Origin of the sequence: Streptomyces eurythermus, from assembly GCF_014649115.1 — a bacterium.
Taxonomy (GTDB): domain Bacteria; phylum Actinomycetota; class Actinomycetes; order Streptomycetales; family Streptomycetaceae; genus Streptomyces; species Streptomyces eurythermus.
The window spans coordinates 112,560-168,030 of sequence record NZ_BMSK01000010.1; the positions used below are offsets into that span (position 1 = coordinate 112,560).

Genomic DNA, 55,471 nt, shown 5'->3' on the forward strand with positions numbered 1-55,471 from the left:
GTTGACGAAGATCCACCAGGTGGCGCCGACGGCCCAGTACCAGCGCTGCCCCGACACCAGCTGCCCCACCACGAGCGCGAAGCCGGCCCCCGCGGTCGCCTGGACGGCCTGCCGGGTGGTCACCCGGGCGAGGCCGGTGCCGCCGAGCGGGGCCGGTGGGGCGGCGGCCGGGGCGAGCCGGCGCTCGTAGCACCACAGGCCGAAGCGGACGCCGGCCGCCGCGAGCACGGACAGCAGCACGGCGGCGTACAGCTCGGGCAGCCGGTCCGGGGTGGCGTGCAGGAACTGGGCCACGAAGAAGGTCATGAAGGCGAACACGCCGAGGCTGTGCCCGCGCGGGCCCCACCGCCGGGCGTAGACGCCGGCGCCGGTGACGGCCAGGAAGGCCAGGTCCCGGGCGACGGGGTGGTCGTGCAGTCCGGCCGCGGCGGCGAGCACCGGCAGGCCCACGACGGGCAGCAACGCGGTGGTGACCGCCTGGCCGCGCACGGTGGGGTCGGCGACGGTGAACAGCGCGAGCAACGCGGCGAGCCCCCCGGTGACCGCTCCGGGGAGGGAGTGTCCGGCCAGTCCGCAGACCACGACCGCCAGCCCGATGCCGAGGACGGCCCGCGCGGCGAAGCGCAACCGCGTCCGCCCTGGGTCCGGTGCCACGAACATCCTCTTCAGCACTGCTGCCCTCCCCTGGGAACACCGATACGGAAAAGGCGCCGCGGGGACCCGCAGCGCCATTGACACGTCCATGAGAGCATCACCGGGCTCACTGGCTCAAGTGAGCCCCGTTTCGCCGGTCCATTGGCCCAGCACGGTCACTCCACCCGTACCCACCGGAATGCCAACGGACCAGGTCGGAGGGCATACGGGGCTCCACCTCGGCTGGGCCATTGGTACAGTCGTCCATCATGGCCGTGGACGAACTCGACACCCGCATCCTGCGACTGCTCCTGGAGCAGCCGCGCACCAGCGTGCGCGAGTACGCCCGCATCCTCGGCGTGGCCCGCGGCACCCTCCAGGCCCGACTGGACCGGATGGAGCGGGAGGGCGTGATCACCGGCACCGGCCCCTCCCTCTCCGCCGCCGCGCTGGGCCATCCGGTGCTGGCGTTCGTGCACATCGAGGTCACCCAGGGACACCTGGACGACGTGGGGGACGCGCTGGCCGCCGTGCCGGAGATCGTGGAGGCCTTCTCGATCACCGGCGGCGGGGATCTGCTGGCCCGGGTGGTGGGCCGGGACAACGCGCACCTGGAGGACGTGATCCAGAAGCTGATCAGCCTCCCGGGCGTGGTGCGCACCCGCACCGAGGTGGCGCTGCGCGAGCGGGTCCCGTACCGGCTGCTGCCCCTGGTGGAGTCGGTCGGCCGGGCGACGGCACGCGGCTGACGGTTGGCATGCTGGGCGCCATGAGCGATCTCGGCACCCTCTCGGTCATCTTCGATCTCGACGGAACGCTCGTGGACAGCGAGCCGCACTACTACGAGGCGAGCCGGCAGACCCTGGCCGCCCACGGCGTCCCCGGATTCACCTGGGCGGACCACGAGGGCTACGTCGGCATCAGCACCCGGGGGACGGTGCGGATCTGGCGGGAGCGCTACGGACTGCGCGCCTCGGAGCCGGAGCTGCTGGCCGAGACGAACCGCCGCTATCTGGACCTGGCCCGCACCCGCACGCACGCGTACCCGGAGATGCGCGCGTTCGTGGAGCTGCTGGCCGCCGGGAACGTCCCCATGGCGGTGGCCTCGGGCTCCTCCCCGGAGGCCATCGAGGCCGTCCTCGCGGGCACCGGCCTCGCCGCGCACCTGCGGACGACGGTCTCGGCCGACGAGGTCCCCCACGGCAAGCCGGCCCCCGACATCTTCCTCGAGGCGGCCCGCCGCCTCGGCACAGCCCCGGCCGACTGCGTGGTCCTGGAGGACGCGGCCCCCGGCGCCGCCGCGGCCCACGCGGCCGGCATGCGCTGCATCGCCCTCCCGTACGTCCCCGCCCAGGCGGATGCCCCCGAGTTCGGCACCGCGTCACTACTGCTGCGGGGCGGCCAGGCGGACTTCAGGGCGGGGCCGGTGTACGACTGGCTGCGCGACGGGGCCCGCTGAAGCAGCGCGGGCCTCGGAACGGACCTGCGCGGGCGTGGCTCCGCTACGGACGGCCCTCTGCGCGTGCGCGGTCGACCGTGACTGCATAGCGTGACCCCATGAGCACAGTCCAGGCACGGCCCGCCCCCGACGAGCGGCGGTGGAAGGCGCTCGGGGTCTGTCTGGCGGCGGGATTCATCTCGCTCCTCGACACCTCGATCGTGAACGTGGCCCTTCCCTCCCTGGAGCACGGGCTGGGGGCCTCCGAGGCGGTTCAGTCATGGGTGGTCTCCGGGTACGCCCTCACCTTCGGGCTGGCGCTGGTGCCGGCCGGCCGGCTGGGCGACATGCGCGGCCGGCGTCAGGCCTTCCTGGTCGGCCTCGCCCTGTTCACGGTGGCCTCGCTGGCGTGCGGGCTCGCCTCCGGCCCCGGCTGGCTGGTGGTGTTCCGGCTGATCCAGGGCACGGCGGCGGGCATGGTCGCGCCGCAGACCTCGGGGCTGATCCAGCAGATGTTCCAGGGCGCCGAGCGGGCCAAGGCCTTCGGTGTGCTGGGCACGGTCATCGGGGTGTCGACGGCGGCGGGCCCGCTGGTGGGCGGGCTGCTGATCGACGCCGCCGGCACCGACGACGGCTGGCGCTGGGTGTTCTTCGTCAATCTGCCGATCGGGGTGGCCGCCTTCGCCGCGGGAGTGCGGCTGCTGCCCCGCTACCCGGCGGCGGGCAAGCGCGAGGTGTTCGACCTGTTCGGGGTGCTGCTCCTCGGCGCGGGCGTGCTCGCGCTGATGCTGCCCCTGGTGCAGGAGCAGCAGTGGACCGGACGGGAGAAGTGGGCGCTGATGCCGGTGGCCCTGGTCCTGCTGGGCGCGTTCTGGGCCTGGGAGCGCCGGCAGGGACTGCTCGGACGCGCCCCGCTGGTGGACCTGGGCCTGTTCTCCCTGCGTTCGTTCACGCTGGGCGCCCTGATCAGCCTCACCTATTTCGCGGGCTTCACCACCGTCTTCTTCCTCTACGCCCTGTACCTGCAGAACGGCGTCGGCTACAGCGCGCTGGCGTCGGGGCTGACGGTGCTGCCGTTCGCCGCTGCCTCCGCGGTCGGGGCCGCCGCCGGCGGGCGGCTGGTGGTGCGGTTCGGCCGCAAGCTGGTCGTCATCGGGCTGGGCGGCGTGGCCCTCGGGCTGCTCGGAGTGATGGTGGCGGTGGCCCTCGTACCCGGGCCGAACCTGGGCTGGGCGTCGGCGCTGCCGCTGCTCGTCGGAGGCATCGGGTCCGGCCTGACCGTCTCCCCGAACACCACCCTCACGCTCACCCGGGTCCCCGTGCAGCGCGCGGGCGCGGCCGGCGGCGTCCTCCAGACGGGCCAGCGCGTCGGCTCGGCCGCCGGGATCGCGGTGGTGGGCTCGGTGTACTTCGCCCACCTCGCCAACCACGGCCGCACCGACACGGCGATGCAGATGGGGCTGCTCTCCGCCGTCGGCATCATCCTGGTCGCCCTGCTGCTGGCGGTCGCCGACATGCGGGAACGCCATGTCCGGCCCGAGCCGGAGAAGGCCGCGGAGCCGGCCGGGCCGGGGCGGGGGGAGGGCGGTGCCGTGGAAGGGGTACGGCCGGGTACGTGAGGAGACGGCGGCCGCCGGCGGCGGTGAACGCCCTTCCGTGCCGTCTTGGGCAGGCCGCGCTCAGGACCTCCGGCGCGGTTTGCCCCGCTTGGCCGGCTTGGCCGGCCGGCCGCCGGTGCGGGCGCCCGCCGTGCGGCCCGCCGGTTTGCCGGAGGACTTCGCCGACGACTTCGCCGTCGACTTGCCGTTCTGCTGGGTGCCGCTCCGGTCGGAGCGCCCCGGCCGGGCGTCGGCCGCGGGTCGGGCCGTCGTACGGCCCCGGGTGCTGTTGACCGTGCGGCCGCGGACGATGCCGATGAAGTCCTCCACCAGGTCGGTGGTGGCCTCCTCGGGCCAGGACAGGGCGATGCTCGACTGCGGTGCGTCGACGACCGGGCGGTAGGTGAGGTCCCGGCGGTGGTACAGGCGGGCCAGCGACTGCGGTACGACCAGGAGGCCGATGTTCGCCGCCACCAGCTCGATGGCGTCCGGGGTCGTGGCGGGGCGCTCGAAGGCGGGTTCGCCCGGCGGGGCCTCCCAGTCGAAGACGTCGTCCAGGGGGTGCAGGAGCACCTCGTCGGCGAGGTCGGCCAGGGTCACCTCCTCCGCCGCCGTGATCAGGTGGTCCTTGGGGACCACGACCACCGTGGTCTCCGTGTACAGCGGGATCGCGCTGAAGTACGTACGGTCGACCGGCAGCCGGACGAAGCCCGCGTCCGCCTCCCCCGCGCGCAGCACCCCGGGCGCCTCGGCGGCCGGGACCTGGACGAGGGTGAGCTGGATGCCGGGCAGCCGCTCGTTCCAGATCCTCACCCACTTGGCGGGCGTCACCCCGGGAACGTACGCGAGCCGGAACGACGGTGATTCCTCCGAGCCTGTCACCAGGCCAGACTACCGGCCGCCGGCGTCCGTCCGGTTCCCGCCGTGGTCGGCGCCCGCGCACACGGCCGATACCCTTGACCTCATGAAGTCGCAGCAGAGCACCCAGACGATGAAGCCCGCGACCGCGGCGAAGAAGCTGGGTGTGTACCTCCCCGCCACCCCCGCCTCCTTCCAGGAGGGTGTGGTCTCCCGCGCCGAGCTGAACGAGCTCCAGGCCGACCCGCCGGAGTGGCTGCGCGAGCTGCGGCTCAACGGTCCCCACCCGCGCCCGGTGGTGGCCGCCAAGCTGGGCGTGTCCATCGCGGGTCTGGCCCGGGGCGGCGTCACCGAGGCGCTGACCACCGAGCAGATCGAGGCGCTCAAGCAGGAGCGGCCCGAGTGGCTGGAGAAGGAGCGCGCCACCCAGGCCGAGGTCCGCAAGGAGGCCGCGCGGCTGAAGAACGCGAAGAAGGAGAAGGCGGACGAGGAGGGCGCCGCCGGGCGCCACTGACCCGTCCGGCCCCGCCCCGTGGCGGGGCCGTTCCGCGCCGCCCCGGGAGAGCCCGGCCGTCCCCCGGCGCCTCAGCCGAGGAAACTCAGCCGTACCCGGCGGTCGGGGTTGTCCTTGTTGGTGTCCACCAGACACACCGACTGCCAGGTGCCCAGTTCCAGGCGTCCGCCGATCACCGGGAGGGTGGCGTGCGGCGGGACGATGGCGGGCAGGACGTGATCGCGTCCATGGCCGGGGCTGCCGTGCCGGTGCTGCCAGCGGTCGTCGGCGGGCAGCAGGGTGTGCAGGGCCGCGAGGAGGTCGTCGTCGCTGCCGGCGCCCGTCTCGATGACGGCGATCCCGGCGGTGGCGTGCGGGACGAAGATGTTGAGCAGACCGTCCCGGCCGGCCGCCGCCTCCCGCAGGAACTCCTCGCAGTCGGCGGTCAGATCGACGACACGTTCCCGGGTACCGGTGGAGACGTGCAGCACACGCGTGGTGAAGGCATCGGACATGCCCCCATCCTGACCCATGCGCCGGATTTCACACGTCCGGCACCCCCCATTTCTGATACGGCAGGTCCACAAAACGAGACGCCGTTGACCTGTGCACGTCCACCTGGCTAGGTTCGGCGGCATGTCGCGTTCAGCCCTGCTCACCACGCGCGGTCACATCGACCTGCTGCGGGTGGCCTCCGCCGCGTGTCGCACCGGCCGCTGACGCCTTTCCCCTCTCCTGACTCCTCCGCCCGGACTCCGGGCCGCCCGCGTCTGCCCGTACGCACACCTTGACCGCTCACCGGCTTGAGCACGGCGTTGCGGCGCGGAGCCATCCCTCTCCCTGGAGCGTTCATGAGCATCAGCCACGCCCCACCCAACCCTCCCTCAACCGATATTTCGGGTATCTCCGGACCTGGGCACCCTGACAAAGACGCGTTCCCCGGCCTCCAGCCCGTCGTTCCCGTCTCGGCCCGCCGCGCCCGGGTCCCCCGCTGGCTGCGCCGCACCAGCGGCCCGCTCCTGCTGCTGGCCCTGTGGCAACTCCTCAGCGTCACCGGGGTCCTGGCCCCGGACGTGCTCGCCTCGCCGGGCCGGATCGCGCGGGTCGGCTGGGACCTGGTGAGCGATGGTTCGCTGCCGTCGGCCATGGCGACCTCGCTCCGGCGTGTCGCGCTGGGTCTGCTGTTCGGCACGGTGACCGGCACCGGACTCGCCCTGTTCGCGGGGCTGTTCCGGATCGGCGAGGACCTGGTGGACGCGCCGGTGCAGATGCTGCGGACGGTGCCGTTCGTCGGTCTCATCCCGCTGTTCATCATCTGGTTCGGCATCGGCGAGGCCCCGAAGACCGCGATCATCACCCTCGGTGTCACCTTCCCGCTCTACCTCAACGTGTACGCGGGCATCCGCGGTGTCGACACCCAACTCATCGAGGCCGGAGAGTCGTTGGGGCTCTCCCGGTGGGGTCTGGTACGGCATGTGGTGCTTCCGGGCGCGCTGCCCGGGGCGCTGACCGGACTGCGTTACTCGCTCGGCATCGCCTGGCTCGCGCTCGTCTTCGCCGAGCAGGTCAACGCCGACGCCGGCATCGGCTTCCTGATGGTGCAGGCGCGGGACTTCCTGCGGACCGACGTGATCGTGGTCTGCCTGATCGTCTACGCCTTCCTCGGTCTGCTCGCCGACTTCATCGTCCGCTCCCTCGAAAGGCTGCTGCTGCAATGGCGACCGACGTTCACCGGACGGTGACCGGACCCGCGGTCCACGTCGAGGGGCTGACCCGCTCCTTCGACGGCCGCGCGGTCATCGACGGCCTGCGACTCGACATCGCGCCCGGCGAGTTCGTCGCCCTGCTCGGCCGCAGCGGCTGCGGCAAGTCGACCCTGCTGCGCATCCTCGCGGGCCTGGACCGGGACATCGAGGGCACCGCGCTGGTCCCGCGCCGGCGGGCCGTCGCCTTCCAGGCGCCCCGGCTCATGCCCTGGAAGAAGGTGTGGCGCAACGTTCTGCTCGGGCTGCCCGGCAGGCCCGAACGGACGGTGGCGGAACGGGCGTTGGACGAGGTCGGTCTCGGTCACCGTGTCGACGCCTGGCCGAAGACCCTCTCCGGCGGCGAGGCCCAGCGCGCCTCCCTCGCCCGCGCCCTGGTGCGCGAACCCGATCTGCTGCTGCTCGACGAGCCGTTCGGCGCGCTCGACGCGCTCACCCGGCTCCGGGCCCAGCGCCTGGTCGGGGAGGTCTGGCAGCGCCGGGGCTGCGCGGTGCTGCTGGTCACGCACGACGTCGAGGAGGCCGTACTGCTCGCCGACCGCGTCCTGGTCATGGACCACGGCCGGATCGCCCACGAGGAGGCCATCGACCTCGACCGGCCGCGTGAGATCACCGATCCCCGGTTCGCCGCGCTCCGCGCCCGGCTGCTCGGACTGCTCGGCGTCGACACCGCCGCCGAAACCGCCTGACCCCCGCACTCCCTCGCACCGAACGGAACCGTCATGCGACGACGACTCGTCCCCGCCGCGCTGCTCCTGCCCCTCGCCCTTCTGCTCACCGCCTGCGGCGGCAGCTCGTCCGCGAGCACCGACACCGACGGAACGGGCCCGGTCACGCTCGACGTCGGCGACCAGAAGGGGGGTTCGGAGGCCATCCTGCGCGCCGCCGGAGAGCTCGAGAACCTGCACTACAAGATCAAGTGGTCGACCTTCACCTCCGGCCCGCCGCTGCTGGAGGCCGTCAACGCCCGGGCCGTCGACATCGGTGGTGTCGGCAACACCCCGCCCGTCTTCGCGGCCGGCGCCGGATCGAAGATCACCGTCGTGGCGGCCTGGCACGGCACGTCCAAGGGCGACACCATCCTGGTGCCGAACGGCTCGGAGCTGACCGGTACCCGGCAGCTGAAGGGCAGGTCCGTCGCCGTCGCCCAGGGCTCGTCCGCCCACTATCAGCTGGTCGCCTCGCTCGAGAAGGCAGGGCTGAGCCTGTCCGACGTCAAGGTGAAGTACCTCCAGCCGGCCGACGCGCTCGCCGCGTTCACCTCCGGCAAGGTCGACGCCTGGGCGGTCTGGGACCCGTACACCTCACAGATCCTCCAGGCCGGGCGGGGCCGGGTGCTCACCACCGGCGACGGCGTGACCAACGGCCTCACCTTCCAGGTCGCCTCGCCCGCCGCGCTGAAGGACCCGGAGAAGGCCGCCGCCGTCAAGGACTATCTGGCGCGGCTGCGGCGGGCCACGAACTGGGTGTACGACCACCAGGAGGAGTGGGCCAAGGTGTGGGCGAAAGACACCGGTCTGCCGTACGAGGTGGCTCTGGCGTCCGTGCGGCGCACGAACTCCACCCGCGTGGCGGTCGCCGTCGACAATCCGCTGGTCGCCTCCGAGCAGCGGATCGCCGACGCCTTCGCCGAGCTGCGGCTCATCCCGCACAAGGTCGACTTCGCCGGCTTCGTGGACCGGCGGTACAACGGCGGCCTGCCGCCGTCGACGACTCCGGCGAAGGGCTGAGGACGACGCGGGGCCGCCGGGAAGATCCGTGTGCCGGTTCGTGTTGGGGACAGGCGTGAACGCAGCACGCGAGGTCGAGGCCGTCGTCATCGGCGCGGGTCAGGCAGGCCTGTCCGCCGCCTATCACCTGCGGCGGACCGGTTTCGAGCCGGACCGCGACTTCGTGGTCCTCGACCACTCCCCCGGGCCGGGCGGCGCCTGGCAGTTCCGGTGGCCCTCGCTGACCTTCGGCAAGGTGCACGGGATGCACGCGCTGCCCGGCATGGAGCTGACGGACGCCGACCCGGCGCGGCCCTCGTCCGAGGTGGTCCGGGAATATTTCGACCGCTATGAGCGCGCCTTCGGCCTGCGGGTGCGGCGTCCCGTGGACGTCCGCGCGGTGCGCGAGGGCAGCGGGGGGCGACTGCTCGTCGAGACGCCGGACGGCACCTGGGCGGCGCGGGCGCTGATCAACGCGACCGGCACCTGGGACCGGCCGTTCTGGCCGCGCTACCCCGGCCAGGAGTCCTTCCGGGGGCGGCAGTTGCACACCGCGCAGTACACCGGCCCCGAGGAGTTCGCCGGCCGGCGGGTCGTGGTGGTGGGCGGTGGCGCCTCGGGCACCCAGCATCTGCTGGAGCTCGCCCCGTACGCCGCCACGACCACGTGGGTCACCCGGCGGCCCCCGGTCTTCCGCGAGGGGCCGTTCGACGAGGGCGCGGGCCGTGCGGCCGTCGCGCTGGTGGAGGAGCGGGTGCGCCAGGGGCTGCCGCCGCGCAGTGTGGTCTCGGTCACCGGGCTGCCCCTGAACGACGCGATCCGGCAGGGGCTGGCGGACGGTGTCCTGGACCGGCAGCCGATGTTCGACCGGGTCGTCCCGGACGGTGTGGAGTGGCGGGACGGCCGCAAGGTGGCGGCCGACGTGATCCTGTGGGCGACCGGCTTCCGCGCCGCGCTCGACCATCTCGCGCCGCTCGGGCTGCGCGAGCCGGGCGGCGGCATCCGGCTGGAGGGCACCCGCGCGGTCGCCGATCCGCGGGTCCATCTCCTGGGCTACGGCCCCTCCGCCAGCACCATCGGGGCCAACCGGGCCGGGCGCGCGGCCGTCCGGGACATCCGGCGGCTGCTCGCCGGGGAGCCCCTCGCCGCGTGACGTCCCGCCGCTCAGCCGCCCGAGGGCTGCGCGGGGACCGGGGAGGACGAGGACCAGGGCACGCCGCCGTCCGGCTGGGCCGGTGCCGCGCTCTGGTGGACGGCGTGGAACTCGGCCACGTTCCGCAGGTGCTCGTCGTAGTCGGCGGTGAAGCGGGTGTCCCCGGGCCGGACCGTGACGCAGTACAGCCAGTCGCCCGGCGTGGGGTTCAGGGCCGCGCGCATCGCGTCCGCGCCGGGGTTGTCGATCGGGGTCGGGGGCAGGCCCATGCGCTGGTAGGAGTTGTACGGGCTCTGCACCTGCCCGCTGCCCTGGCCGGCCTGGGCGGGGTCGTGTTCGAGCGCGTAGCTGACGGTCGAGTCCATCTGCAGCGGCATTCCGCGGGCCAGCCGGTTGAGGATGACCCGGGCGATCTTGCCCATGTCCGCCTTGGTGTCGGCCTCGGCCTGGACGATGCTGGCGACGGTGACGGCCTGGTGGAGGTTCATCGCGTTCCGCTGTGCCCCGGCCGTGACCGGGGCGAGGCCGTACTTGTCGTTGGCGGTGTCGACCATGGTGCGCAGCAGCGACTCGGGGGTGGCTCCTTCCGGGATCGGATATGTCGCCGGGAAGAGATAGCCCTCCGGGTTGCCCTGGGCCTCGCCCGGCAGTTTCAGCGCCGCCTTGCCGAGCGACTTGCGGGTGCTGCCCGGCGGCAGCCGCAGCGCCTTGTCGACCGCGTCGTACACCTGGCTCGCGCGCCAGCCCTCCGGGATGACCAGGGAGGCGGACCCGGCCTCGTCGCGGTCGCCCGCGAGCAGCAGCAGCGGCACCGCCACGGCGGTGCCGGCCGCGACGGCGCCGGCCACGAGCGTGACGAGTCTTCCCCGGCGTGTCAGTCGGAGCGTGTTCCGTGGCGGAGTGTTCGTCTGCATGCGGGCACGGTAATACGCATATCGTCATAAACCTGGCATATGTTCAGTCTGTCGGTCGCAGTTGCGCATCGCGGCGCACCAGGGCCGCGTACCGCCCGTCCCGCTCCAGGAGTTCCTCGTGCGTGCCGCGTTCGGCGACGCGCCCGGAGTCCAGCACCACGATCTGGTCGGCGTCGCGCACGGTGGACAGCCGGTGGGCGATGGTGAGGGTGGTGCGGTCGGCCGAGAGCGCGTCGATGGCCTGCTGGACGGCGGCTTCGGTGCGGGTGTCGAGCGCGCTGGTCGCCTCGTCCAGGATGAGGACCGGCGGGTCGCGCAGGATGGTGCGGGCTATGGCCAGACGCTGCTTCTCGCCGCCGGAGAAGCGGTGGCCGCGTTCGCCCACGATCGTGTCGTAGCCGTCAGGCAGCGCGGTGATGTGGTCGTGGATCTGCGCCGCCCTGGCCGCCGCGTGCAACTCCTCGTCGGTGGCGTCCGGCTTGGCGAAGCGCAGGTTGTCGGCGACCGAGGCGTGGAAGAGGTACGTCTCCTGGGAGACGACGCCGACCGCGCGGGCGAGGGTGTCGAAGTCGAGGTCGCGGACGTCCACTCCGTCCAGGGTGACCCGGCCGCCGGTGACGTCGTACAGGCGGGGCACGAGATAGCCGAGCGTGGACTTCCCGGCACCGGTCGGGCCGACGACGGCGAGGCTGCCGCCGGCCGGCACGGTGATGTCGATACCGTCGAGGACGGGGCCGCCCTTGTCGTCATAGCGGAACTCGACGTTCTCGAAGCGGACTTCGCCCTTGACCGTGTCGAGGCGGACCGGCCGCTCGCGCTCGGTGATGTCCACCGGCAGGTCCAGGTACTCGAAGATGCGCTGGAAGAGCGCCAGGGAGGTCTGGATCTGGACGCCGGTCGCCAGCAGGCTCACGGCCGGGCGGAACAGGCCCTGCTGGAGGGAGACGAAGGCGACGATGGTGCCGAGGGAGACGTCGGGCCCGCCGAACCGGAGGGCGAGGCCGGCGGTCCAGTAGATGACGGCGGGCATCGCGGCCATGACGATCGTGATCACGGCCATGCGCCAGCGCCCGGCCATGTTCGATCTGACCTCCAGGTCGACCAGGCGCTCGGACTCGGTGGCGAAGGACGCGGTCAGCGAGTCGGAGCGGCCCATGGTGCGGCCGAGCAGGATGCCGCTGACCGAGAGCGACTCGGTGACCGTGGCCGCCATCGCGGCCATCTGTCTCTGCCGCTGGGTGGTGATCTTCTTGCGTTCGTTGCCGACGCGGCGGCTGATCCAGACGAACGCCGGCAGCAGGACGAGCGAGACGATCGTCAGCCGCCAGTCCAGGGCGACCATGGCGACGACCGTGGCGACCACGCTGGTGACGTTGGAGACCAGGGAGGTGGCGGTGGAGGTGACGGTGGCCTGCATACCGCCGATGTCGTTGGCGATGCGGGACTGCACCTCACCGGTGCGGGTGCGGGTGAAGAAGGCGAGCGACATGCGCTGGAGCCGGCCGTAGACCGCCGTGCGCAGATCGTGCATGACCCGCTGGCCGACGGTGGTCGAGATCAGCGTCTGGAGCACGCCGAAGACGCCGGCCAGGACGGCGCTGAGGATCATGCCGAGCGCGAGCAGGCTCAGCAGACCCGTACGGCCCTCGGGGATGGCGACGTCGAGCGTCTCCCGCAGCAGGAACGGCGTGGCCACCGAGACCAGCGAGGAGGCGCCGACCAGCAGCCCGACGACGGCGAGGCGCCCGCGGTAGGGACGGAAGAGCCGCAGGATGCGGCGCACCTGCCGGGGCTGCTCGCCGGCGTCGGCAGGTGGGGTCCAGGAGGGTTCGTGGTCGGGGTGCATGGGCTCCTACGGAGGTGAACGAGGGGGCGGCCCGGGACGGCCGACGATGCATGACTGATCGTAGCTCATTGTTACCTATATTCACAATGAACGGCGTCCTGATATTGTTCCCGCATGACCACCCCCGATCCCGACGGCCTGCTCGCCGAGCAGTTGCTACGGCTCACCCGCCGGGTGCACCGCATCCAGAAACGTCATCTGGAACGGCGCGACCTGGGCGTCACCCCGGCCCAGTCCCGGCTGCTGCGCACCCTCGCGCACTATCCCTCACCGCCGCGCATGGCCGACCTGGCCGAGCGGCTGGAGGTCGTGCCGCGCGCGGTGACGACGCTGGTCGACGGGCTGGAGGCGGGCGGCAAGGTCCGGCGGGTGCCGGACCCGGCGAACCGGCGCGTGACCCGCATCGAGCTGACCGAAGAAGGCCGCGCGACCCTGCTGGAACTGCGCGGCGCCCGCCGCTCGGCGGCCGAGGAGATACTGGCGCCGCTGACGGAGAAGGAGCGCCAGGTGCTCGGCGTACTGCTGGACACGCTGATCGACGGGGAGGCCGCGCCGCGCTGCTGAGCGGCCGTCTCCCTGGGAAAGGGCCCCCGGCCCGTGGTTGTTGTCCGGACGGCCGGTGCGGCCTGCCTCGGAGCGGGGGCCCTTGTGTCCGCGACGGCGGCCCGCCGGGCTCAGCAGCGGTCGCGGTCCTCCGTCAGCACTCCCTGGACCGTGGTCAGGGAGCGGTCGTAGCAGCCCGCCGAACCGAGGAGGCGGTAGCGCTCGGTCGATGTGCCCACCGCGTGCCGCTGGTCGCGCGGGACGTTCAGGGTGTACGCGGCGTCGCCGCTGTAGGTGTCGTCCAGCCGCGACCACGCGGTGCGCCGGCCGCCCTCGCGCGTCACCGCCGACGCCCGGTCGCCGACCGTGAGCACGGTGCGCAGCCGGTCGTCCGGGCCGAGGGTGACGGTGCCGTTCATGGTGTACGTCCGGTGGGTGCGCGTCGTGCGCGCCGGGCCGTGTCCGGCGCGCACGACCGACTCGTCGTCGCTCCAGGAGGCGTCGAGTCCGTCCGTGTTCTCGCCCTCGGTCCAACGGTGGACGGAGGTGTGGGCGAGCGTCCGGGTGACGGTGGTGGTCACCCGTCCGTGAGAGGTGTCCAGGTAGCCGGAGACGGTGAGCCGGTGCCCCGCCTCGGTGTCCACCCGGTGCTCCCGGCCGGGCGTGTGGACCGAGGAGTTGACGAGGTCGGTGGCGGTGTCCTCGGTGAGCGCGCCGGGCACGCGGGCCCGGTGCGGGTCCTGCCAGACCAGGACGTTCACCGGTGTGCTCCAGCCGGGCTGCCCCGTCGGCACCCCGGCGACGGACACCTCCACGCGGTGCGGGCGGCCGTCGTTGAGCAGGCCGGCGAAGGGCGTGAGGTCGTACTCGACAGGGTGCACGTCGAAGGCACGCGGGGCCGGGACGACGTACCAGAGGAAGGGGTTGGACCAGCCGCCCGTCCACACGTGCGGGTACGGCGCCGCGATGCCGGCGAGCCGCCCGTCGACGCTGATCCGCACCTCCCGGTACGGCCCGTGGTCGGCCTTGCAGGAGTACGGCGCCGGGTCGGCGACGGTCAGGTACCAGAACTCCTCGCAGCCGCCGCCCGAACCGGTCGCGTACACCTCGGCGACGATCCGTTCGCTGTTGCGCGGGGTGGTGAGCGTCGTACCGGCGGGCGTGTCGGCGAGGGTGAGGACCCGGTCGGGCGCGGGGGCCGCGGGACGGCCCGCGTAGAAGGTGAGGCTGACGTGTACGTCGATGACACCGGTGTAGGTGTCGTCCACGACGTTGCCGATCAGCATCTCGACGTCCCGGGCGGCGCGGAGGGTCTCGCTGTAGCGGGTGACGTCCTTCTCGACGTGCCACTCGATGCCGTCGGGCGAGGGTTCCGGGGTGGAGGTGCGCAGGAACTCGACCCCGCCGACCCGCAGATAACCGAGCCGGTCGTACTGACGGCCCTTCACCTTGCCGTCGAGGCGCAGCACGACCTTGCTCCAGCGGTCGCCGCAGCCCTCGGGGGGCGCGTAGGTGCCGCGGTAGGGCGTGAAGTCACGGAACCGCGCGTCGGCGAGGGTGACCTGGCAGGAGCGGGTGTGCGGCCGGCCGACGGGCGGGGCCGCGGTCACCGGGTCGTGCCAGTCGGTGCCGAACTCGGCGGGTACGTCCACCGCGCGGGCGGTCGGCGCACCCGGGCCGAGGAGGGCGCTCGCCAGAAGGGTCGCCCCGGCGAGCATGGACATGACTAACTTTCGTCTCATGGCCCGTGTTCTACGGGCAGACGGCCCGCCCCGCAATGACGCCTCGAGGGATCGGCGCGATACGGAGGGCCGTCCGGGACACCGCACAGGCACCCAGAAAAGTGACAATCAGTTATATAAGCGCATGGTACTGGCATAGTGCGGGCATGGACATCACGACCGTCGGCGGCCCTGCCGCCGGGCGCCCGGCCGCGAGCCCCGCTCCCCGTACCGCCGAGGGACACCCACGGTGAAAGCGCCGGTCACAGACCCGTCGGGACACCACCGCCGGGCCGGCCGCACGCTCGCCGGAGCCGTCGTACTCGCCCTCGCCCTCACGGGCGTCGCCGTCGCCACCGTCACCGCTCCGTTCGCCGGTCCGGGCCCGCGCCCCGCCCCCGGCGCCCCGGCCACCGCCACCGGTCCGGTCCCGTCGCCCGGCGCCCCGGGCATCGGCGACCCGCTCATGCCGCTGGCCGGCAACGGCGGCTACACCGTCCGCCGTTACACGCTCGACTTCGACTGGCGCGCGCCGCGCACGCCCTTCGAGGCCGGCGCCACCGTCAGCGCCACCGCCACCCAGGCCCTGTCCCGCTTCGACCTGGACTTCGCGGGCAACACGCTGCACCGCGTGACCGTCGACGGGGCACCGGCCACCGCCGAGCGCCACGGTGACGAACTCGTCGTCACCCCCGCCAAGCCGATCCCCCGCGGCCGCGCCTTCACCGTCCACGTCGCCTACACCGCCGACCCGACGCAAGCACGCCACCGCGACGACGCCATCCAGGACTACGGCTGGGTGCCCACGTCCGACGGGACCGTGGTCTGCGCTCAGCCCGACGGCGCCAGGATGATCTTCCCGGCCAACGACCACCCGAGCCTGCGGGCGCCCATCACCTTCCGCGTGACGACCCCGCCCGGTGTGAGCGCGGTGGCCAACGGCCGCCTCGTCGGCACCGAACGGCACCCCGACGGCCGCACCCGGTGGACATACGACTCCGAACAGCCGATCGCGGCGCAGCTGGTCCAGCTGGCGATCGGGAGGTTCACGTTCGTCGACAGCGAGGGGCCGCGCGGGCTGCCCGTCCGGGACGTGGTGCCGGACGGCCTGGTCGCGGACACCGAGGAGTACCGCTCGCTCACCCCGGACCACCTGGCCTGGCTGGAACAGCGGCTCGGCCCCTACCCGTTCCGCCGCTACGGCGTGCTGGTCGGGGACACCGACCTGCCGGTGGCGCTGGAGACCCAGTCGCTCGCCGTCGTGCCCCGGGACGACCTGCTGGGCGACCGGGTCGACGCCGAACGCAACCTCGTGCACGAACTGACCCACCATTGGACGGGCGACAGCGTCGCCATCCGGCGCTGGTCCGACCTGTGGCTGAGCGAGGGTCACGCCCGTTACTACGAACGGCTCTACTCCGACGAGCACGGCGGGGCCGCTCTGGAATCCGTGATGCGGGCGGCGTACGAGCAGCACGACCAGTGGCGGCACGACGAGGGAGCACCCGCCGAACCCACCGACGCCACCCTGTTCAAGGTGATGCGGTACGACGGCTCGGCGCTGGTGCTGTTCGCGCTGCGGGAAGAGGTCGGCGAGGAGACCTTCGGCCGGATCGAGCGGGCCTGGGTGACCGCCTACCGGGGCCGGGCGGCCGGCACCCGGGACTTCATCGCGCTCGCCTCCCGGGTCGCGGGCGAGGACCTCGGCCCGTTCCTGCGCCCGTGGCTGTACGGCGCGCACACCCCGCCGATGCCGGGGCACCCCGACTGGCAGGTGGACCCGGTGGAGGACTGAGCGTCCGGGTCACCGGGCGTCCGGGCCGGGACCGGACGGCATGTCATGTTTGGTTGCCCCGGGCAGCGGAGTCACTGCCGCCGACCGGGTGGCCTCTGCGGGAGAGCTGGTCCACACCGGTGACGCTCGCCACGACACGGCGCTCGGGGCACGGAAACGTACGAGGGGTGGCGCGACGGGCAACTCCTTTGCCCTGGTTGCGAACGAGCGTGGTTGGGAGAGCCCCTGCAATGAGAAGAACTGTCGTTGCCCGCATCCCCGGTGCCGTCCGGAGATGCCGCCGTACAGCCTGTGTGATCGCGGGGGCGGCGCTGCTGCCACCGCTGCTGATCCTCCCGATGTCCGGCTGCGCCGATCCGTCCGACCGGCGGCTGCAGGACGCCTTCACGGACGCCGCGCGCGAGTTCCACGTGCCGCGCAGTGTCCTCATGAGCGTGTCCTACCTGCAGTCGCGCTGGGACTCCCACCCCGGCGCGCCCAGCGTCGCGGGCGGCTTCGGGCCGATGCACCTGCTGGACCCCGAGCTCGTCACGACGCCGGCCCCCTCCGCCGATCCGCGGGCGGCGGACGGCGTCCACGCCCAGCCCCGTGCCGCGGCTCCCGGACCGGCCGCCACGGGCGGCGCCGACACGTCGCCCGGCCACGCCGTGCAGCCCGCGGACCTGCCCCACGCGGCCCGGCTGATCCACGTCCCGGCCGAACAGCTGCGCAAGGACGCCGTCGCCAACGTACGCGGCGGCGCGGCGCTCCTGGCGGCCACACAGCGGCAGCTCGGCAAGCCCCTCAGCGCCGACCCCGGGGACTGGTGGGAGGCGGTGGCGCGCTTCCCGGGCACCCGTGACGTTTCGTCGGCCGCCGCCTACGCCGACGACGTCTTCGCCCTGATCCGCCGGGGCGCGCACCGCACCACCGCCGAGGGACAGGAGGTCACGCTCCCCGCCACCCCCCGCGTCCGGCCGCGCCAGCAGGCCCCCACCGCCCAGGGCCCGCAACGGCAGAAGGACGTCGAGTGCCCCGCGGAACTGGCCTGCGACTGGCTCGGCGCGCCGTACGAGGAGATCGACGACAGCGCGTACGGTAACCACGACCTGGCCGACCGCCCCAGGGACCAGCCGATCGAGTACATCGTCATCCACGACACCGAGGCGGAGCTGCCGAGCATGCTCCAGACGGTGCAGGACCCCACGGAGTCGTCGTGGCACTACTCGATCCGCTCCAGCGACGGCCACGTCACCCAGCACGTCAAGACCAAGGACGAGGCCTGGCACTCCGGCAGCCAGTTCGTGAACGCCCGCTCCATCGGCATCGAGCACGAGGGGTTCCTCACCCAGCCGGGAACCTGGTACACGGAGCGGATGTACCGGGCCTCGGCGCGCCTGGTGAAGTACCTGGCGAAGAAGTACGCCATCCCGCTGGACCGGCAGCACATCTTCGGCCACGACAATGTGCCGGCCCCGACCGCCGACAGCATTCCCGACATGCACGACGACCCCGGCCCCTTCTGGGACTGGCGCCACTACTTCGACCTCCTGGGCGCACCGCTGCGGGCCACGGCGGGACCGGACAGTGACATGGTGACCATCCTGCCCGACTACGCCACGCACAAGCCGGCGTTCACGGGCTGCGCCGGCAGTGGTTCACCGTGTCGGCCGCACGGCTCCAGCGCCGTCCGCCTGTACACCGAGCCGAGCGAGCGCGCCCCGCTGATCCAGGACCCGGGCCGCAAACCGGACGGCGACGACTCCACCGTGGACGTCAACGACCTGGGCTCGCGGGTCTCCGCCGGCCAGACCTTCGCCGTGGCCGACCGCAGCGGCGACTGGACGGCGATCTGGTTCCAGGGCAACAAGGCCTGGTTCAGGAACCCCCAGGACCGTCCGACCGCCGTCGGCGCGGCCGGGCGCATGGTCACCCCGAAGGAGGGCCTGGACGAGGTCCCGGTGTACGGGCGCGCCCTGCCGGAGGAGGAGGCGTACCCGGACGACGTGGACGAGCCGGACGAGTCGCCGCTCCCGTACAGCTTCGAGGCGGGCCAGCGGTATGTGACGCAGTCCGGTGTCGGCAGCTCCTACACCGCCAAGTCCTTCAGCGACACGCCCAACCCGGTGGTGTGGGGCCGGGAGAAGTACTACGAGATCCAGTTCGGTCACCGGCTCGCGTACGTACGGGCCAGCGACGTGGACGTGGTGTCCTCGTCCGCCACGTCGGGGCCGCCGGAGAGCCCTGCCGCCCGGGCCACCCCCTCCGGCCCGACAGCCCCTTCCGGCGCGTCGAAACCCGCCGGTTCCGGCGGTTCCGGCGGACGATGACCGCGCGGCGGCCGGGAAGCAGGGATCCCGGCTGCCGGACGGCGGTGCCATGGCCGGAACACCGCCGATTTCGCGGGCCGTCGGGAAAAACTGTTTGAAATTCACCACCGCATGACGTCAACCTTTCACGGCTTGTCGCCGCGCACCGCGGCGTTCCGCTCCTGCCCTGCCCTGACACGAGCCACTGGGACGTCATGCAGATCCAAGACCTTCCGTATCCCGATCCGGGCGTGCCCGACGCGCGCTCGGGTCCCCGATTCCTGTGGTGGCTCTGGCGCAATCAGCTGGGCGGACAGCTGAAGTCGCTCGCCTGGGGCCTGCTTCACTTCGTCTCCGTCTCCGCCCTGCCCTTCTGCGTCGGTCTCGCCGTGCAGGCGGCCGTCGACCGCTCCGGCACCCGGCTCGCCCTGACGGGCGGTCTGCTGGTGCTGTGCGGCACGGGGCTCGCCGTCGGCGACACCATGCTGCACCGCGCCGCCGTCACCAACTGGATCACCGCCGCCGCCCGCGTCCAGCAGCTGCTGGCGCGCAAGGCCGCCCACCTGGGCTCCGCCCTGACCCGGCGGGTGGCCGCCGGTGAGGTGGTGGCCGTGTCCACGGGTGACGTCGAGAAGATCGGCTGGTTCGTCGAGGCCGTCTCCCGCTTCACCGCCGCCGCCGTGACGGTGGTGATCGTCGCCGTCGCCCTGGTCGTGTACCAGCCCGCGCTCGGCGTGGTCGTCGCCGTGGGCCTGCCCGTCGTGGCGCTCGCGGTGCTGCCCCTGCTGCCCCGGGCGACCCGCCGCGCCGACGTCCAGCGCGAGAAGGCGGGCCGGGCCACCGAGCTGGCCTCGGACACGGTCGCGGGTCTGCGGGTGCTGCGCGGCATCGGCGGCGAGGAGCTGTTCCTGGACCGCTACCGCCGGGCCTCCCAGGAGGTACGGCACGCGGCCGTGCGCAGTGCCCGGATGTGGTCGCTGATCGCCGCCGTGGAAGTGCTGTTGCCCGGGCTGCTGCTGATCGCGGTCGTCTGGCGCGGCGTCGGCCTGGCCCGCGAGGGACGGATCGACGTCGGCGAACTCGTCACCGTCTACAGCGCGGTCATGATTCTCAGCTATCCGCTGCGGCACTTCAGCGAGATCGCCATGGCGTACTCCTTCTCCCGCCCGTCGGCCAAGCGCGCCGCGCGTGTGCTGTCACTGGAGCGGTCCACGGACACCGACGGCACCCGCGAGGCCGAGGTGCCGGGCGGCGACCTGTACGACCCGGTGACCGGTCTGCTCGCTCCCGCCGGCCGGTTCACCGCCGTGGTGTGCGGTGACCCGGACGCGGCGGGCCGGCTGGCCGAGCGGCTCGGCGGCCATCCCGCCGAGCCGGACCGTTCGGTCCTGCTGGGCGGGGTACCCCTGGACGACCTGCCCCTCGACAGCGCCCGCACCGCCGTCCTCGTCCAGGACAAGGACCCGGTGCTGCTGTCCGGCACGCTGCGCGATCTGCTGGACGTGCCCTCCTCCGGTGCCGTGCGGGCCGGGGACGCGCTGGCCGCGGCGCAGTGCGAGGACGTGCTGGACGCGCTGGTGCAGGGCTCGCTGGACGCCGCCGATCCGCTGGACGCCCGGATCACCGAGCGCGGCCGGTCCCTGTCCGGAGGCCAGCGCCAGCGGCTGGCGCTCGCCAGGTCACTGATCACCGATCCGGAGGTGCTGGTGCTGGACGAGCCGACCTCCGCGGTCGACTCGCACACCGAGGCCCGGATCGCGGACGGGCTGCGCCGACTGCGGTCGGGACGGACGACCGTGGTGTTCACCTCCTCGCCGCTGCTGCTCGACCGCGCGGACCGGGTCGCCCTGGTGCACGAGGGCCGGGTCGCGGCGGTCGGCCCGCACCGCGAGCTGATCGACGGCGAGCCCCGGTACCGGGCCGTGGTCACCCGGGAGACCGACGAGGAACTGGCCGCCGCCGACGGCATGCTGCTGGACGGGCTCCAGGAGCTGGAAGAGATCGAGGAGAGCGCATGATCGGCGTGGCACCGCCGGACCACGACCCGGCGGCCCCGACGACCGCCACCACCCTGCCCGTCGGCGCCGCCGCGACCGTGCGCGCCTACGTCACCGAGCTGTTCCGACGGCACCGCCGGGCCTTCCTGCTGCTCATCGCCGTCAACACGGTGGCCGTGATCGCTTCCATGGCGGGCCCGTACCTGCTCGGCGGGCTGGTCGAGCGGGTGTCGGACGAGGCCCGGGAACTCCACCTGGGGCTGACCGCCGGGCTGTTCGTGCTGGCGCTCACCGTGCAGGCCGTGTTCGTCCGGCAGGTACGGCTGCGGGGCGCGATGCTCGGCGAGCGCATGCTGGCCGACCTGCGCGAGGACTTCCTCGTCCGGTCCGTGGGGCTGCCGCCGGGCGTGCTGGAACGGGCGGGCACCGGCGACCTGCTCTCCCGTATCACCACCGACATCGACCGGCTGGCCAACGCCATGCGCGAGGCCGTACCGCAGCTGGCCATCGGTGTCGTGTGGGCCCTGTTGCTGCTCGGCGGGCTGGTGGTGACGGCGCCGCCGCTGGCCGCTGCCGTGCTGCTCGCCGTGCCCGTCCTGGTGATCGGCTGCCGCTGGTACTTCAAGCGGGCCCCGTCCGGCTACCGCTCGGAAGCCGCCGGGTACGCCGCCGTCGCCGCCGCGCTCGCCGAGACCGTGGACGCGGGCCACACCATCGAGGCGCACCGCCTCGGCGCCCGCCGCGTGGCCCTGTCCGAACAGCGGATTTCCCAGTGGGTCGCGTGGGAGAGGTACACGCTCTGGCTCCGCTCCGTGCTCTTCCCGGTCATCAACACCGTCCACCTCCTCGTGCTCGGCTCGGTCCTGATGATCGGCGGGGTGTTCGTGCTGCGGGGCTGGATAGGAGTGGGCCAGCTGACCACCGGCGCCCTCATCGCGCAGATGCTGGTCGACCCGGTCAACCTGATCCTGCGCTGGTACGACGAGGTGCAGGTCGCCCAGGTGTCGCTGGCCCGCCTGGTCGGTGTCCGGGACATCGAGCCGGACGCCGGGGACGCGGCGCTGGTCCCCGAGGGACGGGTGATGGACGCCGACCGGGTGCGCTTCGGCTACCGGGAAGGTGTCGACGTGCTGCGCGAGGTCTCCCTGCGGGTCGCTCCGGGCACCCGGATGGCCCTCGTCGGCCCGTCCGGTGCGGGCAAGTCCACCCTGGGCCGGCTGCTCGCCGGGATCTACGCGCCCCGGGACGGCCGGGTCACCCTGGGGGGCGCGGAGCTGTCCCGGATGCCCGCCGAGCGCGTCCGCGCGCAGGTCGCCCTGGTCAACCAGGAGCACCATGTCTTCGTGGGCTCCCTGCGCGACAACCTCCTGCTGGCCCGCACCGACGCCACGGACGCCGAGCTGTGGGCGGCCCTCGGCGCGGTCGACGCGGACGGCTGGGCGCGGGCCCTGGACGACGGCCTGGACACCGAGGTCGGCTCCGGCGGTCTCGCGCTGACCCCGGCACAGGCACAGCAGATCGCGCTGGCCCGGCTGGTGCTCGCCGATCCGCACACGCTGGTCCTGGACGAGGCGACCTCGCTGCTCGACCCTCGCGCGGCCCGCCATCTGGAACGCTCCCTGGCGCGGGTCCTCGACGGCCGCACCGTGGTGGCCATCGCCCACCGGCTGCACACCGCCCATGACGCCGACGTGATCGCCGTCGTCGAGAACGGCCGGATCAGCGAGCTGGGCAGCCACGAGGAGCTGGTCGCGGCGGAGGGTGCGTACGCGGCCCTCTGGCGCTCCTGGCACGGGTGAGGACCGGACGGGGGTGCGGGAGGGCACGCCCGCGGGGGACGGCCTCCTGGGAAAGGTGGCAGAGGCCGGCCGCCCGGGGGTGCGCGCGGGGGCGCCGGCCGTGATGACGGGGGTCGATCCGGCAAGGGCGCAGGCGCCTGACGCCATGGCCGCAGACGGCGCCCCTCCAGCTCCGGTCCGGAGCCCCGTGAGAGCGGGGCGGCGGGTCCCTCGGGTTGCCGCGCTCCGATGCCCGGTGGGCTCCGTCCGGACCCGTGGCGCGGCTGCGCGCTCGGCCCCGGGGCCGTGCCGTTGCGCGGTGCCGATCCGGGGTGGAAGGCTGGAAAGCGGCAGCGGCCCGGGGCGCGCCCGGGGACCAGCCGGTTCACGGCGTGGGACGCCCGTGCCGCGCGTGCCGACGGCTCGCCGTCCGCTGCGGCGGCATCCGGCCGTCCTCACCATCTGGAGGTAGTCGTGGACAACGCCGACGGTTGGGGGGATGACGTCTACCAGCCCGATCCCTCGGAGATCCGGGAGGACTCGGGGGTGCTCGACGTCGAGGACACCCTGGACTTCGACGGCGTCGCCGACCCCCTCGACCGCGGCTGGTCCCCTCCCGAGCGACCGTGGGCGGTGGAACACGTCGGTGTGACGGCGGCCGAACGCCAGGCGGGCGAGACCCTCGACCAGCGGCTCGCCGAGGAGCTGCCCGATCTCCCCGCGCCCGACGGTGACGGAATCGGGGACTGCGAGGGCACCGACGGGGAACCCCTCGACAATGAGGTCGGCAACTTCCGGTCCGGCCGGCTGGTGGCACCCGACGAGGGCGCGCACGAGGACGACGAGGCCGCGCTCGTCGCCACCGACGTCGGCATCGACGGGGCGGCCGCCTCCGCCGAGGAGGCCGCGGTGCACATCGTCGACGAGGACGCCCTCCCCGGCTGAGCCGGACAGTCCGGACGCCTCCGTCCCGACCCTCCGTCCCGAGGAGCCGCCATGCAGCAGGACAAGCACCCCGACTACCACCCCGTGGTCTTCCGCGACCGCGCCGCCGGGTACGCCTTTCTCACAAGGTCCACCGCACAGAGCGAACAGACCATCGAGTGGGACGACGGCCAGAGCTACCCGGTGATCGACGTGGAGATCTCCTCGGAGAGCCACCCCTTCTACACCGGCAAGGCGCGTACGGTCGACACCGAAGGCCGCATCGCCCGCTTCGAACGCCGGTACGGCACGGCGGACGCGGGCGAGTCGGACTGATCCGGCGCTCTCCGCCGGATCGCGGGCCACCGCCGGGGAACCGGCCCGTTCACGGCCCGGGCCGGAGGACGCCTGCGAACCTCCGCCTCGCCCTGCTGTCCCGGCCCGGGCGGGGCCTGCCCGATCCGTGCCCGGATCGCGAGCCGGTGCCGTCGGCTTGGTCAGATCACATTGAGGGCCGCGGCGCAGCCGACCCCGCCGAGCAGCATGAACGTCGGCATCAGCACCTTGAGCTCGATCCAGCTGCCCGCCCGGAACCGCATCGCCTTCGGCGGCCCCACCGGGTACCAGCGCTTGCGGCCCACCGGGATCGGCCACAGGATCGGGCAACCGGACACGGTCAGCGCGTCCCCGATGTCGTGCACCAGCGCACCGAGCACGACCGGCAGCCCCAGCCACAGGTACTCCTGCCCCGGCGCGGTGAACAGCCAGTCGGAACCATGGCCCGGCTTGTCCAGCACTCCGGCCAGGATCCACGCGCTGGTCGCCGCCAGCAGCCAGACCAGGACATCGCTGCTGGAGCCGCGTGCCGCCCGCCACAGCAGACCTTCGATCGCCAGCACCATGTGCACGAAGAGGATCGCCAGCACCCCCCAGCGGCCCCCGGTGATCGCGACGGCGGAGCAGCCCGCACCGATCAGGACGGCCCACACCCAGGTGTGCGTCAGCGTGCGGTGTCCGCCGGAGCGGCGCGGGTCGCCCTGCTTCCTGGTCGCCTTGTAGACCGTGTACGAGAGTTTGTCCACGATCTCGCAGATCCCACGGGACAGCGGCCCGAAGGCCCGCGAGATGGTGGCCGCCTTGTGGTCGAGGTCCGGGGCGAGCGCGGCGCCGGCGCAGATCAGGGCGCCGCAGAGGAGGACCGGCCAGGGCATGGGATGTCCGGCCGCCGCTGTGGCGGCTCCCACCCCCAGCCAGGCAGCGGCCCCCGACAGTGAGTGTGCTGGTCCCATCATGGCCGCTTCCCGCCCCATTCCTCGTGTCGCGCTGCCCAGTTGACCTGGTGCGCTGACGCCTCGCCGGCCACACAGCGTAGCTTCCATGATCTTCGTAGCCGCAGCCGATTCCCCGCTCGGGCGGTGGGCCAGGCAAGATGGGGGCGTGACCCTCATCGATCAGCTGCCGCCGACCGCCGACCCCGACGCCCTGTACGAGGCTTTCGAGTCCTGGGCCCAGGAGCGCGGCCTCACCCTCTATCCCCACCAGGAGGAGGCGCTGATCGAGGTGGTCTCCGGGGCGAACGTGATCGTGTCGACGCCCACCGGATCCGGCAAGAGCATGATCGCCGCGGGCGCGCACTTCGCCGCGCTGGCCCGGGACGAGGTCACCTTCTACACGGCACCGATCAAGGCCCTGGTGTCGGAGAAGTTCTTCGAGCTGTGCAAGCTCTTCGGCACCGAGAACGTCGGCATGCTCACCGGCGACGCCTCCGTGAACGCCGACGCGCCCGTCATCTGCTGCACCGCCGAGGTGCTGGCGTCGATCGCGCTGCGGGACGGCAAGCACGCGGACGTCGGCCAGGTCGTCATGGACGAGTTCCACTTCTACGCCGAGGGGGACCGCGGCTGGGCCTGGCAGATCCCGCTGCTGGAACTCCCCCAGGCTCAGTTCATCCTGATGTCGGCCACTTTGGGCGATGTGTCCTTCTTCGAGAAGGATCTCACCCGCCGTACCGGCCGCCCCACCTCGGTGGTCCGCTCCGCGACCCGCCCGGTGCCCCTGTCCTACGAGTACAAGCTGACCCCGCTCACCGAGACGCTCACCGACCTGCTGGAGAGCAAGCAGGCCCCGGTGTACATCGTGCACTTCACGCAGGCGCAGGCTGTGGAGCGGGCGCAGGCGCTGATGAGCATCAACATGTGCTCGCGCGAGGAGAAGGACCAGATCGCCGAGCTGATCGGCAACTTCCGCTTCACCACCAAGTTCGGCCGCAACCTCTCCCGCTACGTACGGCACGGCATCGGTGTGCACCACGCCGGCATGCTGCCCAAGTACCGGCGTCTGGTGGAGAAGCTCGCCCAGGCCGGACTGCTGAAGGTCATCTGCGGCACGGACACGCTCGGCGTGGGCGTCAACGTACCCATCCGCACGGTGCTGTTCACGGCGCTGACCAAGTACGACGGCAGCCGGGTGCGCACCCTGCGGGCCCGTGAGTTCCACCAGATCGCGGGCCGGGCCGGCCGGGCCGGTTTCGACACCGCGGGGCTGGTGGTCGCGCAGGCGCCGGAGCACGTCATCGAGAACGAGAAGGCGCTGGCGAAGGCGGGCGACGACCCGAAGAAGCGGCGCAAGGTGGTGCGCAAGAAGGCGCCGGAGGGCTTTGTCGGCTGGACCGAGAACACCTTCCAGAAGCTGATCGAGTCGGAACCGGAGCCGCTGACCTCGCGTTTCCGGGTGACGCACACGATGCTGCTGTCGGTGATCGCCCGTCCGGGCAACGCGTTCGAGGCGATGCGCCACCTCCTGGAGGACAACCACGAGCCGCGCAAGCAGCAGCTGCGGCACATCCGCCGGGCCATCGCGATCTACCGCTCGCTGCTCGACGGCGGGATCGTCGAGAAGCTCGACAAGCCCGATGCCGAGGGCCGTATCGTCCGGCTCACGGTCGATCTCCAGCAGGACTTCGCGCTGAACCAGCCGCTGTCCACGTTCGCGCTGGCGGCGTTCGAACTCCTCGACCCCGAGTCGCCGTCCTACGCCCTCGACATGGTCTCCGTGGTCGAGTCCACCCTGGACGACCCGCGGCAGATCCTCGTCGCCCAGCAGAACAAGGCGCGCGGCGAGGCCGTGGCCGCGATGAAGGCGGACGGGGTCGACTACGAGGAGCGCATGGAGCGCCTTCAGGACATCACGTACCCGAAGCCGCTGGAAGAACTGCTCTTCCACGCCTACAACACCTACCGCAAGAGCCACCCGTGGGTCGGCGACCACCCGCTGTCGCCGAAGTCGGTCGTCCGGGACATGTACGAGCGGGCGATGTCCTTCACGGAGCTGGTGTCCTTCTACGAGCTGGCCCGCACCGAGGGCATCGTGCTGCGTTACCTCGCCAGCGCCTACAAGACCCTGGACCACACCATCCCGGACGACCTGAAGTCCGAGGACCTGCAGGACCTGATCGAGTGGCTGGGCGAGATGGTGCGCCAGGTGGACTCCAGCCTGCTGGACGAGTGGGAGCAGCTCGCCAACCCGGAGGAGATGACCGCCGAGGAGGCCCAGGAGAAGGCCGACGAGGTCAAGCCGGTCACGACCAACGCCCGCGCCTTCCGGGTCCTCGTCCGCAACGCCATGTTCCGCCGCGTGGAGCTGGCCGCCCTGGACCAGGTCGAGGAACTGGGCGAGCTGGACGCCGAGTCCGGCTGGGACGCCGACGCCTGGGGCGAGGCGATGGACAAGTACTGGGACGAGTACGACGATCTCGGCACCGGTCCCGACGCCCGTGGTCCCAAGCTCCTTGTCATCAAGGAGGAGCCGGAGAACGGCCTCTGGCGCGTCCGTCAGATCTTCGACGACCCGAACGGTGACCACGACTGGGGCATCAGCGCGGAGATCGACCTCGTGGCCTCCGACGCCGAGGGCCGTGCGGTCGTCCGTGTCACCGACGTCGGCCAGCTGTGAGCCTTTCACGGCCAGTGGCAAGCCAAGGAGAAACCCATCGATGACGAATCCGGCCGAGAGACTGGTCGACCTGCTCGACCTGGAGCAGATAGAGGTCAACATCTTCCGTGGCCGCAGCCCGCAGGAGTCCCTCCAGCGGGTCTTCGGCGGCCAGGTGGCCGGCCAGGCGCTGGTCGCCGCCGGCCGCACCACGGACGGCGATCGCCCGGTGCACTCACTGCACGCGTACTTCCTGCGCCCCGGCCGGCCGGGCGTGCCGATCGTGTACCAGGTGGAACGGGTCCGCGACGGGCGTTCCTTCACGACACGCCGGGTCACGGCCGTGCAGCAGGGCCGCACGATCTTCAATCTGACCGCCTCCTTTCACAAGCCTGAGGAAGGACCTTTCGAGCACCAGCTGCCGCCGGCCCGTGAGGTGCCGCACCCGGAGTCGCTGCCGACGGTCTCGGAGGAGATCCGCAAGCATCTGGGCACGCTGCCGGAGCAGTTGGAACGGATGGCGCGCCGCCAGCCCTTCGACATCCGCTACGTCGACCGGCTGCGCTGGAACGCCGAGGAGATCGAGGGGGCCGAGCCGCGCAGCGCCGTGTGGATGCGCGCGGTGGGACCGCTGGGCGACGATCCCCTGGTGCACACCTGCGCGCTGACCTATGCCAGCGACATGACCCTCCTGGACGCGGTCCGCATCCCGGTGGAGCCGCTGTGGGGTCCGCGCAACTTCGACCTGGCCTCGCTGGACCACGCCATGTGGTTCCACCGGCCCTTCCGCGCGGACGAGTGGTTCCTCTACGACCAGGAGTCCCCGATCGCCGTCGGCGGGCGTGGGCTGGCCCGCGGGCGCATCTACGACCTGGAGGGACGACTGCTCGTATCGGTCGTCCAGGAAGGTCTGTTCCGGGCGCTGTAGCCCCCGCGGCCAGGGCTCCGCGGCGAGGCCTTCAGACCCGTGCGGACCCTGTGCGCCGTGGGCTTCTCCGCCGGAGCCAGGCCCGCAGACCGCGGGCCGGCCGCTGCGGACCGGGCTGTGCCCGCCCGTGACCCCGGGGCGCGGTCGGCGCCGCCGGCCGCACCGCCGGCCTGGTGGCCGACATCGGCTCGGGGGGCCTTACCACCGGCGCGCAAGACCGTGCCGTCGGCCACGTGGGCCGTGCCGACGGCTCCTCGGTCCGCGCGGCCGGCTCCGTGAGGCGTCGCGTCAACTCCGAGGAGGAGCTGTCCGGTCCCGGGGACGATGCCGTGGGCTTCGGGAACCTCGTCGTCTCCTCCGCGGGTCCCGTCACCGTGCGGGCCATCGGCGGGATGGGCCGTGGAGCCGTGCGGATCACCGGCGGGATGGCACGGGCGGCCGGGCGCGCGACGGGTGAGACGCTGCGGGCCTCCGCGACCAGGCGCGCCAGCTCGCTGCGCAGCCAGCCGATCTCGTCCGCGTCCTGCGCCGTCGTGATCCGCTCGGCTGCGTGCGTGGCCGGCGATCCGGGAACGCCGTACCCGGGTGGCATGGGCCGGAACCGGTTCAGCTGCGCCCGTTCGTACGGATCCTTGACGATGTCCGCGACGTCGACGGGCGTGAGGAAGGCGGCCACGGCCCCGGCACGGGCCCAGGGGCCCTCGGCCCGCCGGAGCAGGAGTCCCAGATGGCGTCCGCGCCAGTTGCGTGCCCGCAGGTCCACTCCCGCCGCCAGCTGGCCGCGCAGCGTCTCCGGCGTACGCCCCTTGAGCAGGTGCGCGTTCTCCGCTCCGGTCGCGAACTGGCGTAGTTCTTCCGCCAGGTAGAGCCAGACCACGGCTCGGTAGCGGTTGAGGTAGAACGTGGCGGGCACGAGCAGGCCCAGGCGGGCGAGCCGACTGAACCTGCCGGCCGGGATCTCCATGAGGGCGGCCCCCTCGGCCGTCCCCACGACCCGCACCCGGTCAAGGAGGGAGTCGGGGAAACCGTCCTGGGCGCGGACACGCTCGATCTCCGCGCGTTCCACGCGACGGCCCCCTCCCCCGCCCTCGTCGGGCACGGTGCGGATGCAGCCGAGCTGCACGGCGCGGTCGAAATCGCCACGCCCGAGCCCCAGTTCGCGGGCGGCTTGGCTCGGCTTGCAGGTGTTGGAGCGGGTGGGATCGAAAAGGTCGGCCGACATGGTCGTACTCCCCCGTGGAGTCCTTGGCTCACGCCCTGTGCGTTCGCCGTGCACCCACCGTAGCCGGTTCTGCGCCAGCTCGTTCCGGGCCTGTGGATAACTCCACGGGGGCAGAAAAACCGCAGGTCAGGCGTCCGCTTTGCGTGTTCGCTCGGGTTGCCTGGCATCGATGCCCAGGTGTTCGCCGACCCGGTTGACGAGCAGGGTCATCTCGTAGGCGATCTGACCGATGTCGGCCTCCGCCCCGGTGAGCACGCACAGACAGCTGCCGGTGCCGGCCGCGGTCACGAACAGCACGGCATCGTCGTACTCGATCATCGTCTGGCGCACCCTGCCCGCGCCGAAGTGTCGTCCCGAGCCCTTGGCCAGGCTGTGCAATCCGGACGCCACGGCGGCCAGATGCTCGGCGTCCTCACGGCGTAGGCCCGTGCTCGCCGCGGTGACCAGCCCGTCGTTCGACAGGACCAGCGAGTGGCGGACGTGGTCCACCCGCTCGGTCAGATCGTCCAGGAGCCAGCCGAGGCCCTGGTTCTGCGCCATGTCCCTCTCCCCGTGTGATGTCTCCCCCTGGCTGGAGGAACTCTCCGCCAGCCTTCCCCACGACCGGCGTGCGGGCAAGCAGGATGGGCGCATGGCAGAGAAGATGACCGATGAGGAATGGCGGGCGTTCGTCTCGGACGGCACCCGCACCGGCAAACTGTCCACCGTTCGCGCCGACGGGAGCCCGCATGTGGCCCCGGTCTGGTTTCTCCTCGATGGAGACGCCCTGGTGCTCACCACCGGCAAGGACACCGTGAAAGGGCGCAATCTGACCCGTGACGGCCGGGTCGCCCTGTGCGTGGACGACGACCGTCCGCCGTTCCACTTCGTGGTGCTGAACGGCGAGGCCGAGGTGTCGGAGGATCTGGCCGAACTCCGTCAGTGGGCCACCCGGATCGCGGCCCGCTACGTGGGCGAGGACGACGCCGAGGAGTACGGCGCCCGCAATGGCGTACCGGGCGAACTCCTCGTGCGGGTCAGCATCGACAATGTGGTGGCGGTACGGGATCTCGCGGCCTGAGCCGCGGGAGCGCGCGTTGCGGTCACGGCGGTGACCGACGGCGCCGGCGAAGGCCGGACGGCGGTGCGGAATCATGCGGAGCATGAGCGACGACCACACACATGTCCAGGAATTCTTCACCGTCCGGGCCGCCGACTGGGACAGCCGGTTCCCGGATGACGGCCCTGCCTACGCGGCAGCCGTCGCCGACCTCGGATTGCGCGAGGGGGACCGCGTCCTGGACGCGGGCTGCGGCACGGGGCGGGCCCTGCCGCCCCTGCGGGCCGCCGTCGGCCCCTCCGGCGTGGTGCTGGGGGCCGATCTGACCCCGGCGATGCTCCAGGCCGCCACACGGGCCGGCCGGCACCGCTCGGGTCGGCTGCTGCTCGCGGACGTCGCCGCGTTGCCGCTGCGTTCGGGCTGTCTGGACGCCGTGTTCGCGGCCGGTCTGATCGCCCATCTGCCGCATCCGGTGGAGAACCTGCGGGAACTGGCCCGCGCCGTGCGGCGGGGAGGCCTGCTCGGGCTCTTCCATCCGATCGGCCGTGCCGCCCTGGCCGCACGCCAAGGCCGCCGTATCACGCCCGACGACCTGCGGGCCGAGGCCAATCTCCGGCCGCTGCTGGCGCGTTCGGGCTGGCGCATGACGTCGTACGTGGACGAGGACGCCCGTTTCCTCGCGCTCGCGGTGCGCGAGGACTGACCGCCCCGACGGATCAGGCCGTGCCGGCGACTGCTGCCGCGAAGGCGCCGGGGTTGTCGAACATGACGTTGTGCCCGGCGCCGGACACCGTCACCACGCGTACTCCGGCGGCTTCCAGGCTCTCGCGGCCCGCGAGTTCGCCGCTGGCCTCGCCCTGGAGGAAGATCCGGTCGACGGGCAGCCCCTCCAGGAGCGTACGCATCACGGGGCTGGAGCCCCGGCACAGACCGACGGCGCTGCGGTGCAGGGCGCGCGGATCGGCCAGCCGCATGGTGGCCGCCCACAGCGGGCCCACCGCGCCCAGCACGCGCGCGTACCCCTCCTCGACGAACTCCTCCTCTTCGTAGGCGGCGATGCCGCTGCTGGCGGCGGTCGACGGTGGAAAGGCGTCCAGGTTGGCCTCTGTCAGCACCAGCCGCGAGACGAGGTCGGGCCGCCGGTGGGCGAGGACGATGGCCACGGCACCGCCCATGCTGTGCGCGACCAGTTCGGCGCCCGTGACTCCGGCCGCATCCAGTGCGGCCGCGACGGCGTGGGCGTGGTCGTCCAGGGTGTAGCCGAAGTCCTGGGGGCGGTCGCTCGTGCCGTGCCCGGGCAGGTCGACGAACAGGCCGCGTCTGCCGGCCAGTTCGGGCCGGGCGGCGATGTGGGCGTGGTAGACGGCGGACTTGGATCCCAGTCCGTGCAGATATACCCGGGCGGGCTCCGCCCCGGGCACCTCCGTCCACCGGATGTGGCTCCCCCTGCTGTCGAACGCGGCCTGCCGCATGTGCCCCTCCTTGTGCCTGCAACGACGCCGCACGATACCTCGTAAGCGAGGTATAGCGTCAAGGCGATACTGGAATAGCGATGTATCCCTGCGGCAGAATGCGGGCATGCTCGAGCTCGCCATCCTGGGATTCCTGTACGACGCGCCGCTGCACGGATATGTCCTGCGCCGCCATATCGCCGCGCTCACCGGACATGTGCGCCCGGTCGCGGAGAGCACGTTGTACCCGGCGATCAAACGGCTGGAGAAGGCGGGCCTGCTGGTACGGGCCACCGAGCCCGGTGCCGTCGCCGCGCCGCGCCATGTACTGACGCTGACCGAGGAGGGCGGACGCGAGCTGATGCGCCGGCTCGCCGAGCCCGCCCAGCGGGAGATCACCGACGAGAACCACTGGTTCACGCTGCTGGCGTTCCTGCGGCACTTGGCCGATCCCGCCGCGCAGGCGGCCGTGCTGCGACGCCGGCTGGCCTTCCTGGAGGAGCCGGCGAGCTTTTTCTACGACGGCGACCGGCCGCTGAGCGCCGAGGAGCTGGACGACCCCTTCCGGCGGGGCGTCCTCACCATCGCGCGTGCCACGAGCCGGGCCGAACTGGCCTGGCTGCGGGACACCCTCGCGTCACTCGACGGGGTCGGGCGCTGACGTGCCCCGGTGCCGCACCGGGCAGCCGCGCAGCCCGGGAACCGGGCGGGTTCCCAGGTCGGCCACGCGGTAGCCGTCCGGGTAGCCCTTGATCTCCCAATTCTGACGCGCGAAGTGCGGGTTGCGGCGCGGCGGCATGAGCCGGACCAGGCGGCCGCGCGTCCATACGGCCCGGCGCACCAGCGCGGTGGCCGCCGCGCCGGGTTTCGGGTAGTGGAAGGCGCGCAGGAGCGGCTCGTCGAGCAGGGCGAGTGTCACCGTGCGCAGCAGCGGGGCCAGGGGACGCGGGTACCAGGAGGCCATCAGGGCGAGCGTGGCGTCGGAGACCCGCCGGGCCTCCTCGTCCCAGCCGAAGTGGGCCTCTTCGTAGGAGTCGAGAAGGGCTTCGAACTCCTCGTAGGTCCGGGGGATGTCCGGGATACCCATGTGCCGGCCGAGAGTGCGGTAGTACTCGGTGGTGGCGACGATCTCGTGCCGGGACAGCCGTCGCCAGCCGTAGGTGTCGATCCAGCGCCTGGGCACCACCACGAAGGTGCTCAGCACATACCGCATGTCGTCGTCGCCGATGTCGTAACTGCGGTGCATCTGGTTGATGCGGCGGATCGCCGTGCGCCCCTGCTCCGCGGCGAAGCCGTGTTCCAGGACGGTGTCGAGGAGGAGCGAGGTGTCGTCGTACCGCTTCTGCGTGCGCTCGGTCAGTTCCGCCGTCCGCGCGAGCAGCCGGCCGATGCTCGGTACCGCGTAGGTGCGGTACAGGGCCAGTTCCAGGGCGCGCGTGTAGTCCCAGGGGAACTCCAAGGACACGCTGATCCGGTAGATCTCCAGTGCGTCCGCCACCGGGTCCAGCCGACGGATCCGCTCCAGACGTTCGAACCGCTTCACCGCGTCGCCCCTTCTGCCGTCGAAACTCCAACTCTACGTTGTGGGACAGCAGATGGGCGATCGGCACTGATCGGTTCGGGGAGAGGGTGGTCCAGGTGTTCGACGCGATCCGCAGGTACGTCGGCGGGTTCCGCGCCCCCACGCAGGCGCGGCCGGCCGGCGCCCGGGAGAAGGGCGCGCACAACTTGTTCGAGGCGGCGGCCGTCCATGTGGCCGCGCGGGCGGAGGGCGACGAGGAACGGCTCGAGGAGGCGGCGGCGTGGGTGTCGCCGGAGGCGTTGTCCTTCGGAGTGAGCGAGCTGGCCTGCCGGGCGGTCGTGGCGCTGGCCAGGGAGCGCGGCGAGTCGCCTGGCGCGGTGGCTCGCGACCTCCTCGGTCTGCCCGCCGACTAAGCGGAAGTCCCGACTCCCGGTGCGGTCGTTTCGCCCCTTTCCAGGGGGAAACCTGCAGCTCCGCGTGGCCCCGAAGCCGTGACAACCGGCTTGCGCTCGCACTAGGGTGCGCGCCGACGGACCAACCACTGGGGAGGCAGAGATGGCCGGAACGGATGATGTGGCCGTCGCCGCCGCGGACGATGCGCTGTATGTGCTGACGGCGGTACTGCTGACGCCGGCACAGTTCCCGAGCGTGCTGGGCGACGACTACCCGGCGGCGTGCGCGGTGCTGGGTCTGCCGCCGCTCGCCGACGGGTACGGCCTGGTGCTGGGCCAGGACGGGGACGGCGCTCGCTGGACGGTCGTCATAGACGACGTCGCGCTGGTCGCCGTGGCGATCGCGTCCTGGGACTGCGGCATGGAATACGAGCTGTCGCCGGACGAAAGCGCGGTGGTGACCGCCCTGCCGGGGTGGCCCCTGGCCGTCGCCGTCGCCGCGCCCGGGGTCCCCGCGCCGCACGATCCCCCCGCCGAGTCGGCGGGCCGGCCGGCGCTGAGCCCACCGGACACCAGTTCCTGGGGACCGGCCCAGCGCCGTCTGGGCGCCGACGAGATCGCGCTGCGATGGGCCGCGTGGCGGGAGCAGATCGACGACGCCGACTTCCGCGCGCCCGACGGGCCGGCGAAGGACGCGCCGTCCGCCCAGGGCGGCGAGGAGGGCCCCGCGCGCGGCGGCCACGCGGGTGTCCGCCGGGTGCTCGCGGAGGCGCGCGCCTACGTCGGCTCCCCGCCGCCGCTCGGCCGGGTGCGCTCGTCGTTCGCCCCGGGCGACGCCCGTACGTTGCGTGCCGACGGCCCCGGCTGGTCGCTCGTGGCCCGCACCGACGACATCGCGTTCGTCCTCCTCGACGACGAGCCCGGCGAGGTCCATCCGGTGGGCCGGGGTCCCGAACTGCCGGGCTTGCTGGAAGCTCTCGACAAGATGGCCGTACGTCCGCTGTGAGGCTCGGCAGCCGTACGACACCTGCGGGTCCCAGGAGTACCCGTCCCCGCCCGATGACGCTGCCCCTTGTGGGCCCAGTCGGCCGCTACGGTCGCCCCGCTCGCCGACCGCCTGTCGCGCGCCGGTGCCTCAGCGGCCGAGTTCCTTGCGGGCGACCCGGCGGACCCTGCGCCGCTGCGAGGGGTCCAGGGCGAGATACGCCACGACCGGCACTCCGACGACGATCAGGAACGCCACCCACCAGGGCAGCCATATCAGCAGGATCAGCCCGACCGCCACGCCCCCTACGGCGATCTTCGCGTTCTTGGACATGAGCGTCGCCTCCTTCGCGGCCGCTGCCGCACTCTGCTCTGGAGAACGACCTCCCGCTCCCGGCGGTTCCGCCCCCGGACCCTGACTCATCCCTGAGGTACGCCCCTAGTGGCTCGCCAAGGGCTCCGGCCGCAGGTCCTTCGAACAGATGGTTCAGCTGCTGGGCACATCGCGAGACGGCGGGTCACCGGGTGCCGGCGCGTGCGTCCGATGAGTGGCGGACGCCGGTCGTTCACCCGTCCGTCGTGCGGTGTTCCTCCGGGAGCCCAATCGTGGCCGCTGTCAACGACCTTGTTCCCAGGAGGCCCGATGTCCCCGACTGCCGCACGACGCCGCGTCCACCGTTCCGTCACCACGGGCCTGCCCTTGGCCCTGGCCGCCGCCCTCGTGGTCGCGGGAACGGCCGCGGCGGCGCCGTCCAAGGAGGCCCGCGTCGTGCGCACGGCCACACTCGGTGAGATCCCGCTCGGCGCGTTCAGCAACGCGCTGCTGCCGGGAAGCGTGGCCGACGACCACGGCGTGCGGCTCGGCGGCATCGGCAGCGACATCTACCCGGCGGGCCGCAAGGGCGAGTACTGGACGGTGACCGACCGCGGGCCCAACGGCCAGATCAAGGTGGACGGCAAGAAGCGCCGTACCTTCCCGGTGCCGGGCTTCGACCCCGCGATCGTGAGAATCCGGGTCTCCGGGAACACCGTCGAGGTCATCGACGCGATACCGCTCACCACTTCCTCGGGGAAGGCCGTCACCGGGCTGCCCGACCAGCGGGGCCGGGACGAGGCGCCGTACACCTACGACGCGAGGACGCCGCTTTCCCACAACCCGAACGGCCTGGACACCGAGGGCATCGTACGGGCCGGGGACGGCAGCTTCTGGCTCGTGGACGAGTACGGGCCGTCCCTGGTGCACGTCTCCGCGCGCGGCAGGGTGCTCGCCCGCTATGTGCCCGAGGGGCTGGCCCTGACCGGTACGGACTACCCGGTGGTGGAGGCGCTGCCGTCGGTTCTGCTGCACCGCAAGACCAACCGGGGGTTCGAGGGGCTGGCCCAGCTGCCCGGCGGTGACCTCGTGATGGCCCTGCAGAGCCCGCTCTCCCTGCCGGACGCGGATGCCGGCGACGCTTCGCGCACCACCCGCCTGCTGCGTTTCTCGCCGCGTGAGAAGGCCGTCACGGCCGAGTACGCCTACCGTTTCGACCCGGTCGGTGTGGTCGACCCGGGCGAGGACGACACCTCGGAGCTGAAGATCTCGTCGGTGGTGGCGGTCGGCCGCGACCGGCTGCTCGTCGAGGAACGCACGGACAGGTCGGCGCGACTGCAGTTGGTCAGGCTGGGACGCGGGGCGAACATCCTGGGCGGCCCGTGGGACGACGACGCCACGTCCCCCTCGCTGGAGGAGCTGGACGATCCGGCGTCCGCGGGTGTGCCGGTGCTGTCCAAGCGGCTCGTGGTGGACCTGGGCACGCTCGCCGGGGTGCCCGGGAAAATCGAGGGCATCGCGCGCGTGGATGACGACACGCTCGCGCTCGTCAATGACAACGACTTCGGGATGACCGACGGGGAGGGCGCGTTCGACGCCCGGGGCCGTCTGGTCGGCAGCGGTGTGAAGACGACGGTGGTGTACGTCCGTCTGCCCGAGAAGCTGTGACGGGCGCGGGCCGTCCGCGGTCTGGCGGACGGCCCGCGCCCTGGGCGATCGCCCCTGTGGCCGGGCGATCGCCGGTACGCGCGCGTGGGCGTCAGCCCCGCGCCCCCAGCAGGTGGTCCATCGCCAGCTGGTCGAGCCGTTCGAAGGCCATGCCGCGCGCGGCGGCCGCGTCCACGTCGAAGTCCTCGAAGGCCGTGCGGTCGGCCAGCAGCTCCTGGACACCGCCGGCGGCGGTCGGCTGGGCCAGCTCGTCCAGCCGCGACGCGCGCAGCGCCTCCTGCACCTCCGGGTCGGCGCGGAAGGCGGCCGCGCGCTCCTTCAGGATGAGGTAGTTGCGCATGCAGCCCGCGGCCGATGCCCACACGCCGTCGATGTCCTCGGTCCGCGGCGGCTTGAAGTCGAAGTGGCGCGGTCCTTCGTAACCGGCGCTCTCCAGGAGGTCGACCAGCCAGAAGGCGGCCCGCAGGTCCCCGGCGCCGAACCGCAGGTCCTGGTCGTACTTGATACCGGACTGGCCGTTGAGGTCGATGTGGAAGAGCTTGCCCGCCCACAGGGCCTGCGCGATGCCGTGCGGGAAGTTCAGGCCGGCCATCTGCTCGTGACCGACCTCCGGGTTGACGCCGTACAGCTCGGGCCGCTCCAGGCGCTCGATGAAGGCCAGCGCGTGGCCGACGGTGGGCAGCAGGATGTCGCCCCGGGGCTCGTTCGGCTTGGGCTCGATCGCGAAGCGGATGTCGTAGCCCTGCGAGGTGACGTACTCGCCGAGCAGGTCGAAGGCCTCCTTCATGCGGTCCAGGGCGGCGCGCACGTCCTTGGCGGCCCCCGACTCGGCACCCTCGCGACCGCCCCAGGCGACGTACGTCTTCGCGCCCAGCTCGACCGCCAGGTCGATGTTGCGGATTGTCTTGCGGAGGGCGTAACGGCGCACGTCACGGTCGTTGGCGGTGAACGCGCCGTCCTTGAAGACGGGGTGCGTGAAGAGGTTCGTGGTGGCCATCGGGACGGTCATGCCGGTGGCGTCCAGGGCCTGCCGGAACCGCTTGATGTGCGACTCCCGCTCGGTGTCCGAAGAACCGAAGGGGATCAGGTCGTCGTCGTGGAAGGTCACACCGTGGGCGCCGAGTTCCGCCAGGCGCTGCACCGTCTCGACCGGGTCGAGGGCGGGCCGGGTGGCGTCACCGAACGGGTCCCTTCCCTGCCAGCCGACGGTCCACAGGCCGAAGGTGAACCTGTCATCGGGGGTGGGCTGGTAGCTCATGGCGCGGCTCCTTGCTGCGTACGAGTATTTCGTCATGGCCGTTTACAAATTAGTATGCGCACACACCGCTGGGAAGAGACAACATGTCTTTCACCCACCAGATGTCTTCGTCACACAGCGCAGATGCCGCGGAGCCGCGGAAGAGGGAGAGTCCGATGTCAGCAGCCGAGGGTCCGCTCGTCGTCGGAGTGGACACGTCCACCCAGTCCACGAAGGCGCTGGTCGTCGACGTGGCGACCGGGCGGATCGTGGCCAGTGGCCAGGCGCCGCACACCGTGACCAACGGGGCGGGCCGGGAGAGCGACCCGCGCCAGTGGTGGGACGCGCTGTGCACGGCGCTGCGCCAGTGCGGTGAGGCGGCGCACGAGGCGGCGGCGGTGTCGATCGGCGGCCAGCAGCACGGCCTGGTCACCCTGGACGAACACGGCGAGCCGGTGCGCCCGGCGCTGCTGTGGAACGACGTCCGCTCCGCTCCGCAGGCCCGCCGTCTCGTCGAGGAGCTGGGCGGTCCGAAGGCATGGGCGGAGCGCACCGGCAGCGTGCCCGGCGCGTCCTTCACGGCCACCAAGTGGGCCTGGCTCGCCGAACACGAGCCGGAGGCGGTCCGCGCGACGAAGGCGGTACGGCTCCCCCACGACTACCTCACCGAGCGCCTGACCGGCCAGGGCACGACCGACCGGGGCGACGCCTCCGGCACCGGCTGGTGGGCGTCCGGCACCGAGGCGTACGACGAGGAGACTCTGGCGCACATCGGCCTGGACCCGGCACTGCTGCCCCGGGTGGCACGGCCGGGTGAGGTCGTCGGCACGGTGCGCGACAGCCACGACCTGCCCTTCTCCAAGGGCACGCTGGTGGCCCCGGGCACCGGCGACAACGCCGCGGCGGCCCTGGGTCTCGGCCTGCGGCCCGGCACGCCGGTGCTGAGCCTCGGCACCTCCGGCACGGTCTACACCGTGTCCGAGCGCCGCCCCACCGACCCGACCGGCACGGTGGCGGGTTTCGCCGACGCGCGCGGGGACTGGCTGCCCCTTGCCTGCACGCTGAACTGCACCCTGGCGGTGGACCGGGTCGCGGCCCTGCTGGGCCGGGACCGCGAGGCGGTCGAACCCGGCGGCTCGGTGACCCTGCTGCCGTACCTGGACGGCGAGCGCACCCCCAATCTGCCGCACGCCTCCGGACTGCTGCACGGGCTGCGCCACGACACCACCGCGGGCCAACTGCTGCAGGCCGCCTATGACGGCGCGGTGCACGCGCTGCTGGGAGCCCTCGATCTGGTCCTGGACGCGGACGCCGACCGGGACACCCCGCTGCTCCTGATCGGCGGCGGGGCCCGGGGTACGGCCTGGCAGCAGACCGTGCGCCGGCTCTCCGGGCGGCCCGTCCAGGTCCCGCAGGCCAGGGAACTGGTCGCACTGGGCGCGGCGGCGCAGGCGGCCGGACTGCTGACCGGCGAGGATCCCGCCGCCGTGGCCCGCCGCTGGAACACGGCCGCGGGACCGGTGCTGGAGGCCGTGGAACGGGACCGGTCGACGCTGGAGAGGATCACCGGGGTACTCTCCGACGCGGCCCCGCTGCTGGAGCGACGGCCCGAAACCGACTGACCAGGCCGCCCGCCCCCAGCCGGGCGGCAGACACCGAGGATTGACGCAGGCATGACCGCACCGCTGCACGAGGCGCGCCCGCCGGGCACCGGGCGCGCTCTGCCGGACACCCAGCAGGGCATGCGCCGGCGCAATCTCGCCCGGGTGATGCACGCCGTCAGCGCGGAAGGGTCGCTGTCACGGGCGGCGGTCGCCTCGCGGATCGGTCTGACGCGGGCGGCGGTGTCGACGCTGGTGGACGAGCTGATCCGGTGGGGACTGCTGGAGGAACTGGGTCCCGAGCGCCCCGGCCGGGTGGGCCGGCCCGGGTCGGCGCTCGCGGTGAGCGGCCGGGGGCCGGCCGGGATCGGGGCCGAGATCGGCGTCGACCACCTCGCGGTGTGCGCGGTCGACCTGCGCGGTGAGGTGCGGGCACGGGCGGTCCGGCGCGGCGGCAACCGGGGCCGGGCGCCCGAGCCGGTGATCGAGGAGCTGACGGCGCTGATCCACCGGGTGGTCGCGGAAGCCGAGCAGGCGGAACTGTGGCCGGCCGGGCTCGCGGTCGCGGTGCCCGGACTGGTGGCCAGGGACGGACGGACGGTCGTACGGGCCCCGAACCTCGACTGGCACGACACCGACCTCGGCGCCCTGCTGCCCGGCGGCTGGCCGGTGTCCGTCGACAACGAGGCCAACTTCGGCGCGCTGGCCGAGCTGTGGCTCGGTGCCGGTACGCCCGGTGACTTCCTGCACGTGTCGGCCGAGATCGGTATCGGTGCCGCGGTCGTCGTGGACGGACGGCTGCTGCGCGGCAAGCGGGGATTCGCGGGCGAGCTGGGCCATGTGCCGGTACGGCCCGACGGTCCTCCCTGCCCGTGCGGCGGCCGGGGGTGCCTGGAGCAGTACGCGGGTGAGGAGGCGGTGCGGCGCGCGGCCGGGCTGGAGCCCCGGGAGGATCTGGTGGGTCTGCTCGCGGAGCGCGCCGGGGCGGGTGACGAGGGCGTGCGGGCCGCTCTGCGGGACGCCGGTACGGCCCTCGGCATCGCCCTGACCGGGGCGGTGAACCTGCTCGATCCCGAGACGGTGGTCCTGGGCGGAGCTCTCGCGGGCCTCTCGCCCTGGCTGCTGCCGGCGCTGGAAACGGAGCTGACGGGCCGTACGGCGGGCCCGGCTTGTCCGGTGACGGTGTCCCCGCTCGGTCCGCAGGGCCCGCTGCTGGGCGCCGCGCACTCGGTCGTCCGTGCGGTGCTGGACGACCCGGCGGTGGTGGCGGAACGATCCTGACGCCGCTCGCGGACCGGCACCGAGCACGCTCCCCGAGTGGCGGACCGGGTGACGTGTGCGGCGGAGGGCGTGGCGGCCAGGGGTGCCGCTCCCCTCGTGCGCGCTGACACGTTTGTCCTGCGGGTGCCGCGGATCCTGCCACTGCTCGGGCTGCTGCCCGAAGTCTCCGCGGGGAGGCGCGGTCTGTTCCGCGGAGATTCGCAGGATGCGCGGCCAGCTCCGCAGTATCTCGCAGGAGGAGCGATCGGCTGCTCGGCGATTCCACGGGAAGGGACGGCCTGCTCCTCATCCGCTCCGCGGGCGGGAGGGCCTTGCTCCTCGGCGGTTCCACGGGCAGGCGTTGGCCTGCTCCTCAGCGGATCCGCGGAAGGCGCGCGGCTGGGACGAGCCAGGAGCTCGGCCTCTTGAACGCTGCGGCCTCACCCGATCGAGTGGCCGAGTTATCCACAGGTGGCGGGTTGTCCACGGAACGGCCGCGCACCCTTCTGCGCAACCACCCCGCGCCGTACCGTGATTTCACGCGAGGCCGGCCGACGGTTCGTCATATCCGTGCGGTGGCCGCCGAGCGGAGACATGCTCGGGCGACGAATGGCAGCCGGGACACGGATCGGGGGACGCATGCACGCGGAGACGGCTGGAGCGCTGCGGCGTGACGCCATCGGATTGCGCGACGTCCTGTTCCAGAGCGTGACGGCGATGGCGCCCGCCGCCGCGGTGGCCGCGTCGATCCCCTCCGGCGCCGCCTTCGCGGGCGGCAGCCTGCCTCTGTCGGTGCTGATCGCCCTCGTGGCCTGCCTGTTCACCGCCTCGTGTGTGGCCGAGCTGGCCCGGGAACTGCCCGCGGCGGGCTCGGTGGCGACCTACGCGGCGCGAGGGCTGCACCCGGCCGTCGGTTTCCTCGTCGGCTGGGCGTACGTCTTCGTGGAGATGCTGGTGCCACCGCTGCTGCTGTTGCAACTGGGCTTCACGGTGGCGGGCACGCTGCACGCGGAGTGGTCCGCGTACCCGTCGGACCTGTGGTGGCCGTGGGCGCTGGCCGGAGCCGTCGTGATCGCCTGCGCCGGTTATCTCGGCGTCCGCGCCTCCGCCCGCTTCGGCACCGTCCTCGGTGTCTTCGAGGTCCTCGTCCTCCTGGTGTTCGCCGTCCTGCTCATCGGCGGGGCCGGCAGCGCCAATACCCTGTCGGTGTTCGGCACTTCCCACACCCCCGACGGCTACGCGGGGGTCTCCGGGGTGTTCGCCGGGTCCGTGTACACGGTGCTGGCGTTCGCCGGCTTCGAAGCTGCCGCGCCGCTCGCCGAGGAGACCCGCGACCCACGGCGCACGATGCACCGCGCGGTCCTCGGAGCGGCCCTGGGCATCGGTCTGTTCTACGTGCTCACGACGTATGCGATGACCGTCTACTTCGGCCCCGACCGCTTCGCGGCGTTCGGCGCGTCAGGCGCGGCGTCCTGGGAGGGCGTCGCCCGGGCCTCGTTCGGTCTCTTCTGGGTGCTGGTGTTCCTCGCGGTGGTCAACTCCACGATCGCGAACGCCAACGCCTGCGCGAACGTCTCCACCCGCACGGCCTTCGCCCTGGCCCGGATCCGGGTCCTGCCCGGCGTACTCGCGACCCTCCACCCCCGGCACCGCTCCCCCGTGGCCGGCATCGCCGTACAGACCGTCGTGGCGGTCGGCGCGGTGCTGGGCCTCGGTCTGGCCTACGACCCGGTGACCGCGTATCTGCTGCTCGCCACGGTGATCGTCACGGTCGTCGTCGGCGTCTACATCATCGTGAACCTCTCCTGTGCCGGCTATTTCCTGCGCTCCGGCCGGGCGTTCCTCAAACCGGTACGGCATCTGCTGCTCCCCGCTTTGGGCAGCGCCGCGTTCATCCCGGCCCTGCTGACGGCCGCCGGTCTGCCGGTGTTCGACTTCGTCACGGAACTGACGGCTCCGGTGTCCTACGCCGGTCCGGTCGTCGGCGCCTGGCTCACCGTGGGTGTGGTGGTGCTGCTCGTGCTGATACGACGGCACCCCGACCGGATAGCCGAGACCGCCCGCGTGCACCTGGACGCCGACGACATGGATGCCGAACGGCAGGGCGGGGCCGGAATCCACCCGCCACCGTCGCAGCGATGAACGGCCCTTCCGGGTCGGCCCGACACGATGATCCCTAGCTCGATCGTCCCCTCTTGGAAGGAGCCATGCCGCGATGACCGACCCCCGGATCCTCACCGTGCGCCCGGAACCGGATCAGTACGCCTGGACCTTCGGCGGGGCGCCGCCCATGGCCCGGATCGCACCCGGCACGGTTCTCGATCTGTATACCGAGGACTGCTTCGCCGGCCGGGTCCGTTCCGAGAAGGATCTCGTGTCCGAGGTGTGCGAGTTCCCCTACCTCAATCCCCAGACCGGTCCCTTCCACATCGAGGGTGCGGAACCCGGCGACACCGTGGCCGTGCACTTCGTCTCGATCGAACCGGCCCGTGACTGGGCGGCGTCCACGACAGTGCCGCTCTTCGGCGCGCTCACCTCCACGCACACCACGGCCACGCTGCAGCCGCCGTTGCCGGAACGGGTGTGGATCTGGCAGTTGGACCGGGCCCGCGGGACAGCCCTGTTCCAGGCGCGGGACAGCGACATCCGGGTGGAGCTGCCCCTGGACCCGATGCACGGCACGGTGGGCGTGGCGCCCGCCAATCTGGAGGTCCGCTCGGCCCTGGTGCCCGACGCGCACGGCGGCAACATGGACACGCCCGAGATGCGGGCCGGCGTCACCTGCTACCTGGGCGTCAATGTCGAGGGCGCCCTGCTCAGCCTGGGCGACGGGCATGCCCGGCAAGGCGAGGGAGAGACCTGCGGGGTGGCCGTCGAGTGCGCGATGAACACGGTGGTGGTCGTGGACCTGCTGAAGGGCGTCACCACACCCTGGCCACGCCTGGAGTCGGACACGCACATCATCTCGACCGGTTCGGCCCGCCCGTTGGAGGACGCGTTCCGGATATCGCAGCTCGATCTGGTGCAGTGGCTGGTGCGTGACTACGGGTTCAGCGAGCTGGACGCGTACCAGTTCGCGACCCAGACGGTCGAATCGCCGCTGGCCAACGTGTGCGACACGAACTACACCTGCGTGGCCAAGCTCCGCAAGGAGTGGCTGCCCGCGCGGGAGACCTACCGCGGCGTGCACGCGCGGCTGCGGGAGACCGCGCGGGCCCTGCGCCGCTGAAGCCTTCCGCGCGGCCCGGCACCCCTGCCACCGCCTCCCGAACAGGCTCTTCCCGAACTGGCTCCTCCGAACTGGCTCCTCCGAAGGCATCCCAAAGGCCTTACCGAAAGGCATACCGCCATGGACATGGACCGAGCCGCACCCCGGCTCAGCCGACGACGGCTGCTGAAAGGCGCGGCACTCGCCGCCGTTCCCTACGCGTTACTGCCCGACCCGCGTGCCGGTGCGCAGCCCCAGTCCGTCGACTACCCGCCCGCCGAGTGGCGACCGGCGAGCACCGCCAACTACACCGTGTCCGACCGCCCCGGCGCCTACGCCATCGACCGCGTGATCATCCATGTCACACAGGAGACGTACAGCGACGCGTTGGCGATCTTCGCCGATCCGCAGAAGAAGGTGTCCGCCCACTATGTGGTCCGCTCGGCGGACGGGCACGTCGCCCAGTGCGTCCGTGAAGCCGACGTCGCGTGGCATGCGGGCAACTGGGGCTACAACACGCGCTCCGTCGGCATCGAGCACGAGGGCTGGGTGGACCGGCCCGAGTACTTCACCGACGCCCTCTACCAGCAGTCGGCGAGGCTGACGGCGGCGATCTGCGCCAAGTACGGCATCCCCCGGGACAGGGAGCACATCATCGGCCACTATCAGGTGCCCGGCACCGACCACACCGACCCGGGCCCGGGGTGGGACTGGGTGCGCTACATCAGAATGGTCAACTTCTCCTGACCACACCGCCACGCCATACCACCGGCATCATCACCCCGACCCAGTGACGCACCCGCTCCGCACCGCCTGCGTCACCACCGTTTCACCGCAACCGCATCACCGTCGTATCACCGCCGGGAGTTCCGGGGTTGACCGGTCCGTGGATTGCCCTGGAGCCGACGGCCGACTCCGCCGAGCGCGCCCCGGTGCCCTGGAGCGTCACGAGGGGCCAACGGGCAGGCACTACAAGGGTCCGCTCCCCGGCAACGCGGACACGAACCCGGCCGGGTCCTTCGCCGCACACCCCATCCGCTTCCCGGGGCCGACTCCGCTCTCCGCGGGGCTTCGATGTCGTGCGTCGGGCGGACATGCTGCGGCAGGGCGGGACGAAGTGCCGCCCTGCCGAAGAAGGAAGCGCGGAGAACTACTTCAGCGCAGCGAGCGAGGGGACGACGATGCCGTAGCGGTCGGTGATCGTCGCGAGGGCACCGTCGTGGATCTGCTGGGCGGTCAGCGACGTGCCTCCCTCGTGCATGGTCTGCAGGGAACGGGTCGCGCAGGCGTTGGCGACGACGGTGGGCTGGTTGCCCCGCAGGGACGCGCCCTGCGCCGTGAACAGGACACACATGTTGGTCATGAACCCGGCGATGATGACATCGGAGTTCCCGGCGGCGTCGACGTGCTCGCCCAGGTCCGTGCCGTGGAAGCCGTTCGGGACGCTCTTGACGACGACGGTCTCACCCTCGATGGGCGCGACGCTCTCGTGGATCTGGCCGGCCTCGGACTCCACGTCGTAGCCCGCCTCCTGGACGTGGATGACCTTGGCGCCGGCCTGACGGGCCGCGGCCAGCAGCTCGGCGGCGGCTTCCAGCGCGGGCTTCCAGCCGTCGAGCTCCATCACACCGCCGGTGTAGACGTTCTGGTAGTCGACCATGATGAGGGTCGCGTTGCCGAGCGTCGCGGGCGTCTCGTCGGCGCCGGTGAGGGCTCGCAGAGTCGTCGTAGCCATGAACTAACCACCTAAAGATCGAGAAAGCTTGTGCCGCTCGCAGTTCTGCGGAGGCGTTGGACATGTCGGCAACCACGGGCCGGGCGCACAGGGGGAACCGAACGTGACGGAAGTGACTCCTGAGACGGGTCGGAGCGGTTGCACCCCGAAAGCCCGCGAAGGCGCACCCGGACGGGTACCACCGGCCTCACGGCCTGGAAGCAATCGGGGCCTGAGGGCAGCGACCCTCAGGGCGTGATCAACGCTAACATGATTTGTGAGCACCGTGAAGGGGGACTCGTAGACTCCGCGACCTGAGCCACAAACGGGCAGTTCGAAGGCGTTAGCAACGCTTTCTTAGCTGTTACCATCGAGGCATGTCGACGGCACGAGAGCGCATCCTGGCCGCCACCGAGGAACTGCTCGCGTCAAAGGACGCGCTGGCCATCTCGACCCGGGCCATCTGCGACCGGGCCAAGGTCGGCATGCCCGAGATCTATCGCCAGTTCGGCGATAAGCAAGGGCTGCTCACGGCGGTCGCGTGCATCGGCTTCGAGCGTTTCCTGGCGAACAAGCGCCGTAACCCGATGACCGACGACCCGGTGGCCGACCTGCGCACGGCCTGGGACAGCCATGTCGCGTTCGCCCTGGACAACCCTCACCTGTACCGGTTGATGTTCACGCCGGCCCCGGAGTCCCAACCACGGGCGGTCGGGGAGGCCCGGGCCCTGCTGCTTTCGGCCCTGGAGCGCTGCCGTGCCGCCGGACGACTGCGTACGCCGCTGGAACTGGCGGGTCAGTCGATCCTGACGGCCAACGTCGGCGTGTGCCTGATGGCCCTCTCCTTTCCCGAGCTCTACGGCGCCCCCGAGATCTCCCGTTCCGTACGTGACGCCGTGATCGGAGCTGTCACAGGCGACGAGCGCGAGGACACGAGGATCACCGACGGAATCGTGCTCGCCCAGGCCCTCGTCGGCACCCTCACCGGGACCGCGCCCGCCGGCGGCGACGCCATCGCACGACTGTCCCAGGCGCTTCAAGGATCCGGCCCGCGCGGCGACGAGTGAACATCGCTACGCCCTCGTCGGCCGGGAAGCCGATGACAGCCGCCCCCTGAGCGCCGGAGGCGAGTAACTCCGTTTTCGCCCGGCGGGGATGTCCGATCGATACCCGCGAAAAACGGCAGTGCGGCGCCACCGCGCCGCACTGCCGTCATCGCGCTTCCGAAGCAGCGGCCCAGTCCACCAGATCACGTGCACGCGCTCCCGTCACAGGATCCGCGCGCTCACGCCGGACTGGGCGTAGTCGAGGTTCTCCGCCACAAGCGGGGGGGGACGCCCGGAGCATGCCTGCCGGACCCCTCCTCGCCCCGCCACTTCGAGCCGAACGCCGCCCCTTCAGGACAGGTTCTTCTTCTCCCCCGCCGGCTCCAGGTCGACGAGCTTGTCGTCGACACCCTGTTCCTTGAATGCCTTGACGAGGGACTTGATGTCCTCGGAGTAGATGTCCCAGCTGTCGGTGTGGATCGGAACCACCTTGCGGGGGTTGAGGTCCTTCGCCACCAGGGCGGCGTTCTTCGACGTGAGAGTCAGCGGAGCGTTGTCGAGGATCGCGGGAGTGCGGGCGGCACCGGCGAAGAGGATGGCCGTGTCGATGGCTCCGATGTCCTTCTTGATCCGGTCGCCGACCTGCTTGGCGACCTTGACCGAGGCGTTGTCACCGGAGATGTAGGTGGTGGGGACTCCCTCACCGCTCAGCACGAACCCGGTGACCTCACCATCCGCCCCGCGGTCGACCCCGTCGGGACCGTGCAGGGCGGGTACCGCGGTGACCTTGATCGTGCCGCCGGCGGACTTCAGTTCCCGCTCCTCCCAGCTCTTCATGGGAGTGATGTGATCGCCGAGACGCTTGTGAGCGCCAGGCGTGGAGAACACGACCGGCATGTCCTTCAGCAGCTCGCGGCCCTTGCCGTCGAGGTTGTCGTCGTGCTGGTCATGGGAGAGCAGAACGGCGTCGATCTTGCCGAGCTTCTCAGGGCCGAAGGCGGGGCCCTTGGTCTTGGACATGCCGGACTTGTACTTCTTCGGCGCGTCAAAGGTGGGGTCGATCAGGATGCGCTGACCGGCGATCTCCAGCACGGCCGTGGGTCCGCCCACGTGGGTGACGGTGAACGCGGCGGCACCGGCGGGCGTCGAACCGGCGGATGACGGCTTCTTCTCCTCACCGTCGGCGCTGGCGTTCCCGCCACAGGCGGCGAGGAGCGACACGCCGGCTGCGGCTACGGCGGCACGGAGGAGCGTCGAACGGTTCATCAGGTATGGCCATCTCTCTTGTCTTACGGACAGTCGGGCACCCGACGAGGGCAGGCCCCAGGAGTGTTTTCAACGCTAACACAGTTCGTTAGCGTCGACCACACGCGCCTGCGCGCGAGAGTCATTCGACCCAAATAAGCGCAGGTCACAGCCGTTAGCACCGCTATCCGAAGTCTCGGCGACGGGCCGTCGGCTCATGGGCAGGGCATGCTCATGTAGAGCGCCTGCTCGCCCCGCGAGGGCGTGCCGTCGTAGAGGGTGGTGTCGAGTCCGCAGAACACGAAGCCCATCCGCCGGTACGCGTGGATCGCCGGCGCGTTGATGTTGGTGACCTCCAGCCAGATCCGGCCCGCGCCGCGCTCACGGGCGAACTCCGCCGCGAGCCCCATCAGCGCACGGCCGACCCCCTTGCCCCGATGCTCCGGGGCGACCGCGATGTCCTCGATGGTCAGCCGACGGTTCCAACCGGAGTACGAGACGGCGACGAACCCGGCCAGTTCCCCGGAGACACCCTCGGCGACGAAGGTACGGGAGTTCACGCCACCCTCGCCGCCCGCCTCGTCACCGTCCGACTCGTCCTCAGGAAACACCTTGGTCAGCGGCGGCTCCACCGGCACCTCCCGCAACAAGAACCCCTCCTCCGTCGCCGTCACCTGGAAAACGGTGCCGGTGGTGAAGGAGCCGTCCAGGGCTTCGATGGCCGAGGCGTCCTTGGGAAGGGCAGTGCGGCACCGGTATCCCGTGTCGTCAGCAGTGTTCATGCCCCGACGCTACGACCGCCGGCCGGGGGCAGACCGACCGATCCCGACGGCCGCAGCCGGCCCACTGAGTTATATGGCGTGATTCGCACCAATACGCGGCGGGCACTCGGAGTCGCATGATGCGAAGCATTGTGCGGGGATGTGCCGCCGGTGCGGTCGGGACGACCGTGTTGAATGTGGCGACCTTCGCCGACATGGCGTTGCGGGGCAGGCCCTCCAGTCAGGCTCCCGCGCAGACCGTTGAGAAGATCGCCCAGGGCATGGGGTGTCCGGTCCCGGGGTCGGGGGACGGCAGAGAGAACCGGCTCTCGGGGTTGGGCGGTCTGTCCGGGATCGCCGTCGGGGTCGGGACCGGAGTGGTGGTCTCCCTGGCACGGCATGCGGGGCTGCGGCTGCCTTGGTGGCTGGGCGGCGTTGCCACCGGCGCCCTGGCCATGGCCGCCACCGACCTGCCGATGGCACGACTGGGCGTGAGCGATCCGGCGGGCTGGTCGGCGACGGACTGGGTGTCGGACGCCGTACCGCATCTGATGTATGGGCTCGCGACGTACGGCACCCTGGTCGAACACGGTCAGTGAACCGGCGGTCGTTTGTCGTCACCGGCTCGCCGGGGCGCCTCAAGGGTTCCTCGATGATCCGTCCCACCGGGCGCGGCCGGGCCGCTCAGAGGCCCCGCTTCGGTTCCTCGAACAGCGTGCCGAACTCGTCCGGCAGGGCGCGCAGCAGGTCCTCCGCCAGGTCCGTGTCCTCGGCCGTGATCCGGCAGACCACCGTCTGCGCCAGCAGGAGCGCCTGCTCAGGGGTGGCGCCCGCGGGCCGGGCGACGTCCGCCAGCAGATCGTCGAGCGACATCGCGGAGTCGTCCGCCGCGTCGGCCCCGTAACGCAGCGCGGGGCGCTCGTGGGCCGGTACGGCCTTGCGCAGGTGCTCCCGGCGCGGCGGATCGAGGCGGCTGCTCAGCGCGGCGAGTACGAGGTGTACGGCGGCGTCGGCGGCCTCCGTGTCGTCGAGATGGGTCCGCGACGCCACCTCTTCCACCAGATGCTGATGGCTGATCATGCTGCCTCCCACCGATGAGTGCTGTGGTTGAGGGCGGTGCGGTCTGACGGGTGCCCGTGCGGCCGTCATCTACGCGCACATCCGGACGAAGTGGACGGGGATCCATGAGGGAGGCACGGCTCGTCGGGGAGGTCCGGCACGAAGAGTTTTCGGGGGCGGGAATGAAACCGGGGGGCGGCCCGTTGTACTGGGCGGTCGTAGTTTTTGTGTCTGTGTTTCACCGCACGCTCGCGAAGAACGATGTCGCGGGCGCCGCCTCCTTCAGGGAACTGGAGAAGTCGCGTCCAGGCCGGCCCGGGAGTCCGCACGGTGCGGCTGCCGTACCCAGCCCCTGTAAGGAGCAGCAAATGACTCAGGGAACCGTGAAGTGGTTCAACGCCGAGAAGGGCTTCGGCTTCATCGCCCAGACCGACGGCCCGGACCTCTTCGTGCACTACTCCGAGATCGAGGGCAACGGCTTCCGTAGCCTCGAGGAGAACCAGCACGTCGAGTTCGACGTCGTCCAGGGCCCCAAGGGCCCGCAGGCGGCTCGCGTCCGCGCCCTCTGAGGCCGTCGCTGAGCAGGAGGGCCGGTGCCGTCAAGGCGCCGGCCCTCGGCATGTCCCCGTGAGGGGCTCCGTGAGCTAGGGGCCGGCGTGCCGGCCTGTTGGTGCCGGCCGCCCGGCTACTTCTCGAAGTCGTCCGGTGTGATCCCCGCCTCTTCGATCGCCTCACGCATCGAGCGGCCGGAGGCCCCCGGCTGCTGTTCTTCCTTGCCGGTGTCGGCCGGCGACTCGATCACCTCGTCCGTGGTGGACGTCTTCGGACGGTTCTCCTCGGGCACGGTCACCGTGACCGCCTCCTCGCTGCGTCGGGTCTTTCGCGAGCCGTCGGGTACCCAGGCCGACCTGCGGAATACCCGCACGCCGCTCCTCGGGGGCGGCCGCACGCCGACCACGCGCAGCGCGCCCGGCCAGGCCACGACCACCCGCGCCGAGATGAGCGGGGCGCGCTGCCGCCGGGGCCGCGCCCCCGTGCTCATGGACTCCGTCGGCCGTGGGCCCTCGGGCTGCGTGACACCTCGTACCCGTCGGCGGACTGTGCCCCCGACTCGCCGCGCACCGGCACATCGCCCCGACGGCACACCGGAGCCGGCGATCCTCGCCGTGCCGGACGACCGGCTCGGCCTCGTCCTCACCGCTGCCTGCCCGGCACCGGAACGGGAATCCCTTGATCGTCCTCGGTGTTGCGGCCTGCGTCAGCAGCCGTCCCGCGAAGGGTTCTCCGTGCGCGCCATACAGATCCACCGCTTCGGCACCCCCGATGTTCTGGGCCCCGTCGATGTGCCCGAGCCCGAACCGGCGCCCGGGGAGGTACTGATCCGGTCCATCGCGACCGGTATCAATCCCGTCGACGACAAGACCCGCGAGGGAGCCATCGGCGAGGGCACACCGCCGCTGCCGATGACCCTCGGCTGGGACCTGGCCGGGATCGTGGTCGACGGGGGCGACAGCGGGCTGCGCGCCGGGGAACGGGTCATCGCGATGTCGCATCAGCTCGGCACCGGCCGGGGCACGTGGGCCGACCTGGTGGCCCTTCCCGCGCGGGCGGTGTCCGTCGCACCGCGGGCGATCGATCTGGTCGAGGCGGCCACCCTGCCGCTTCCCGGGCTGACGGCCGCGCAGACCCTGGACTGGCTCGCGGTCACCCCCGGGGAACGGCTGCTGATCGCCGGGGCCGCGGGCGCCGTCGGCGGGCTGGCGCTCCAGATCGCCCGGGCCCGGGGAGTCCGGGTGGACGCTCTGGTCTCCCGTGCCGAACAGGTCGGTTTCGCCCGCGAGCACGGTGCCGGCCTCGTCACCACGGACCCCCGCGATCTACCGTCCCGCTCCTACGACGCGGTCTTCGACACGTTCGGGGCCTTCGTCACGGAGGCGGTGGCCGATGGCGGCCGGTACGCGTCGATCGCCACCCAGGCCGGCCCGGTTCCCGACCTGTCCTCCCGTGGTGTCCGTACGACCGTGCATCAGGTGCGCGAGGACGGTGCGGGACTGCGCGAACTGTCCGGACTCGTCGACCGCGGCTCTCTGCGGCCGCGCGTGCACGCCGCCTTCGGCCTGCACGAGATCCGCGCCGCGCACGAGCGCTTCGCGCGGGGCCGCCTGACGGGAAAGATCGCCGTGATCTTCTGAACCCGCGGCCTGCTGAACCGTTGCCTTCCGAAGCATGGCCTTGCGCACCAGGGCCCTTCGCCGCGTGGCCTCGTGGGCCGTCATGGCGCGGCGGTGGCGCGCTCGTACAGCCGGTGCGTCTGGGTGTGGATTCCGCCGAGGGCCTCGCCGTGGCGGCGGGAGGCGTGGTTGTCCTCCAGGACCCACGAGTAGGAGATCTCGGTGTATCCGAGGCGGAAGGCGGCGCGCTGGGCCTGGGTCACCAGGGCCGCGGCCAGACCGCGGGACCGGTACTCCCTGGCCACGCCCATGGCGGCGAAGCGCACGCGGTCGATGCGGCGGACGGCCCGCGCGGCCCGGATCAGCCCGACGGGCAGGCCCAGGGTGGTGAGCCGGCCGCGGGCCGCGTGCAGCGCCTGGTGGGCGTCGGGCAGGCAGAGCAGGAAGGCGACGGGTTCGCCGTGCAGCTCCGCGATCTGCAGGAGGCCGGGGCGCAGCAGCGGCTTCAGCTTTTTCATCATGTAGCCGAACTGCGCTTCGTCGACGGGGACCGAACCGTAGCTGTGGGTGAACGTTTCGTTGTAGAGCTTCCGGACGTTCTCCATATCGGTTTCCGTCCGCTGCGGGTCCATGGGTCGCACCGTCAGGCCCGGGGTCGCGAGCACGCGGTCCGCGGCTTCGCGGTATTCCGCCGGGGGCTCCCCGTCACCGGGAATCGGAATGGCGTACGAAACCAGGTCCTTGGCCTTCTCGAATCCACATACGGAGAACAGCTGCGGATAATACGGCCGGTTCCGGGGAATCATGACGATGTGCGGCTGGTCGAAGCCGGATATCTGCACGCCGCACTCGTCATTGGTGGTGAATCCGAGGGGGCCGAAGGTGCGTTTCATTCCCTGCGCGGCGAGCCAGTCGTCCGCCGTGTCGAAGAGAGCCGCCGCGGCCTCGGGGTCGTCGACGCACTCGAAGAGGCCGATCAGTCCGCGGTCCGGGCCGTGCCGCTCGTTGTAGCGGGGGTCGACGATCGCCGCGATCCTGCCGACGACGGTGTCGCGCCGCCGCGCGAGGAAGAGCCGCACCGTGGCCACCCGGTGATAGGGGTTGCGGGCCGGGTCCAGGAAGGAGCGCCGCTCCCGCTCCAGCGGTGCCACCCACAGCGGGTCGTCGCGGTAGAGGTCGTACGGGAGCCGGATGAAGGCGGTCAGGTCGGTGTCCGTGCCGACCGGGGTGACCGTGACACTCATGACACCCAGTCCAGAAGCGTTTCCCTCAGCATCGGCTGCACCGGGACGGGCGGTGGCCCGGAAGGGATGAGTCCGAGGCGGCGGCCGGCGTGGGCGAAGGCGACGAGGATGCGTTCGATGTCCTCGTCGGTGTGGGTGGCCTGGAGGGAGAGCCGGACCAGCGAGCGTTCCTCGGGTACGGCGGGCGCGGAGACGGCGCTGGTGAAGACGCCCTCGGTGAGGACCTCCCGCCACAGGGCCGTGGCCAGCTCCTTGCGCCCGGTGATGACGGGCACGATCGGGGTGACCGACTCGCCCGTGTCGTAGCCGAGGCCGCGCAGGCCGTCCCGTACCTGCCGCGCCACCTCGAAGGCGCGCGCCCGGCGCTCCGGCTCGGACTCGATGATGGTGAGGGCCGCCAGCGCGGCGGCGGCCGAGGCGGGGGGGATCGAGGTGGTGAAGATGACGGACCGCGAGGTGTGCCGGAGGTAGTGGATCACCTCGGCGGGCCCGGCCAGGAAGCCCCCGATGGAGCCGAATCCCTTGGACAGGGTGCCCGTGTGCAGGTCGACCGCGTCGGGCAGCCCGAAGTGGTCGGTCACCCCTCGTCCGCCCGGTCCGAGCAGCCCGATGTCATGGGCGCCGTCGACCACCAGGCGGGCGCCGTAGCGCCGGGCGAGCGAGACCAGCTCCGGCAGCCGGCACAGGTCGCCCTCCATGGAGAACAGGCCGTCCGTGAGGATCGCCTTGGCCGCGTCCGGGTCGGCCACCGCGAGCTTGCGCTCCAGGTCCGCCATGTCCGAGTGCCGGTACCAGCGTCTGTCGGCGAAGCCCAGCCGCACCGCCTCGATCAGCGAGGCGTGGTTGGCCTTGTCGCTGAAGACGATGTCGCCGCGGCCGAGCAGGGGAGCCAGCGCCAGGTTCGCCTCGAAGCCGGTGGTGGTCACGATCACCGCCTCGGCGTCGAGGAAGGCGGCCAGCCTTGCCTCCAGTTCCTCGTGCAGCGTGAGCGTTCCGCCGATCAGCCGGCTCGCCGAGGCGGAGGCACCCCAGCGACGCGCCGCGTCGGCCGCCGCGGCGACGACACGGGGGTGACCGGAAAGGCCAAGATAATCGTTTCGGGCGGCCATGACCAGGCGTTTTCCACCCAGGAACACCTCCCCTCCGCGTGCCTCAAGTGCGTTGTAGACGGCCCTCGGCCGCATGCGCGTCGCGTGCTGCATGACGGCCGTCAACTGCTTGTCGAAAATATCTGCCACTGCGCTCTCACATTCGACTCGCCACCCTTTTGAGATTTTCATACAAAAATGCGGAGAGGGTGGCCTCGGCATCCTCTCAGCCAGAGGAATGAAATGAAAAGCCAAGGCCTGGTTTCGTTAAGCCGTTCGGGTGAATCGAGTCCTGTGGACGGTGCGACAGGGGGTGCGAGTGCGGTACGACTCCGGCTTACGGCTCCGTCACCCGCGCCCGGCCCGCGCGTCGCCCCGCTCTCTCGACGCCCCCCACGCCCCCCACGCCCCCCACGCCCGCCCCTGCTCCCGGCTCCACGGCAACTAGGCCGGCCAGTGCTGCCTCCTCATGAACGCGGGCAGCGCCAGGCGCATCACCGAGTTCGACAAGTGGATGCTGCGTGACTTCCGGCGCCGTCTGAAGAGCCGGTACGGCTACTGACCGACCGGGCCCGGAGGCGACCGGTGCGCGCGGGTGCGCCGGGCGGGTGATGCTGGGGAGCGGACGAATCCGCGCACAGGATGGGAGGTTCGGGCAGGTGACCGCCGTCAATCCGATGGACAGCGCCTCGGTGCTGGCCGCCTTCGGCGCGCTGGGCGTGCTGGCGGTGGTCTTCGCCGAGTCGGGCCTGCTGGTCGTCGGGTTCTTCCTGCCCGGCGACACCCTGCTGTTCCCGGCCGGGGTGCTGTGCGCGGGCAGCGCCCAGCAGCCGCCCCGGCTCGCCCTGTGGCAGGTACTGGTGTGCGCGGCCGTGGGGGCGGTGGCGGGCGGTCAGGTGGGGTATCTGATCGGGCGGCACGGCGGGCGGGCGCTGCT

At 72.0% G+C, this 55,471-nt stretch carries 54 protein-coding genes (2 of these 54 only partly in view); 34 read left to right on the forward strand and 20 right to left on the reverse strand.

What is annotated here, in order from left to right; all coding sequences use genetic code 11:
• On the reverse strand, positions 1-672 hold the 5' portion of the coding sequence (locus IE251_RS20295) for an FUSC family protein (RefSeq protein WP_189754411.1). 822 nt of this gene lie to the left of the window's left edge; only the first 672 of its 1,494 coding nucleotides appear in the window; the start codon lies at positions 670-672; its stop codon lies off the left edge, out of view.
• A 230-nt stretch (positions 673-902) separates the two neighbouring features.
• Between IE251_RS20295 and IE251_RS20300 the strand changes: the two genes are divergently transcribed.
• The 3 genes from IE251_RS20300 to IE251_RS20310 all read left to right on the forward strand — a co-directional run bounded on the left by IE251_RS20300 (position 903) and on the right by IE251_RS20310 (position 3,690).
• On the forward strand, positions 903-1,382 hold the full coding sequence (locus IE251_RS20300; protein ID WP_030775346.1) for an Lrp/AsnC family transcriptional regulator: 480 nt from the start codon (positions 903-905) through the stop codon (positions 1,380-1,382).
• A gap of 20 nt (positions 1,383-1,402) precedes the next feature.
• Positions 1,403-2,092, forward strand: a complete 690-nt coding sequence (locus tag IE251_RS20305; protein ID WP_189754412.1) for an HAD family hydrolase — start codon at positions 1,403-1,405, stop codon at positions 2,090-2,092.
• Positions 2,093-2,190: 98 nt separating this feature from the next.
• Positions 2,191-3,690: an MFS transporter gene (locus IE251_RS20310; protein WP_189754413.1), complete on the forward strand. Its 1,500-nt coding sequence runs from the start codon at positions 2,191-2,193 to the stop codon at positions 3,688-3,690.
• Between the two features lie 60 nt (positions 3,691-3,750).
• Here the strand turns inward: IE251_RS20310 and IE251_RS20315 are convergent, their stop codons facing one another.
• Positions 3,751-4,551, reverse strand: coding sequence for a LysR family substrate-binding domain-containing protein (locus IE251_RS20315; RefSeq protein WP_189754414.1), 801 nt, complete (start codon positions 4,549-4,551; stop codon positions 3,751-3,753).
• 82 nt (positions 4,552-4,633) lie between these two features.
• On the opposite strand from IE251_RS20315, the gene IE251_RS20320 reads away from it, so the two are divergent.
• Positions 4,634-5,041 (forward strand): DUF5997 family protein, encoded by a 408-nt coding sequence (locus IE251_RS20320; protein WP_189754415.1) that lies wholly within the window; start codon positions 4,634-4,636, stop codon positions 5,039-5,041.
• A 71-nt stretch (positions 5,042-5,112) separates the two neighbouring features.
• Here the strand turns inward: IE251_RS20320 and IE251_RS20325 are convergent, their stop codons facing one another.
• Positions 5,113-5,535: a secondary thiamine-phosphate synthase enzyme YjbQ gene (locus tag IE251_RS20325; protein ID WP_189754416.1), complete on the reverse strand. Its 423-nt coding sequence runs from the start codon at positions 5,533-5,535 to the stop codon at positions 5,113-5,115.
• Between the two features lie 121 nt (positions 5,536-5,656).
• Between IE251_RS20325 and IE251_RS42130 the strand changes: the two genes are divergently transcribed.
• The 5 genes from IE251_RS42130 to IE251_RS20345 all read left to right on the forward strand — a co-directional run bounded on the left by IE251_RS42130 (position 5,657) and on the right by IE251_RS20345 (position 9,645).
• Positions 5,657-5,740: a putative leader peptide gene (locus IE251_RS42130; RefSeq protein ID WP_350968097.1), complete on the forward strand. Its 84-nt coding sequence runs from the start codon at positions 5,657-5,659 to the stop codon at positions 5,738-5,740.
• A gap of 131 nt (positions 5,741-5,871) precedes the next feature.
• Entirely contained in the window at positions 5,872-6,762 is an 891-nt protein-coding gene (locus IE251_RS20330) for an ABC transporter permease (RefSeq protein ID WP_189754417.1), read from the forward strand.
• The gene (locus IE251_RS20335) at positions 6,735-7,472 is read left to right on the forward strand and encodes an ABC transporter ATP-binding protein (RefSeq protein ID WP_189754418.1); all 738 of its coding nucleotides are present in this window, start codon (positions 6,735-6,737) and stop codon (positions 7,470-7,472) included. Before IE251_RS20330 ends, IE251_RS20335 begins: the two co-directional genes overlap by 28 nt.
• A gap of 33 nt (positions 7,473-7,505) precedes the next feature.
• A complete protein-coding gene (locus IE251_RS20340) occupies positions 7,506-8,513 on the forward strand; it encodes an ABC transporter substrate-binding protein (protein ID WP_189754419.1) in 1,008 nt (335 codons plus the stop codon).
• Between the two features lie 55 nt (positions 8,514-8,568).
• Entirely contained in the window at positions 8,569-9,645 is a 1,077-nt protein-coding gene (locus IE251_RS20345) for an NAD(P)-binding domain-containing protein (protein WP_189754420.1), read from the forward strand.
• Between the two features lie 11 nt (positions 9,646-9,656).
• Here the strand turns inward: IE251_RS20345 and mltG are convergent, their stop codons facing one another.
• Both mltG and IE251_RS20355 read right to left on the reverse strand, forming a co-directional pair.
• Positions 9,657-10,559, reverse strand: a complete 903-nt coding sequence (mltG, locus tag IE251_RS20350; RefSeq protein ID WP_189754421.1) for an endolytic transglycosylase MltG — start codon at positions 10,557-10,559, stop codon at positions 9,657-9,659.
• A gap of 43 nt (positions 10,560-10,602) precedes the next feature.
• Entirely contained in the window at positions 10,603-12,405 is a 1,803-nt protein-coding gene (locus IE251_RS20355) for an ABC transporter ATP-binding protein (protein ID WP_189754422.1), read from the reverse strand.
• Between the two features lie 114 nt (positions 12,406-12,519).
• Here IE251_RS20355 and IE251_RS20360 point away from each other — a divergent pair, with 114 nt between their 5' ends.
• Positions 12,520-12,969 carry a MarR family winged helix-turn-helix transcriptional regulator gene (locus IE251_RS20360; protein WP_189754423.1) on the forward strand — a complete coding sequence of 150 codons (450 nt, stop codon included), beginning with the start codon at positions 12,520-12,522 and terminating at the stop codon, positions 12,967-12,969.
• 110 nt (positions 12,970-13,079) lie between these two features.
• Here the strand turns inward: IE251_RS20360 and IE251_RS20365 are convergent, their stop codons facing one another.
• Entirely contained in the window at positions 13,080-14,690 is a 1,611-nt protein-coding gene (locus IE251_RS20365; protein WP_307784865.1) for a peptide-N4-asparagine amidase, read from the reverse strand.
• Positions 14,691-15,135: 445 nt separating this feature from the next.
• On the opposite strand from IE251_RS20365, the gene IE251_RS20370 reads away from it, so the two are divergent.
• The 6 genes from IE251_RS20370 (at position 15,136) to IE251_RS20395 (ending at position 23,787) form a co-directional block, all read left to right on the forward strand.
• On the forward strand, positions 15,136-16,464 hold the full coding sequence (locus IE251_RS20370) for a M1 family metallopeptidase (protein WP_189754606.1): 1,329 nt from the start codon (positions 15,136-15,138) through the stop codon (positions 16,462-16,464).
• Between the two features lie 293 nt (positions 16,465-16,757).
• On the forward strand, positions 16,758-18,773 hold the full coding sequence (locus IE251_RS20375) for an N-acetylmuramoyl-L-alanine amidase (RefSeq protein WP_189754424.1): 2,016 nt from the start codon (positions 16,758-16,760) through the stop codon (positions 18,771-18,773).
• 194 nt (positions 18,774-18,967) lie between these two features.
• Positions 18,968-20,770, forward strand: coding sequence for an ABC transporter transmembrane domain-containing protein (locus IE251_RS20380; protein WP_189754425.1), 1,803 nt, complete (start codon positions 18,968-18,970; stop codon positions 20,768-20,770).
• Positions 20,767-22,548 carry an ABC transporter ATP-binding protein gene (locus IE251_RS20385; RefSeq protein ID WP_189754426.1) on the forward strand — a complete coding sequence of 594 codons (1,782 nt, stop codon included), beginning with the start codon at positions 20,767-20,769 and terminating at the stop codon, positions 22,546-22,548. Before IE251_RS20380 ends, IE251_RS20385 begins: the two co-directional genes overlap by 4 nt.
• A 453-nt stretch (positions 22,549-23,001) precedes the next feature.
• Entirely contained in the window at positions 23,002-23,472 is a 471-nt protein-coding gene (locus tag IE251_RS20390) for a DUF5709 domain-containing protein (RefSeq protein WP_189754427.1), read from the forward strand.
• 51 nt (positions 23,473-23,523) lie between these two features.
• Positions 23,524-23,787, forward strand: coding sequence for a type B 50S ribosomal protein L31 (locus IE251_RS20395; RefSeq protein WP_189754428.1), 264 nt, complete (start codon positions 23,524-23,526; stop codon positions 23,785-23,787).
• A gap of 161 nt (positions 23,788-23,948) precedes the next feature.
• Here the strand turns inward: IE251_RS20395 and IE251_RS20400 are convergent, their stop codons facing one another.
• Positions 23,949-24,743, reverse strand: a complete 795-nt coding sequence (locus tag IE251_RS20400) for a metal-dependent hydrolase (protein ID WP_189754429.1) — start codon at positions 24,741-24,743, stop codon at positions 23,949-23,951.
• A gap of 145 nt (positions 24,744-24,888) precedes the next feature.
• Between IE251_RS20400 and IE251_RS20405 the strand changes: the two genes are divergently transcribed.
• Positions 24,889-27,402, forward strand: a complete 2,514-nt coding sequence (locus IE251_RS20405) for a DEAD/DEAH box helicase (RefSeq protein WP_189754430.1) — start codon at positions 24,889-24,891, stop codon at positions 27,400-27,402.
• 40 nt (positions 27,403-27,442) lie between these two features.
• Positions 27,443-28,309, forward strand: a complete 867-nt coding sequence (locus IE251_RS20410; protein WP_189754431.1) for an acyl-CoA thioesterase — start codon at positions 27,443-27,445, stop codon at positions 28,307-28,309.
• A gap of 31 nt (positions 28,310-28,340) precedes the next feature.
• On the opposite strand, the gene IE251_RS42135 is transcribed toward IE251_RS20410, so the two are convergent.
• Together IE251_RS42135 and IE251_RS20420 are read right to left on the reverse strand one after the other, a co-directional pair.
• Positions 28,341-29,531: a DUF6397 family protein gene (locus tag IE251_RS42135; RefSeq protein ID WP_373302033.1), complete on the reverse strand. Its 1,191-nt coding sequence runs from the start codon at positions 29,529-29,531 to the stop codon at positions 28,341-28,343.
• Between the two features lie 126 nt (positions 29,532-29,657).
• Positions 29,658-30,071 (reverse strand): roadblock/LC7 domain-containing protein, encoded by a 414-nt coding sequence (locus tag IE251_RS20420; protein WP_030775293.1) that lies wholly within the window; start codon positions 30,069-30,071, stop codon positions 29,658-29,660.
• Positions 30,072-30,162: 91 nt separating this feature from the next.
• On the opposite strand from IE251_RS20420, the gene IE251_RS20425 reads away from it, so the two are divergent.
• Positions 30,163-30,591 (forward strand): PPOX class F420-dependent oxidoreductase, encoded by a 429-nt coding sequence (locus IE251_RS20425; protein ID WP_189754432.1) that lies wholly within the window; start codon positions 30,163-30,165, stop codon positions 30,589-30,591.
• Positions 30,592-30,673: 82 nt separating this feature from the next.
• Positions 30,674-31,273: a class I SAM-dependent methyltransferase gene (locus IE251_RS20430; protein WP_189754433.1), complete on the forward strand. Its 600-nt coding sequence runs from the start codon at positions 30,674-30,676 to the stop codon at positions 31,271-31,273.
• A gap of 13 nt (positions 31,274-31,286) precedes the next feature.
• Here IE251_RS20430 and IE251_RS20435 read toward each other — a convergent pair whose 3' ends face one another.
• A complete protein-coding gene (locus IE251_RS20435) occupies positions 31,287-32,042 on the reverse strand; it encodes an alpha/beta fold hydrolase (protein WP_189754434.1) in 756 nt (251 codons plus the stop codon).
• Positions 32,043-32,148: 106 nt separating this feature from the next.
• Here IE251_RS20435 and IE251_RS20440 point away from each other — a divergent pair, with 106 nt between their 5' ends.
• Positions 32,149-32,682: a PadR family transcriptional regulator gene (locus IE251_RS20440; RefSeq protein ID WP_030775286.1), complete on the forward strand. Its 534-nt coding sequence runs from the start codon at positions 32,149-32,151 to the stop codon at positions 32,680-32,682.
• On the opposite strand, the gene IE251_RS20445 is transcribed toward IE251_RS20440, so the two are convergent.
• Positions 32,659-33,564, reverse strand: coding sequence for an oxygenase MpaB family protein (locus IE251_RS20445; RefSeq protein WP_189754435.1), 906 nt, complete (start codon positions 33,562-33,564; stop codon positions 32,659-32,661). The genes IE251_RS20440 and IE251_RS20445 overlap by 24 nt on opposite strands.
• A gap of 95 nt (positions 33,565-33,659) precedes the next feature.
• Between IE251_RS20445 and IE251_RS20450 the strand changes: the two genes are divergently transcribed.
• Together IE251_RS20450 and IE251_RS20455 are read left to right on the forward strand one after the other, a co-directional pair.
• Complete coding sequence (locus tag IE251_RS20450) at positions 33,660-33,956, forward strand: hypothetical protein (RefSeq protein WP_189754436.1); 297 nt, start codon at positions 33,660-33,662, stop codon at positions 33,954-33,956.
• Between the two features lie 142 nt (positions 33,957-34,098).
• Complete coding sequence (locus IE251_RS20455) at positions 34,099-34,941, forward strand: hypothetical protein (RefSeq protein WP_189754437.1); 843 nt, start codon at positions 34,099-34,101, stop codon at positions 34,939-34,941.
• Positions 34,942-35,070: 129 nt separating this feature from the next.
• On the opposite strand, the gene IE251_RS20460 is transcribed toward IE251_RS20455, so the two are convergent.
• A complete protein-coding gene (locus IE251_RS20460) occupies positions 35,071-35,253 on the reverse strand; it encodes a tail-anchor membrane protein (protein ID WP_030775282.1) in 183 nt (60 codons plus the stop codon).
• 309 nt (positions 35,254-35,562) lie between these two features.
• Between IE251_RS20460 and IE251_RS20465 the strand changes: the two genes are divergently transcribed.
• Complete coding sequence (locus tag IE251_RS20465; protein WP_189754438.1) at positions 35,563-36,900, forward strand: esterase-like activity of phytase family protein; 1,338 nt, start codon at positions 35,563-35,565, stop codon at positions 36,898-36,900.
• Positions 36,901-36,991: 91 nt separating this feature from the next.
• Here IE251_RS20465 and xylA read toward each other — a convergent pair whose 3' ends face one another.
• The gene (gene xylA, locus IE251_RS20470) at positions 36,992-38,158 is read right to left on the reverse strand and encodes a xylose isomerase (protein ID WP_189754439.1); all 1,167 of its coding nucleotides are present in this window, start codon (positions 38,156-38,158) and stop codon (positions 36,992-36,994) included.
• Between the two features lie 155 nt (positions 38,159-38,313).
• Here xylA and xylB point away from each other — a divergent pair, with 155 nt between their 5' ends.
• The 5 genes from xylB to IE251_RS20495 all read left to right on the forward strand — a co-directional run bounded on the left by xylB (position 38,314) and on the right by IE251_RS20495 (position 44,953).
• A complete protein-coding gene (xylB, locus tag IE251_RS20475; protein WP_189754440.1) occupies positions 38,314-39,759 on the forward strand; it encodes a xylulokinase in 1,446 nt (481 codons plus the stop codon).
• A 51-nt stretch (positions 39,760-39,810) separates the two neighbouring features.
• On the forward strand, positions 39,811-41,019 hold the full coding sequence (locus tag IE251_RS20480) for an ROK family transcriptional regulator (RefSeq protein WP_189754441.1): 1,209 nt from the start codon (positions 39,811-39,813) through the stop codon (positions 41,017-41,019).
• 618 nt (positions 41,020-41,637) lie between these two features.
• A complete protein-coding gene (locus IE251_RS20485; RefSeq protein ID WP_189754442.1) occupies positions 41,638-43,140 on the forward strand; it encodes an APC family permease in 1,503 nt (500 codons plus the stop codon).
• A 73-nt stretch (positions 43,141-43,213) separates the two neighbouring features.
• Positions 43,214-44,227, forward strand: coding sequence for an acetamidase/formamidase family protein (locus IE251_RS20490; RefSeq protein WP_189754443.1), 1,014 nt, complete (start codon positions 43,214-43,216; stop codon positions 44,225-44,227).
• A 126-nt stretch (positions 44,228-44,353) separates the two neighbouring features.
• On the forward strand, positions 44,354-44,953 hold the full coding sequence (locus tag IE251_RS20495) for an N-acetylmuramoyl-L-alanine amidase (protein ID WP_189754444.1): 600 nt from the start codon (positions 44,354-44,356) through the stop codon (positions 44,951-44,953).
• 403 nt (positions 44,954-45,356) lie between these two features.
• Here the strand turns inward: IE251_RS20495 and IE251_RS20500 are convergent, their stop codons facing one another.
• Positions 45,357-45,941, reverse strand: coding sequence for an isochorismatase family protein (locus IE251_RS20500; protein WP_189754445.1), 585 nt, complete (start codon positions 45,939-45,941; stop codon positions 45,357-45,359).
• A 356-nt stretch (positions 45,942-46,297) separates the two neighbouring features.
• On the opposite strand from IE251_RS20500, the gene IE251_RS20505 reads away from it, so the two are divergent.
• Positions 46,298-46,987, forward strand: coding sequence for a TetR/AcrR family transcriptional regulator (locus IE251_RS20505; RefSeq protein ID WP_189754446.1), 690 nt, complete (start codon positions 46,298-46,300; stop codon positions 46,985-46,987).
• A 330-nt stretch (positions 46,988-47,317) separates the two neighbouring features.
• On the opposite strand, the gene IE251_RS20510 is transcribed toward IE251_RS20505, so the two are convergent.
• Together IE251_RS20510 and IE251_RS20515 are read right to left on the reverse strand one after the other, a co-directional pair.
• Positions 47,318-48,232 carry an MBL fold metallo-hydrolase gene (locus tag IE251_RS20510; RefSeq protein ID WP_189754447.1) on the reverse strand — a complete coding sequence of 305 codons (915 nt, stop codon included), beginning with the start codon at positions 48,230-48,232 and terminating at the stop codon, positions 47,318-47,320.
• A gap of 194 nt (positions 48,233-48,426) precedes the next feature.
• Positions 48,427-48,993: a GNAT family N-acetyltransferase gene (locus IE251_RS20515; protein ID WP_189754448.1), complete on the reverse strand. Its 567-nt coding sequence runs from the start codon at positions 48,991-48,993 to the stop codon at positions 48,427-48,429.
• Between the two features lie 116 nt (positions 48,994-49,109).
• Here IE251_RS20515 and IE251_RS20520 point away from each other — a divergent pair, with 116 nt between their 5' ends.
• Positions 49,110-49,571 (forward strand): hypothetical protein, encoded by a 462-nt coding sequence (locus IE251_RS20520; RefSeq protein ID WP_189754449.1) that lies wholly within the window; start codon positions 49,110-49,112, stop codon positions 49,569-49,571.
• Between the two features lie 85 nt (positions 49,572-49,656).
• Here the strand turns inward: IE251_RS20520 and IE251_RS20525 are convergent, their stop codons facing one another.
• Entirely contained in the window at positions 49,657-50,052 is a 396-nt protein-coding gene (locus IE251_RS20525; RefSeq protein ID WP_229896862.1) for a DUF2267 domain-containing protein, read from the reverse strand.
• A gap of 347 nt (positions 50,053-50,399) precedes the next feature.
• Here IE251_RS20525 and IE251_RS20530 point away from each other — a divergent pair, with 347 nt between their 5' ends.
• The gene (locus IE251_RS20530; protein ID WP_189754450.1) at positions 50,400-50,600 is read left to right on the forward strand and encodes a cold-shock protein; all 201 of its coding nucleotides are present in this window, start codon (positions 50,400-50,402) and stop codon (positions 50,598-50,600) included.
• A gap of 116 nt (positions 50,601-50,716) precedes the next feature.
• Here IE251_RS20530 and IE251_RS20535 read toward each other — a convergent pair whose 3' ends face one another.
• The gene (locus IE251_RS20535; protein WP_189754618.1) at positions 50,717-51,073 is read right to left on the reverse strand and encodes a hypothetical protein; all 357 of its coding nucleotides are present in this window, start codon (positions 51,071-51,073) and stop codon (positions 50,717-50,719) included.
• A gap of 244 nt (positions 51,074-51,317) precedes the next feature.
• On the opposite strand from IE251_RS20535, the gene IE251_RS20540 reads away from it, so the two are divergent.
• Positions 51,318-52,223: an NADP-dependent oxidoreductase gene (locus tag IE251_RS20540; RefSeq protein ID WP_189754451.1), complete on the forward strand. Its 906-nt coding sequence runs from the start codon at positions 51,318-51,320 to the stop codon at positions 52,221-52,223.
• 80 nt (positions 52,224-52,303) lie between these two features.
• Here the strand turns inward: IE251_RS20540 and IE251_RS20545 are convergent, their stop codons facing one another.
• On the reverse strand, positions 52,304-53,446 hold the full coding sequence (locus IE251_RS20545) for a GNAT family N-acetyltransferase (RefSeq protein ID WP_189754452.1): 1,143 nt from the start codon (positions 53,444-53,446) through the stop codon (positions 52,304-52,306).
• Complete coding sequence (locus tag IE251_RS20550) at positions 53,443-54,555, reverse strand: aminotransferase class I/II-fold pyridoxal phosphate-dependent enzyme (protein WP_229896863.1); 1,113 nt, start codon at positions 54,553-54,555, stop codon at positions 53,443-53,445. The genes IE251_RS20545 and IE251_RS20550 overlap by 4 nt, the downstream gene beginning before the upstream one ends.
• Before the next feature lie 638 nt (positions 54,556-55,193).
• On the opposite strand from IE251_RS20550, the gene IE251_RS20555 reads away from it, so the two are divergent.
• A protein-coding gene (locus IE251_RS20555; RefSeq protein WP_189754453.1) for a DedA family protein crosses the window boundary here: on the forward strand, positions 55,194-55,471 show its 5' portion. 370 nt of this gene lie beyond the right edge of the window; 278 of the gene's 648 nt are visible here — the first part of the coding sequence; it begins with the start codon at positions 55,194-55,196; the stop codon falls past the right edge of the window.

Coding starts and splice junctions, on each gene's coding strand:
- IE251_RS20420 (WP_030775293.1), bottom strand. CDS start 30,071: ATGGCGCAGAACCAGGGCCTCGGCTGGCTCCTGGACGATCTGACCGAG.
- IE251_RS20370 (WP_189754606.1), top strand. CDS start 15,136: ATGCCGCTGGCCGGCAACGGCGGCTACACCGTCCGCCGTTACACGCTC.
- IE251_RS20325 (WP_189754416.1), bottom strand. CDS start 5,535: ATGTCCGATGCCTTCACCACGCGTGTGCTGCACGTCTCCACCGGTACC.
- IE251_RS20305 (WP_189754412.1), top strand. CDS start 1,403: ATGAGCGATCTCGGCACCCTCTCGGTCATCTTCGATCTCGACGGAACG.
- IE251_RS20535 (WP_189754618.1), bottom strand. CDS start 51,073: ATGAGCACGGGGGCGCGGCCCCGGCGGCAGCGCGCCCCGCTCATCTCG.
- IE251_RS20430 (WP_189754433.1), top strand. CDS start 30,674: ATGAGCGACGACCACACACATGTCCAGGAATTCTTCACCGTCCGGGCC.
- IE251_RS20320 (WP_189754415.1), top strand. CDS start 4,634: ATGAAGTCGCAGCAGAGCACCCAGACGATGAAGCCCGCGACCGCGGCG.
- IE251_RS20515 (WP_189754448.1), bottom strand. CDS start 48,993: ATGAACACTGCTGACGACACGGGATACCGGTGCCGCACTGCCCTTCCC.
- IE251_RS20385 (WP_189754426.1), top strand. CDS start 20,767: ATGATCGGCGTGGCACCGCCGGACCACGACCCGGCGGCCCCGACGACC.
- IE251_RS20545 (WP_189754452.1), bottom strand. CDS start 53,446: ATGAGTGTCACGGTCACCCCGGTCGGCACGGACACCGACCTGACCGCC.
- IE251_RS20520 (WP_189754449.1), top strand. CDS start 49,110: ATGATGCGAAGCATTGTGCGGGGATGTGCCGCCGGTGCGGTCGGGACG.
- IE251_RS42130 (WP_350968097.1), top strand. CDS start 5,657: ATGTCGCGTTCAGCCCTGCTCACCACGCGCGGTCACATCGACCTGCTG.
- IE251_RS20495 (WP_189754444.1), top strand. CDS start 44,354: ATGGACCGAGCCGCACCCCGGCTCAGCCGACGACGGCTGCTGAAAGGC.
- IE251_RS20505 (WP_189754446.1), top strand. CDS start 46,298: ATGTCGACGGCACGAGAGCGCATCCTGGCCGCCACCGAGGAACTGCTC.
- IE251_RS20360 (WP_189754423.1), top strand. CDS start 12,520: ATGACCACCCCCGATCCCGACGGCCTGCTCGCCGAGCAGTTGCTACGG.
- IE251_RS20460 (WP_030775282.1), bottom strand. CDS start 35,253: ATGTCCAAGAACGCGAAGATCGCCGTAGGGGGCGTGGCGGTCGGGCTG.
- IE251_RS20465 (WP_189754438.1), top strand. CDS start 35,563: ATGTCCCCGACTGCCGCACGACGCCGCGTCCACCGTTCCGTCACCACG.
- IE251_RS20380 (WP_189754425.1), top strand. CDS start 18,968: ATGCAGATCCAAGACCTTCCGTATCCCGATCCGGGCGTGCCCGACGCG.
- IE251_RS20525 (WP_229896862.1), bottom strand. CDS start 50,052: ATGATCAGCCATCAGCATCTGGTGGAAGAGGTGGCGTCGCGGACCCAT.
- IE251_RS20340 (WP_189754419.1), top strand. CDS start 7,506: ATGCGACGACGACTCGTCCCCGCCGCGCTGCTCCTGCCCCTCGCCCTT.
- IE251_RS20400 (WP_189754429.1), bottom strand. CDS start 24,743: ATGATGGGACCAGCACACTCACTGTCGGGGGCCGCTGCCTGGCTGGGG.
- mltG (WP_189754421.1), bottom strand. CDS start 10,559: ATGCAGACGAACACTCCGCCACGGAACACGCTCCGACTGACACGCCGG.
- IE251_RS20480 (WP_189754441.1), top strand. CDS start 39,811: ATGACCGCACCGCTGCACGAGGCGCGCCCGCCGGGCACCGGGCGCGCT.
- IE251_RS20510 (WP_189754447.1), bottom strand. CDS start 48,232: ATGAACCGTTCGACGCTCCTCCGTGCCGCCGTAGCCGCAGCCGGCGTG.
- IE251_RS20455 (WP_189754437.1), top strand. CDS start 34,099: ATGGCCGGAACGGATGATGTGGCCGTCGCCGCCGCGGACGATGCGCTG.
- IE251_RS20365 (WP_307784865.1), bottom strand. CDS start 14,690: ATGAGACGAAAGTTAGTCATGTCCATGCTCGCCGGGGCGACCCTTCTG.
- xylB (WP_189754440.1), top strand. CDS start 38,314: ATGTCAGCAGCCGAGGGTCCGCTCGTCGTCGGAGTGGACACGTCCACC.
- xylA (WP_189754439.1), bottom strand. CDS start 38,158: ATGAGCTACCAGCCCACCCCCGATGACAGGTTCACCTTCGGCCTGTGG.
- IE251_RS20410 (WP_189754431.1), top strand. CDS start 27,443: ATGACGAATCCGGCCGAGAGACTGGTCGACCTGCTCGACCTGGAGCAG.
- IE251_RS20335 (WP_189754418.1), top strand. CDS start 6,735: ATGGCGACCGACGTTCACCGGACGGTGACCGGACCCGCGGTCCACGTC.
- IE251_RS20485 (WP_189754442.1), top strand. CDS start 41,638: ATGCACGCGGAGACGGCTGGAGCGCTGCGGCGTGACGCCATCGGATTG.
- IE251_RS20530 (WP_189754450.1), top strand. CDS start 50,400: ATGACTCAGGGAACCGTGAAGTGGTTCAACGCCGAGAAGGGCTTCGGC.
- IE251_RS20330 (WP_189754417.1), top strand. CDS start 5,872: ATGAGCATCAGCCACGCCCCACCCAACCCTCCCTCAACCGATATTTCG.
- IE251_RS20310 (WP_189754413.1), top strand. CDS start 2,191: ATGAGCACAGTCCAGGCACGGCCCGCCCCCGACGAGCGGCGGTGGAAG.
- IE251_RS20300 (WP_030775346.1), top strand. CDS start 903: ATGGCCGTGGACGAACTCGACACCCGCATCCTGCGACTGCTCCTGGAG.
- IE251_RS20490 (WP_189754443.1), top strand. CDS start 43,214: ATGACCGACCCCCGGATCCTCACCGTGCGCCCGGAACCGGATCAGTAC.
- IE251_RS42135 (WP_373302033.1), bottom strand. CDS start 29,531: ATGTCGGCCGACCTTTTCGATCCCACCCGCTCCAACACCTGCAAGCCG.
- IE251_RS20395 (WP_189754428.1), top strand. CDS start 23,524: ATGCAGCAGGACAAGCACCCCGACTACCACCCCGTGGTCTTCCGCGAC.
- IE251_RS20550 (WP_229896863.1), bottom strand. CDS start 54,555: ATGGCCGCCCGAAACGATTATCTTGGCCTTTCCGGTCACCCCCGTGTC.
- IE251_RS20425 (WP_189754432.1), top strand. CDS start 30,163: ATGGCAGAGAAGATGACCGATGAGGAATGGCGGGCGTTCGTCTCGGAC.
- IE251_RS20440 (WP_030775286.1), top strand. CDS start 32,149: ATGCTCGAGCTCGCCATCCTGGGATTCCTGTACGACGCGCCGCTGCAC.
- IE251_RS20435 (WP_189754434.1), bottom strand. CDS start 32,042: ATGCGGCAGGCCGCGTTCGACAGCAGGGGGAGCCACATCCGGTGGACG.
- IE251_RS20500 (WP_189754445.1), bottom strand. CDS start 45,941: ATGGCTACGACGACTCTGCGAGCCCTCACCGGCGCCGACGAGACGCCC.
- IE251_RS20355 (WP_189754422.1), bottom strand. CDS start 12,405: ATGCACCCCGACCACGAACCCTCCTGGACCCCACCTGCCGACGCCGGC.